This window comes from Saccharothrix sp. ALI-22-I, assembly GCF_001984175.1.
GTDB lineage: Bacteria > Actinomycetota > Actinomycetes > Mycobacteriales > Pseudonocardiaceae > Actinosynnema.
Genome location: NZ_MTQP01000033.1, coordinates 1 through 53,350 on the forward strand (window position 1 = coordinate 1; position 53,350 = coordinate 53,350).

45 protein-coding genes and 1 pseudogene are annotated in these 53,350 nt (G+C 68.3%); 20 read left to right on the forward strand and 26 right to left on the reverse strand.

Annotated elements, in window-relative coordinates; all coding sequences use genetic code 11:
* The 9 genes from ALI22I_RS02985 to ALI22I_RS03030 form a co-directional block, all read right to left on the reverse strand.
* A partial coding sequence (locus ALI22I_RS02985) for a glycosyl hydrolase 53 family protein (protein ID WP_179118076.1) occupies positions 1-1,054 on the reverse strand: 1,054 nt, incomplete at its 3' end.
* A 142-nt stretch (positions 1,055-1,196) separates the two neighbouring features.
* Positions 1,197-3,401, reverse strand: a complete 2,205-nt coding sequence (locus ALI22I_RS02990) for a family 43 glycosylhydrolase (RefSeq protein WP_077004048.1) — start codon at positions 3,399-3,401, stop codon at positions 1,197-1,199.
* An 11-nt stretch (positions 3,402-3,412) separates the two neighbouring features.
* Positions 3,413-5,149 (reverse strand): right-handed parallel beta-helix repeat-containing protein, encoded by a 1,737-nt coding sequence (locus ALI22I_RS03000; protein ID WP_083751377.1) that lies wholly within the window; start codon positions 5,147-5,149, stop codon positions 3,413-3,415.
* Between the two features lie 90 nt (positions 5,150-5,239).
* On the reverse strand, positions 5,240-6,310 hold the full coding sequence (locus tag ALI22I_RS03005) for a glycosyl hydrolase 53 family protein (protein WP_077004019.1): 1,071 nt from the start codon (positions 6,308-6,310) through the stop codon (positions 5,240-5,242).
* A 282-nt stretch (positions 6,311-6,592) separates the two neighbouring features.
* Complete coding sequence (locus ALI22I_RS03010; RefSeq protein WP_077004020.1) at positions 6,593-7,795, reverse strand: family 43 glycosylhydrolase; 1,203 nt, start codon at positions 7,793-7,795, stop codon at positions 6,593-6,595.
* A gap of 44 nt (positions 7,796-7,839) precedes the next feature.
* Entirely contained in the window at positions 7,840-8,703 is an 864-nt protein-coding gene (locus tag ALI22I_RS03015; protein WP_083751378.1) for a GDSL-type esterase/lipase family protein, read from the reverse strand.
* A 36-nt stretch (positions 8,704-8,739) separates the two neighbouring features.
* The gene (locus ALI22I_RS03020; RefSeq protein WP_077004021.1) at positions 8,740-9,786 is read right to left on the reverse strand and encodes a rhamnogalacturonan acetylesterase; all 1,047 of its coding nucleotides are present in this window, start codon (positions 9,784-9,786) and stop codon (positions 8,740-8,742) included.
* Positions 9,787-9,893: 107 nt separating this feature from the next.
* The gene (locus tag ALI22I_RS03025; protein WP_083751385.1) at positions 9,894-11,378 is read right to left on the reverse strand and encodes an RICIN domain-containing protein; all 1,485 of its coding nucleotides are present in this window, start codon (positions 11,376-11,378) and stop codon (positions 9,894-9,896) included.
* A gap of 249 nt (positions 11,379-11,627) precedes the next feature.
* Positions 11,628-11,885: a hypothetical protein gene (locus tag ALI22I_RS03030; RefSeq protein WP_077004022.1), complete on the reverse strand. Its 258-nt coding sequence runs from the start codon at positions 11,883-11,885 to the stop codon at positions 11,628-11,630.
* A 752-nt stretch (positions 11,886-12,637) separates the two neighbouring features.
* On the opposite strand from ALI22I_RS03030, the gene ALI22I_RS55300 reads away from it, so the two are divergent.
* From ALI22I_RS55300 to ALI22I_RS03065, 7 genes are all read left to right on the forward strand, one after another.
* Positions 12,638-12,934: a poly(ethylene terephthalate) hydrolase family protein gene (locus ALI22I_RS55300; protein ID WP_077004023.1), complete on the forward strand. Its 297-nt coding sequence runs from the start codon at positions 12,638-12,640 to the stop codon at positions 12,932-12,934.
* Positions 12,931-13,257, forward strand: coding sequence for an RICIN domain-containing protein (locus ALI22I_RS03040; protein WP_077004024.1), 327 nt, complete (start codon positions 12,931-12,933; stop codon positions 13,255-13,257). Before ALI22I_RS55300 ends, ALI22I_RS03040 begins: the two co-directional genes overlap by 4 nt.
* A gap of 130 nt (positions 13,258-13,387) precedes the next feature.
* Positions 13,388-14,893: a glycosyl hydrolase 53 family protein gene (locus ALI22I_RS03045; protein WP_077004025.1), complete on the forward strand. Its 1,506-nt coding sequence runs from the start codon at positions 13,388-13,390 to the stop codon at positions 14,891-14,893.
* Between the two features lie 154 nt (positions 14,894-15,047).
* The gene (locus tag ALI22I_RS03050; RefSeq protein ID WP_238598049.1) at positions 15,048-16,817 is read left to right on the forward strand and encodes a rhamnogalacturonan lyase; all 1,770 of its coding nucleotides are present in this window, start codon (positions 15,048-15,050) and stop codon (positions 16,815-16,817) included.
* 151 nt (positions 16,818-16,968) lie between these two features.
* On the forward strand, positions 16,969-18,282 hold the full coding sequence (locus tag ALI22I_RS03055; protein ID WP_077004027.1) for an RICIN domain-containing protein: 1,314 nt from the start codon (positions 16,969-16,971) through the stop codon (positions 18,280-18,282).
* 87 nt (positions 18,283-18,369) lie between these two features.
* Positions 18,370-19,893: an RICIN domain-containing protein gene (locus tag ALI22I_RS03060; RefSeq protein WP_077004028.1), complete on the forward strand. Its 1,524-nt coding sequence runs from the start codon at positions 18,370-18,372 to the stop codon at positions 19,891-19,893.
* Positions 19,894-20,176: 283 nt separating this feature from the next.
* Complete coding sequence (locus ALI22I_RS03065) at positions 20,177-20,365, forward strand: hypothetical protein (RefSeq protein WP_143531924.1); 189 nt, start codon at positions 20,177-20,179, stop codon at positions 20,363-20,365.
* Between the two features lie 186 nt (positions 20,366-20,551).
* Here the strand turns inward: ALI22I_RS03065 and ALI22I_RS03070 are convergent, their stop codons facing one another.
* The 3 genes from ALI22I_RS03070 to ALI22I_RS03080 all read right to left on the reverse strand — a co-directional run bounded on the left by ALI22I_RS03070 (position 20,552) and on the right by ALI22I_RS03080 (position 26,096).
* The gene (locus ALI22I_RS03070) at positions 20,552-22,540 is read right to left on the reverse strand and encodes a DUF4978 domain-containing protein (RefSeq protein WP_077004030.1); all 1,989 of its coding nucleotides are present in this window, start codon (positions 22,538-22,540) and stop codon (positions 20,552-20,554) included.
* A gap of 36 nt (positions 22,541-22,576) precedes the next feature.
* Positions 22,577-24,358 carry a GDSL-type esterase/lipase family protein gene (locus ALI22I_RS03075; RefSeq protein ID WP_143531925.1) on the reverse strand — a complete coding sequence of 594 codons (1,782 nt, stop codon included), beginning with the start codon at positions 24,356-24,358 and terminating at the stop codon, positions 22,577-22,579.
* Between the two features lie 667 nt (positions 24,359-25,025).
* Entirely contained in the window at positions 25,026-26,096 is a 1,071-nt protein-coding gene (locus tag ALI22I_RS03080; RefSeq protein ID WP_083751386.1) for a LacI family DNA-binding transcriptional regulator, read from the reverse strand.
* Positions 26,097-26,261: 165 nt separating this feature from the next.
* On the opposite strand from ALI22I_RS03080, the gene ALI22I_RS03085 reads away from it, so the two are divergent.
* The 4 genes from ALI22I_RS03085 (at position 26,262) to ALI22I_RS03100 (ending at position 31,389) form a co-directional block, all read left to right on the forward strand.
* Positions 26,262-27,296, forward strand: coding sequence for a LacI family DNA-binding transcriptional regulator (locus ALI22I_RS03085; protein WP_077004032.1), 1,035 nt, complete (start codon positions 26,262-26,264; stop codon positions 27,294-27,296).
* A gap of 195 nt (positions 27,297-27,491) precedes the next feature.
* Positions 27,492-27,728, forward strand: a complete 237-nt coding sequence (locus ALI22I_RS03090; protein WP_077004033.1) for a hypothetical protein — start codon at positions 27,492-27,494, stop codon at positions 27,726-27,728.
* 124 nt (positions 27,729-27,852) lie between these two features.
* Positions 27,853-30,525, forward strand: coding sequence for an RICIN domain-containing protein (locus ALI22I_RS03095; protein ID WP_238598050.1), 2,673 nt, complete (start codon positions 27,853-27,855; stop codon positions 30,523-30,525).
* 141 nt (positions 30,526-30,666) lie between these two features.
* Positions 30,667-31,389 (forward strand): cupin domain-containing protein, encoded by a 723-nt coding sequence (locus ALI22I_RS03100; protein ID WP_238598051.1) that lies wholly within the window; start codon positions 30,667-30,669, stop codon positions 31,387-31,389.
* 112 nt (positions 31,390-31,501) lie between these two features.
* On the opposite strand, the gene ALI22I_RS03105 is transcribed toward ALI22I_RS03100, so the two are convergent.
* A complete protein-coding gene (locus ALI22I_RS03105) occupies positions 31,502-32,539 on the reverse strand; it encodes a LacI family DNA-binding transcriptional regulator (protein WP_202970616.1) in 1,038 nt (345 codons plus the stop codon).
* A 231-nt stretch (positions 32,540-32,770) separates the two neighbouring features.
* Between ALI22I_RS03105 and ALI22I_RS03110 the strand changes: the two genes are divergently transcribed.
* The 7 genes from ALI22I_RS03110 (at position 32,771) to ALI22I_RS55310 (ending at position 39,185) form a co-directional block, all read left to right on the forward strand.
* On the forward strand, positions 32,771-33,691 hold the full coding sequence (locus tag ALI22I_RS03110) for a carbohydrate ABC transporter permease (protein WP_077004037.1): 921 nt from the start codon (positions 32,771-32,773) through the stop codon (positions 33,689-33,691).
* Positions 33,684-34,580, forward strand: coding sequence for a carbohydrate ABC transporter permease (locus tag ALI22I_RS03115; RefSeq protein WP_083751382.1), 897 nt, complete (start codon positions 33,684-33,686; stop codon positions 34,578-34,580). The genes ALI22I_RS03110 and ALI22I_RS03115 overlap by 8 nt, the downstream gene beginning before the upstream one ends.
* Before the next feature lie 104 nt (positions 34,581-34,684).
* Positions 34,685-35,995 (forward strand): ABC transporter substrate-binding protein, encoded by a 1,311-nt coding sequence (locus tag ALI22I_RS03120; protein ID WP_077004038.1) that lies wholly within the window; start codon positions 34,685-34,687, stop codon positions 35,993-35,995.
* A 78-nt stretch (positions 35,996-36,073) separates the two neighbouring features.
* Positions 36,074-37,189 (forward strand): Gfo/Idh/MocA family protein, encoded by a 1,116-nt coding sequence (locus ALI22I_RS03125; protein WP_077004039.1) that lies wholly within the window; start codon positions 36,074-36,076, stop codon positions 37,187-37,189.
* On the forward strand, positions 37,186-38,124 hold the full coding sequence (locus ALI22I_RS03130) for a PmoA family protein (RefSeq protein WP_077004040.1): 939 nt from the start codon (positions 37,186-37,188) through the stop codon (positions 38,122-38,124). Before ALI22I_RS03125 ends, ALI22I_RS03130 begins: the two co-directional genes overlap by 4 nt.
* 324 nt (positions 38,125-38,448) lie before the next feature.
* Positions 38,449-38,823: an alanine racemase gene (locus tag ALI22I_RS55305; protein WP_274522742.1), complete on the forward strand. Its 375-nt coding sequence runs from the start codon at positions 38,449-38,451 to the stop codon at positions 38,821-38,823.
* The gene (locus ALI22I_RS55310) at positions 38,823-39,185 is read left to right on the forward strand and encodes an alanine racemase (protein ID WP_077004042.1); all 363 of its coding nucleotides are present in this window, start codon (positions 38,823-38,825) and stop codon (positions 39,183-39,185) included. The genes ALI22I_RS55305 and ALI22I_RS55310 overlap by 1 nt, the downstream gene beginning before the upstream one ends.
* Here the strand turns inward: ALI22I_RS55310 and ALI22I_RS03145 are convergent.
* From ALI22I_RS03145 to ALI22I_RS52900, 6 genes are all read right to left on the reverse strand, one after another.
* Positions 39,160-39,975, reverse strand: coding sequence for an integrase core domain-containing protein (locus ALI22I_RS03145; RefSeq protein WP_202970618.1), 816 nt, complete (start codon positions 39,973-39,975; stop codon positions 39,160-39,162). The two genes, ALI22I_RS55310 and ALI22I_RS03145, sit on opposite strands and share 26 nt — an antisense overlap.
* Positions 39,976-40,011: 36 nt before the next feature.
* The gene (locus ALI22I_RS51930) at positions 40,012-40,236 is read right to left on the reverse strand and encodes a hypothetical protein (protein WP_202970620.1); all 225 of its coding nucleotides are present in this window, start codon (positions 40,234-40,236) and stop codon (positions 40,012-40,014) included.
* A 3-nt stretch (positions 40,237-40,239) separates the two neighbouring features.
* Complete coding sequence (locus ALI22I_RS55000) at positions 40,240-40,374, reverse strand: transposase (protein ID WP_338013457.1); 135 nt, start codon at positions 40,372-40,374, stop codon at positions 40,240-40,242.
* Positions 40,375-40,724: 350 nt separating this feature from the next.
* A complete protein-coding gene (locus ALI22I_RS03155) occupies positions 40,725-42,272 on the reverse strand; it encodes a carboxylesterase/lipase family protein (RefSeq protein WP_083751383.1) in 1,548 nt (515 codons plus the stop codon).
* 350 nt (positions 42,273-42,622) lie between these two features.
* Positions 42,623-43,087: a beta-ketoacyl synthase N-terminal-like domain-containing protein gene (locus tag ALI22I_RS52895; protein ID WP_077004043.1), complete on the reverse strand. Its 465-nt coding sequence runs from the start codon at positions 43,085-43,087 to the stop codon at positions 42,623-42,625.
* Positions 43,088-43,428: 341 nt separating this feature from the next.
* Positions 43,429-44,052: a transposase gene (locus ALI22I_RS52900; RefSeq protein ID WP_338013458.1), complete on the reverse strand. Its 624-nt coding sequence runs from the start codon at positions 44,050-44,052 to the stop codon at positions 43,429-43,431.
* On the opposite strand from ALI22I_RS52900, the gene ALI22I_RS52905 reads away from it, so the two are divergent.
* On the forward strand, positions 44,003-44,527 hold the full coding sequence (locus tag ALI22I_RS52905) for a hypothetical protein (protein ID WP_238598052.1): 525 nt from the start codon (positions 44,003-44,005) through the stop codon (positions 44,525-44,527). The two genes, ALI22I_RS52900 and ALI22I_RS52905, sit on opposite strands and share 50 nt — an antisense overlap.
* Positions 44,528-44,773: 246 nt before the next feature.
* Here ALI22I_RS52905 and ALI22I_RS03175 read toward each other — a convergent pair whose 3' ends face one another.
* The 6 genes and pseudogenes from ALI22I_RS03175 to ALI22I_RS03205 form a co-directional block, all read right to left on the reverse strand.
* Positions 44,774-45,115 (reverse strand): hypothetical protein, encoded by a 342-nt coding sequence (locus tag ALI22I_RS03175; protein ID WP_077004044.1) that lies wholly within the window; start codon positions 45,113-45,115, stop codon positions 44,774-44,776.
* The gene (locus tag ALI22I_RS03180) at positions 45,102-45,593 is read right to left on the reverse strand and encodes a hypothetical protein (protein ID WP_077004045.1); all 492 of its coding nucleotides are present in this window, start codon (positions 45,591-45,593) and stop codon (positions 45,102-45,104) included. The genes ALI22I_RS03175 and ALI22I_RS03180 overlap by 14 nt, the downstream gene beginning before the upstream one ends.
* Entirely contained in the window at positions 45,556-49,917 is a 4,362-nt protein-coding gene (locus ALI22I_RS03185) for a DUF6531 domain-containing protein (RefSeq protein ID WP_238598053.1), read from the reverse strand. The genes ALI22I_RS03180 and ALI22I_RS03185 overlap by 38 nt, the downstream gene beginning before the upstream one ends.
* Positions 49,914-50,222 carry a type VII secretion target gene (locus ALI22I_RS03190; RefSeq protein WP_077004046.1) on the reverse strand — a complete coding sequence of 103 codons (309 nt, stop codon included), beginning with the start codon at positions 50,220-50,222 and terminating at the stop codon, positions 49,914-49,916. The genes ALI22I_RS03185 and ALI22I_RS03190 overlap by 4 nt, the downstream gene beginning before the upstream one ends.
* A gap of 4 nt (positions 50,223-50,226) precedes the next feature.
* Positions 50,227-51,150, reverse strand: a complete 924-nt coding sequence (locus ALI22I_RS55005; protein WP_083751384.1) for a YbaB/EbfC family nucleoid-associated protein — start codon at positions 51,148-51,150, stop codon at positions 50,227-50,229.
* 209 nt (positions 51,151-51,359) lie between these two features.
* A pseudogene (locus ALI22I_RS03205) lies at positions 51,360-51,920 on the reverse strand (GNAT family N-acetyltransferase); the annotation flags it as partial.
* Here ALI22I_RS03205 and ALI22I_RS50340 point away from each other — a divergent pair.
* Positions 51,880-52,083 carry a hypothetical protein gene (locus ALI22I_RS50340; RefSeq protein WP_179118075.1) on the forward strand — a complete coding sequence of 68 codons (204 nt, stop codon included), beginning with the start codon at positions 51,880-51,882 and terminating at the stop codon, positions 52,081-52,083. The pseudogene ALI22I_RS03205 and the gene ALI22I_RS50340 sit on opposite strands and share 41 nt — an antisense overlap.
* A gap of 785 nt (positions 52,084-52,868) precedes the next feature.
* Here ALI22I_RS50340 and ALI22I_RS03215 read toward each other — a convergent pair.
* Positions 52,869-53,309: a VOC family protein gene (locus ALI22I_RS03215; protein ID WP_338013459.1), complete on the reverse strand. Its 441-nt coding sequence runs from the start codon at positions 53,307-53,309 to the stop codon at positions 52,869-52,871.
* Positions 53,310-53,350: the final 41 nt, after the last annotated feature.

Genomic DNA, 53,350 nt, shown 5'->3' on the forward strand with positions numbered 1-53,350 from the left:
CCTGGTCGACGAAGTACTGCGGGCTCGTCGTGCCGATGAGGGCCGCCTCGCTGCCGTACATGAAACCGTTGATGATCTCGTTGCCGACGGCGACCTTGTCCGGCGTGGTGCCCTGCCGGATCAACTGGCGCAGGTGGTCGGCGGTGTAGTCGTACACCGCCCGGTTCAGGTCCGCGAACTCCAGCCCGGCCCAGGCGCGCGGCTTCGGCTGCTTGCTCGGGTCCGCCCACGAGTCCGCGTAGTGGTAGTCGATGCCGAGGCCCATGTTCCGCTGCTTGATCCACTGCGCCGAGGTCAGCGTGCGCTGCGGACCCTGGCGCGGTACCGCGGTCGGTTGACCGGTGCTCTCGCTGCGAGGCTCGTTGAACACCCGCAGCCGCGCGTACTGCATGCCGCGGTCCTTGACCACGTCCAGCTGGTGCGGCCCGGCGCCCCGGTTGGGGGACAGGGGGTTGACCCAGTACTGCCGGGACTGGTGGTCGTCCACCCAGGACAGGTCGGCGCCGAGCACGACGTCGTCGCGCAGGTAGTTGAAGACCTGGAGTTCGCTGACACCGGCCCGGGCACGGCCCGGCACACCGGTGAACGTCAGTCGGACGAAGCGCGTCGCCGGCTGGGTGAACAGGTGCACCTCACCCCGCGACGCGGCGCGGTTGTGGGATCTGTCGGCGATCGTCTTCCACCGGTGACCGTCGGTCGATGCCTCGAGGACGTACCGGTAGGCCACGCCGCGCTCCGGGAACACCACCTTGACCTTGCGCAGGTTGTCGTAGGTGCCACCGAGGTCGACGGTGAGCCACTGCCGAGCGCCGGGGTGATCGGGGTACCAGGACGTCGTCGGGTCGCCGTCGATGGCCAGTCCGGCGGTCGACGAGCCGCTGCCCGCCGTCGCCGAGGCCCAGGACTTGGCGGCGATGTTGCTCTCGATCGGCTTGATGTCCGCGGTTCCGAAGATCGCACCGGCCGGCGCGGTCCCCGCGACCAGACCCGCGGACACCAGGGTGGCCAGCGCCGTCAGACCCGCGAGCACGCGGGTCAGGCGTCTGTTGCTCATGTCCTTCTCCTGACGGTGTTTCACAACGTGATTCCGTCCGCCCTCCCGGGCGGAAGTTCAGCGGGGAAGCGGTCGACTCGTTGCACGACACCGGCGCGGGCATCCGGTTGCCCCGACGCCCGCGCCGCTGCTCGGTGGATGGTCAGCCGGTCACGACTCCGACGTCGAGGTAGTCGACGTTGGGTAGGCCGTCGGCCGCAGTGGGCTCGAGGCGGACGGTGTTGCTGCCCGCGTTCAGCGCGGCGGTGAGGGACTTGGTGGACCAGGTCGTCCACGCGCCGGTGGCCTCGAACGAGACCGTGCCGACCGTGGACCCGTTGACGACGACGTTCGCGGGTCGCGCGGCGCCGCTGCTGGCGCCGTTGGCGAACCGGACCGCCAGCGCCGCCGCGCCCGCCTGCGCCGCGTCGACCGTGAACTGGGCATAAGCCCCGACGGCCGCGGTGCCGTTGCAGAACCCGGTGCCGGAGAAGCCGGCCTGGTTCGAGTCGATCGTGCCCTGGCACACGGCCGGCGCCGTCTCCGCTTCGTAGCGCTGCCCCGTCGGTGTCCCTCCGTCGGTCCTGACGAGCGACAGCTGGTCGACGATGACGCCGCCCGAACCCGACGCCCGCACGGTGACGGTGGCGGCTCCGCTGGGTAGCGCGATGCCGGTGAGCTCGCGCTTGGCCCAGCCGCTCGACGACGGGATGCTGAGGGTGCGTTGGCTGCCGTTAGCGCCGGTGATCACGACCTGTCCGGCACTGCCCCGAGCGTGCGAGGACAGGGTGTAGGTGCCTGCGGGCATCGATTCGATCCGCTGCTCGACGCCGCCGCTGTTGCTCACCTGGAGGGCGAAGCGAGACCCGTTCACACCACCGTTGACGTTGGTCACCGAACCGCCGAGGTTCCGCCATCCCCGTACACTGGAGACGATGATGCGATCGGCCTGGATGTCGGGGTTGAGGATGTAGTTGTTCTCCGGACCGACACGCCACTCACCGGTCGTGATGTTGAACTGCCACTGGCTGACCGAGTGGAACTGGGGCCGTGCGCCGGTCTTGGTGATCGGCACCCACTGGTTGTACCCGATGCCGTTCCAGGCGAAGTCGGCCCAGCGGTCGCCCGCGTAGATCACCGTGTTCTGCTTGGTCCCCTTCACGGTGACGAAGAACCCGGTCTGGGTGACGTGGCTGTAGTCCATCTCGGTGCCGGGAAGGACGAACTCACTCGAGTAGGAACCCTGGATATTGCTGCTGGTCGACTCGTTGACGTAGTTAACAGAGGTGTTCCAGCCGTGCAGGGCCGAGGCGGCGTGGTAGTACTTGCCGTCGAGCTTGAACATGGCGTTGCCCTCGCGGCCGTCGCCGCGGCGGATCTCCACGCCTGGCTCGATCCGCAGCGAGTCGGACTCCCGGAACTTGGCCACGAAGCCGCGGGAACGTCCTTCGCGGTTGGAGAAGATCAGGTAGTCCTTGCCGTCCTCGTCGGTGAAGACAGTCTGGTCGCCGGTGCCGGTCGTCGGCGAGTTGACGACCTGGCCCTGGAAGTAGCCGTAGGTGAAGTTGCTGGTGGGGGTGTTGCCCTGGAGGAGCAGCACCCCGTGCGCGCCTCCGACGTAGGCCTGGGTGGCGAGCACGTACTTGCCGGTGTTCTCGTTGTACGCAACCCCGAGCCGCCCGACCCATCCTGTCGAAGCCATGGTGTTGCCGTTGTGGATCGCGGTCGAGCGCGTCGCGACCCGGTTCTCGAACTTCCAGTTCACCAGGTCCCTGGACGAGTACACCGGGATCGACACGAACGAGACTTCGCCGTCGTACTTGCGCGTCGGGTTGGCCCGGTAGCTCTCGGCACCGCGGTAGTGCACCCCGTACCAGTAGTACGTGTCGCCGAACTTGAAGACCCCACCGCCCTGCGAGTAGATGGGGTTGCCGGCGGTGTCGTTCCAGAAGGTGTTGTTGGTGATGGTCTGGAACGTGCCCTCGTCCGCGGCCTCCAGGTCGCCGGCGGCGGTGACCAGGGCCGTCTTCGCCGCGGCGGCTTCCGTCGCGCCCGCCGAGGGGTTCTTCGCGATGTCGTCCGCCGTGGTCAGCGCCTTGGCGAAGGGCTTCCAGGAGTCGGTGGTGTACTTGGTCGGGATGCGTGTCCGGTAGTCGGCGACCGTCTTCTTGAGACCGTGGGGATCGTCCGCGGCGTCTTCGATGCCCGGAGCGTCCTGGGCGGCCGGGGCGACCGCGGCGGCCGGGGCGGCTTCGGCGGCGGGCTGCGCCGCGGCCGTCACCGACTGCGGTGCCAGCACCGACGCGAACAGCAGTGCGGCTGCGGTCAGTACGCGCCGTTTCAACGGCGTGCGCGATGTTCTGGTCATCTTGGTGCCTTTCACAGGGTGAGGTAATCGATGTTGGGCAGGCCGTCCGCCGCGGTCGGGTCCAGTCGGACGGTGTTGTCGCCGGCGTTCAGGGAGGCGGTGAGGGTCTTGGTGGACCAGGTCGTCCAGCTGCCGGTGGACTCGAACGAGACCGTGGCGACCGTCGACCCGTTGACGACGAGGTTCACGGGTCGCGCGGTACCGCTGCTGTTGCCGTTGGCGAAGCGGATGCCGAGCGTTGCCGGGCCGGCTGTCGCCGCGTTGACGGTGAACTGGGCGTAGGCGCCCACGGCGGGGTTGCCGTTGCAGAACCCGGTGCCGGAGAAGCCGGCCTGGTTGGCGTCGATGGTGCCCTGGCACACCGCCGGGGCGGTCTCCGCTTCATAGCGCGAAGGCGGTGGCGCGCCGCCGGACTGCTCGAAGGCGCCCAGGTCCGGCGCCGGCCCCTGGTAGGGCAGGCCGACGTTCACGCCCTTGTCGATCAGGGTGCTGTTCGCGGCGAGGCGGAGGTGGGGCAGCACGGGCAGGCTGCCGTCGGCCTGGCGCGGAGCGTCCCACCCTGACGTCGACACGCTCTGGAACTGCGCGTCCGACAGGGGCAGACCCAGGTTCCAGGAGTTGTACGAGGCGCTCGTGCCGGTCATGTTCGCCGTCGCGGTGCCGTTGTAGGCGATGTTGTTGCGCAGGTTGCCCCGACCGACGGACGCGCCGCTCGAGTTGATTCCCCGCATGTCGAAGTTGGGGTGGTTCCCGAAGCCGGTGTTGTTGAAGTAATCGTTGGCCACCGGGTGGTGGTTGGAGTAGAAGCCCTGCGCCTTGTTGAGGAACGCCACCGAGAAACGGACGGTGTGCTTCACCGCGCCGGTGTCGTACTCGGCGCCGAAGCCACCCACCTTGAAGCCGGCTCCGTTGCCGGAAGGCGTCGTCGTCCCCGGCACGTACCCGTTGCGCCAGGCCCACGAGTTCTCGATGATCACGGGCGAGTAGGTGGAGATGAGGTCGTAACCGTCGTCGGCGTTCCACCACGCGCGGGAACCCCGGAACACGTTCACGGGTCGACCGGCCGGCGTGTAGTGCGAACCGAACCCGTCGGCGTTCTCGCCGGGTCCGTCCGAGCTGCGCGGGTCGTAGTTGTCGTGCGAATCCGTGTTGAGGACGAGGTTGCCGCCGCCGCCGTTGATGAATAGGCCGGTTCCCATGTTGTGGTGGGTGTTGAGCAGCTCGAAGGTGTTGTTGCTGCCGGAGATCCAGATGCCCCAGGACTCGGCGTTGAGGTTGTTGTTCTGCGGCACGCCGGTGACTTCCAACCCTTTGAGGTGGAGGTAGCTGCCGGTGACGTTGAAGCCCTTGATCCGGCAGTCGTCCCGCATGGCCGAGAAGTTGAAGACCGGCTTCTCGCCAGGGTAGGCCCAGTAGCGGATCGGGCTGCCCGAGGTGCCGCTCTTGTTCAGGGTGATCGCGTCCACCCGGGCCGTCCGACTGGAACAGGCCGAGTTCGCCCGGGTGTAGGCGTAGGTGCCGCCCCGGAAGTAGACCGTGTCACCTGCCGTGGCGACGGCCTGCGCGCGGGCGATGGATGCCCAGGGCGCGGCCTGTGTTCCCGCGGCGCTGTCGTTGCCGTTGGGTGCGACGTAGTAGGTGTTCCCGGCCGCCGCGGCCGTGCCGGGCACGATCACGGCGATCACGGCGAGGAGGGCTGAGCCGGTGACGACCCGGTGAAGGGCTCGCCATCGGGGTGTGAGGCGCATCGGAACCTCCTTGGGATGCCTTGACGTCGGCGAGGCAGACCCGCTCGCTGATCACCGGGCGTGCGGGCGGCCGTCGCTTCCCGTCGTGGGTCACACGTTGAGGAAGCCGTCCATGGCGGCGGTCGGCCTGCGGGTGCCCGGATCCCAGGCGGTGCTGGCGTAGCCGGTGAACGGTGAGTAGCCCTCGGGCTCCCAGAAGAACGTGCCGAGGCCGCCGAAGCCCTTCTGACCGGCGATGAACTGCCGCAGCCCGTCGCGCACCTGGGTGGCCTTGTCCCGCGGACCGCCGTACTCGACGTGCATCACGGGCTTGCCGTAGTTGGACTGGATGGTCCTCATGTTGTTCAGCACCGGGGCGACGTTGCTGCCCTGGGCGTACGAGGACAGCCCGGTGATGTCCCACCTGCCACCGTTGTTGCGGTAGGCGTTGAAGAAGTTCTGGATGCTGTCCATCTTCTGCGGCTGGGCGAGGTGCACCATCACCGGAGTGGCCGGGAAGACCTGCTTGGACACGTCGTACGCGGCGTTGAGCAGTCCGGTCATCTGGGCCGGGTTGCTGACGCTGCCGACCGGCCTGCAGATGCCGCTGTTCTGCTCGTTGCCGATCTTCACCCAGCCCGGTGTGACGCCGGCGGACTTCATGACGTTCAGCGAGCGGTCGACGTAGCTGCGCAGCGCGTCGCGCATCTGGCTGTAGTTCATGTTCTTCCACGCGGCGGGCGGGTTCTGCACGCCGACGGAGTTCCAGGTGTCGCCGAAGTGGAAACCGAGCAGGACCTGGAGGCCCGCGTCCCGACAGCGCGCGGCCATCCGCGCGGTCTCCTCGATGCTGCAATGCCCGTTCGCCGGGCTGCTTGAGGGGTTGACCCAAGTCCGCAGGCTGATCGCGGTGATGCCGTAGCCCTTGAGGATGGTGAACAGGTCCTGCCGCTGGCCGGACTTGTTGTTCCAGTAGTAGCCGTTCGCCTCCATCTGCGGCATCCAGCTGATGTCCGCGCCCTTGACGAACGTCGCGGCCTCGGCCGTCGGCGCCAGAGCGTCCGCACCCAACGCGAGCGCGCCCACGCCGGCGGCGGCGCCGAGCAGCACGCTGCGCCGCGAGATGCCGGCAGGGATGTCCGTCTTGTCGTTCATGGCGCGGCCGGTGCCGTACGCGGTCATTCGATCTCCTTTGATCGAGTGTGAGCAGGGGCACGGCGGCGAGACTGTGCACGTGCACAACTTTTCGAGTGCTATCCACCCCAGATGAAAGTCTATGGAAGAGATCATTTCAATGGTCTGACGGCACCGTAACTGTGAACGTGCACAGAAGACGGCGGTCGCGACCGCAGATCGTCCGTCAGGATCGCGCGCGTACTCGGCCGATCCCGGAATTCCTTGCTGCGCAGGCGAATCGGCACGCCTGCTCTTCGGTACCGACTGGGTGGCCCCTGGGTGCGACGGTCAGCCGACCACCCACTGCGGGTTGGCCGCGCCGGCGCAAGTCCACTGCCGCACCTCCGCACCCGGCGTGGTGACGAAGTTGTAGTCGTCCAGGCAGAGCTTGCTGTGCTGGTTGCGGATGCGCACGCGGGTGCCGGATCCGCCGGTCTCACCCGAAGGGCCTGCGAGGACCGTGGAGGTGGAGACGGGGACACCGAGGTTCGGTGTGCCGTCGGCGTTCCAGGAGATCTTCTGTACTCGGGTCGTACGGGTGGTGCCGCAGCCCTGGGACGCCGAGGAGTTGGCGTGGTAGGCGATCCAGGTCTCCGTGCCGTCCGGCGAGGTGAAGAACGAGTGGTGACCGGGACCGTAGACGCCGTTGCCGTTGCTGCGCTGGAAGATCGGGTTGGCGAACTTCGTCCAGGACGACGCCGCGAGCGGGTCGCCGCCGCGGTACTCCAGCATGCCCAGCTTGTAGTCGGCCGTGCCGCAGTAGCTGGCCGAGTAGGTCAGGAACGTGCGGCCGTCCCGATGCAGGGCGAACGACCCCTCGTTGACCGGCTGGCCCTGCCGCTCCCACGCCAGCGTCGGGGCCGAGATGCGGGTGCCGTGGGCGGAGACCGAGGTCGGGCTGCTCATCGGTGCGATGTAGATCGACTGGAGGCCGTCCGCGTGGAACGCCGAGTAGTGGAAATACAGGGCGCCGTTGAGCTTGAGCACCGCGCCGTCGATGGCCCAGCCGTTGTTCGGCATCAGGTTGAGCACACCCCGGTAGGTGTACGGGCCCGCCGGGTCGTTCGCGGCACTCTCCAGCACGTGCGTGCGGCGCGACCCGTACCCGGCCCGCGGTTCGACCGAGTAGTAGATGTACCAGCGGTTGTTGATCTGCTCCAGGTGCGGCGCCCACATCGTGCAGCAGCCCTCGTTCTGCGAGGCGCGGAAAACTCTCTGCTCCGTCGCGCCGCGCAGCCCGGCGATGGTGGAGGACCGCCGCATCAGGATGTCGGAGGTCCATGTGGTGGCCACGTAGTAGTACTGGCCGTTGTACTGCACCAGTGTCGGGTCTGCACTGTTGGGCGTGGGCACGACGGGATTGGTGAACGAAGGACCGGGCGCGGCGCCCGCTTGGTCCTGGCCCACCGCGATCACGGACAGGGCGACGATGACCGCGGCGACGAGCGACAGGGCTCGCCGGCTCGCACCGCGCCGGTGGACGAGCATCATGGGCACTCCTGAGGACGGGAACGGGTGCGGCTGACAACTGGTGACTAGCGCAGGGAGGAAGCGAGGCCGATCCCCTGTTCCCGCAGTGCCCTGGCGACCACCTCCGCGATTCGGGCGGCGCCGGCGGCTTCGAAGTGGGTGTGGTCGTTGCAGAAGAACGCGCCGACCGCGCCCTGGCTGTAGTCGCCGTTGTTGGGGCACAGGCGCAGCGAGTTGTACAACGCGACGCTGCGCTGGTGCAGGTCGATGACCGGCACCTGGTCGACCTGGGCCTGGGCGATGGTCTCGTTCACGAATCCGCGGTTGCCCACCGCGGTCGAGCCGGAGCAGCGGATCGCCGCGACGGGCGTGACGAACACCGGCTTCACGCCCCGCGCCTTGGCCTCGCGCGCCATCTGACTGAGCAGCTGGCGGTAGCGGGCGGTGCCGACGTGGCGCGGGCAGTTGCGGTCGCCGTCGTTGATGCCGAACTGGATGACCAGCCAGTCCCCCGCCTTCATGCCGTTGGTCGACAGCATGCCGGCCCAGCGCGAGGCGTAGGTGCGGGGGCTGACCACGCACTCACCGGCGGAGTCCTTGGTGGACTTGACGTTCGACTCGTACAGCCAGGTCTGGATGCTCCGGCCGCCCACGGCGTTGTTGACAACCGTGACGTCGTCGTTGAACAGCCGATCGAACTCCCTGCCCCAGCCGACCGGGCACGTGCTGCTGCCGTTGGCCATGGTGGAGTCGCCGGCCAACCACACCTTGAACGGTGCCGCGGCGATCCCCGGACCGCCGGCCTGCGGGGCGGCGCACGGTGCGGGGGCGAGGGCGGGCGCGGCATTCGCCGGTGCCACCACGGCTGCCATCGCGGCACACACCGCCGCCGCGACCGCCAGGTACCTGTTCCGTGAAGAAATCCTCATCGATCCTCCATGTCGTTTTCGGCGGAATGCGCGACGTCAGCGGACCTGTGTCGACCGGATGACGTTGAGCCGGACCGCCTCGTTCAGCACCAGGTTCGACATGGTGGCCGCGCCGTATTCGGAGAAATGGGTGTTGTCGCCCTTCTCCCTGGTCAGGAAGAGCCTTTCGGAAGCGGATGCGCCGAGTTGTTCGACCAGCGAGGCGGAAAGCGAGGTCAGGTCGATCAGCGGTGTGCCCTGTGCGCGGGCGACGGTCTTCATCTCGTCGGGCAGGTTCACGCCGATCTCGTTGACGTGGCGCGCGGTCCCGGTGAGGCGCCCGGCCGAATCGAACAACCGGCGGACCGGCGGCGTCACCAGCACGGGCGTGCCGCCGACCGCGCGCACGTCGCGGACCATGCGGGTGAGGTTGTCGCGGAACGCGGTGGCGGTGGTCCGCTTGTCGTTGTGGCCGACCTGGATCATGACCGTGTCGCCCGCGCGGATCTGCGACCGCACGGCGGGGAACAGCGCCGCGTTCGACAACACCGAGCCGGAACTCTCCCCGGAGTCGCCGTAGTTCGCCACCGACAGACCCTCCCGCAGCAGACGGGGCAGCGCCTGGCCCCAGCCGGCGTAGGGGGCGACGGGTTGGTCGCAGACGGTGGAGTCGCCGACCAGGAACAGGACAGGCGGCCTGACCTGCCTGACCGTGATCGCCTCGACCGCCGGAGTGCGCCCGTCGAACACCAGGGTCAATCCCGGCGTGCCGGTGCCGCCCTGACCGGTGGGCTGTCCTTCCGGGTTTCGGACGTTGACGGTGAGGACCCGATCGGTGAGCTGACCGACGCCGGTGTCCACGGCGGAGAGCACCCGGCGTCGAGCCTCGGCGGTGATACCGGTGTTGGCCGCACGGGTGGGACTGCCCAGTCGCACGGTCACGTCGTAGTGGCCGGGGGCCACGTCGTAACGGCACGTGATCGGGCCGGTTCCGGTGCAACCGGCCGGTGCGGCGTCCGCCGGAGCGGTGCCGAGGGCGGTGAGCGCCCCCGTCGCGAACGTCACGGCGAGCGCCGAACGCAGGACGGCGGTACGAGTGGGCATGGGTCTGCTCCTTGCTGCGGTTCGACCGAATGACGGGAGGAAAGGGCGCGCCTGCTGCCGAGACAGGCCGGGCGCGCCCTGGGGACCGCTGCACGTCCGGGGTCGGCTCAGCCGGTGGTGAGCGCGGACGACAGGATCGGCGCCAGTCGGTCGGCGATCTTGCGGTGACCCTGGTCGTTGGGGTGGACGTTGTCGGTGGTGTCGGTGGCCTCGACGATCCAGCCGGTGGTGTCGACGAACCGCACCTTGGGGTCGTTGACGATGCGCACGGCCGCCTGGGTCTCGGGGATGAAGCGCTTGCGGAAGGTCTGCAACGCCAGGACCGTGGCGTTCGGGTACTTCTCCTTGGCGCGGCGGATCAGGGTGACGTAGGCGTTCTGGAACTGCTCCTTGGTCACGTTGTGGCCGACGTCGTTGGTACCCAGGTTGATCACCACGACATCGGCGCGGTAGCGGGAGAAGTCCCAGTTCGCGGCGTTGGCCTGCAGGCCGGTGCGCAGGAACCGGTCGCTCATGCCGATGCAGCCGTCGGCCGCGGAGACCAGGCACGCGCCGCCCACGGCGATCTGGGTGTGGCCCGTGCCCAGGCGCTCGCCGACCAGCCAGCCGTAGGCGGTCAACGCCTGCTTGGACGACTGCTGCCCGACGGTGATGGAGTCGCCGACGAACTCGATGATCTTGCCCGGTACGGGCGGTGCGAACGTCGCGGCTCCGGGGTCCAGCTCGATGCCCCGGTAGACCGCGTCACCCCGGTAGGACCCGGCGATCGGCCGGTAGGACACGCGCAGCGTGTGGTTGCCCGCCGCCAGCGGCGTGGGGGTGAGGTTCACCGTGCCGCTGCGGTTGACGTAGGAGACGTCCGGGCCGCCGTCGATGCTGACGAAGAAGTCGATCGCGTTGCGCTGCTTGAGCTTCACCGTCCGACCGGTGAAACCGACGACCAGGTAGGCGCCCGCCCACTCCGAGACGTACGCGGTGGGATCGGCGGTGTTCCACCGGCCGAAGTACTTGACGTTCGGGTCGGTCGGTGCACCCGTGCCCCCTGGCGTGCCGCTGCCCAGGCGGACGAGCTGCCACTGCTGGTTGGTGCCCGAGTTGATGTCGTACTGGGAGATACGCGCGCCGTCGGCGGTCGAGCGCTCCCACACGTCCAGCGCCTTGCCGCTGTTGCGGTTGACGAACCGGACATGGCCGCCGTCGGTGTCGACGAGGCTGAACTGCTGGTTGGCGGCGTTCTTGTCGGTCCACTGCACCACTTCGGCGCCGTTCGCCGTGGACGAGGAGGCCACGTCTACGACCTTGCCGCTGTAGCGGGACTTGAGCCGATAGTACCCGCCGCCGGAGTCGACGAACTGGAACTGCTGCGCGGGCGAGTCGCCCCGGGTCGCCTGCACGACGGCGGCCCCGTCCGCGGCGGACTGGACCTGCATCGCCTTGCCGCTGTGCCGGGCGACCACCGCGTAGGTCGCCGTGGTGTCGACGGTGGCGGCTTGAGCCGATGGTGCGGCCGGTGCGAGCACGAGTGTCGCGACCGCACCCACCACGAACACCAGTGCCGATCGCGTGACCGCACCGTATGACGACACTGTCATGTGCGTGCCTTTCGCCTGGGTGGGCACGGCGGCGGCACCGCCGGGTGAGCGGACTTTCTCCGGCGGAGAAGTTGCGCCGAATTCACGCCGCCGTCAATGGCCACATCTCGTATGGGAAATCCGTCGAACATTCGACGGGAGCCGGGGAAATCATGTCCGCACCCGACGGGCCGGTATGGGGAATGTTCCGGCATGGTGGAAACTCGCGTGCGCCCGAGCCGGCGCGGGGCTCGGACACACGCGAGTGGTTTATCGGGACGCAGTCAGCCGGCGTAGTGCACGTCCGGCCACGGCGGGGTCGCCGTGCCGTTGCCGATGTGGCTTGTGGCCGATGCCTGTGCCGCGGGTGTTGCGGAGTCGGCTGTCGGCGTTGGACCACGATTCCGCGCCGGGGTTGCCCGCGTAGATGTCCGCCGAGACACCGGTGACCAACAAACCTCCGGTCACAGCGCTGATCGCCGAAGCGGCGGCGATCGCCCGCCCCCTGAACGAGTTCGTGAGCACCATTGCTCCTTCGTCACAGACGCTGGGAACGCTCCCAGCGTGGCCGACGACGTCGTCGCCGGTTATGAAACGATTCAAACCACCCGCGCGCTTCGGCGGAAAGCGCTATCCAGACACGGTCGCATTGCCGGCCAGACCGCTCGCGCGGCCTGGTTCGATGTCAAGTTTTCGTTGGCACCTATGACGTTCCGGCGCCAACGATGCTGGGGAGACCGTACGAACGCCGCCGTCCCGGTGTCAACAGCCTCGGCGAAAAAGTTTCGAGCGTGGTCGGGACATCGCCCGAATGGTCCAGCGTCGGCGGCCGCATCGGCTTAAGGGCGTCGCAAATGGCTTGTGCCGCTCAAGGTCCCGCAGCCTCCAGGACACTTTGGACAGAGGGTCGGCCGCCTGACATGGCGCGATCAATGTACGCAGGGGTCAGTCTGCGGCGGCTTCAGTCGAACATTCGACGAAAGGCAACGTTTGCCACAACGAGACTCCATCGAATGGACGATCGTATGGGAACGTGCACAGCGGTTGTCGGCGCAGTTGTCCAGTAATACCACCGAAGTTGGCGTGTTTACATATATGACACGTCGAGATACTGTGCACGTTCACAGCGCCTCCACCCGCTGTCCGCCTGCCGCACCTCCCTCAGCCCCTGCCCGACAAGGAGTGCATCCGCAGATGCCACCGAACGCCTTGGACCCCCGACACCCGGTCGACGCCGAGCTCGGCCGGCCGAGGAGCCGAAGCCCGGGTCGACTCGCGAGGTGGATCGCGGCCACCTTCGCCGTTGTCCCCACCGCAGCAACGACAACCGTCTCGATTGGACCGCGTCGGCTGCGGACAACCGGCACCAGCGAGGGCCGAATCCGGCGAGGTCCGGTGTCGCGGCCTCGCTGGGCACCTTCGCCACCGCGCAGGTCGACGTTCCCGCGGGCGGCGGCTTCGGCGGCGGGGTGATCCACTACCCGACGGACACCGGGCCGGACAGGTTCGGCGCGGTGGCGATCGCGCCTGGCTACACGGCGCGCTGGGCTGCCGAGGGCGCTTGGAAGGGGCCTTGACTCGCTCGCTCGGGCCCGTCGTAATCTGGCTGGACACCAACAGCCCCGAAGACTTCGACCTCGCGCGCGGTCAGCAGGTGCTGGCCGGCAAGAACGGCATCACGGCCAGGACGTCCTATGTGGACGGTCTGCCGCTCGATCCCACGGTGACGGAGAAGGGATACGTGGAGCTCACCGGCGCGGGCCACGCGTTCCCGATCAGCGCGAACCCGCAGTCCGGGCGTTGCCCCGACGTGGATGCCCACGGCACGGCCGACAACACGGCCGTGGCGATGTGGACCTGCCACGGCGAGTCCGACCAGGTCTGGACCCGCAGGGTCTGACCGCACCGGGCTGCGGTCCTTCTTGATCAATCAGCGCGACCCGCGGTACCGGCGTGACCGTCGCCCGGCGGAACGCCACGCGCGACCGGCTGCCACATCCGTGGGTCACATTGGATGCAAAGGAGCATCAATGAGGCTGTCTTCGAGGATCTCGTTGGCCACGGCGGTGACTACCGCCCTGACCGGCGTCGTTGTCGTGCTGCCGGTCGCCGCAACTGCCGCGACGAGCCGGTACGAAGCGGAGTCGGCGCCGGCCGTGTGCGGCGGCGTCGTCGCCTCGAACCACTCCGGCTACTCCGGCGGCGGTTTCTGCGACACGTCCAACGCCGTGGGCAGCGCGGTCGGGTTCACGGTGAACGCGGCGACCGCGGGCTCGGCGACGTTGGCTTTCCGGCACGCCAACGGCAGCGGCGCGAACCGTCCCGGTGACATGAGCGTCAACGGGACGGTCGTGCAGCCCGGGATGGCGTTCGAGGCCACCGGCGCGTGGACCACGTGGGTGACCAAGAGCCTGACCGTGCAGCTGAGCGCGGGAACCAACACCGTGCGGCTGGCCGCGACCACCGCCGGCGGACTGGGGAACGTCGACTACCTCGAGGTCGCGACGACCGATGTCGGGGACAGCGCGATCATGCGAGGTGCGGATGTGTCGACGTTGCAACGGGCCGCCGACCTCGGCGCGAGATACTACTACGCCGACGGTACCCAGGGTGATCCGCTGGACATCCTCAAGAGCGCCGGCGTCAACTACGTGCGGTTGAGGATCTGGAACAACCCGCGCAGCGGCTACAACAACAAGGACAAGGTCCTGCAGTACGCGCGGACGGTGAAGGCCAAGGGCCTCAAGCTGATGGTCGACTTCCACTACTCCGACACCTGGGCCGACCCGGGCGTGCAGACCAAGCCCGCCGCCTGGGCCAACCACGGCATCGGCCAGCTCCAGACCGACGTCTACAACTACACCCACGACGTGTGCACCAGCCTCAAGGCGCAGGGCACCACGCCGGACAGCGTGCAGATCGGCAACGAGATCAACACCGGCATGCTCTGGCCCGAAGGCCGGGTGACCAACGACAACTTCACCAACCTGGGTCTGCTGCTCAAAGCCGGGTACAACGCCACCAAGGCGTGCAACAGCGGCACCCAGGTGATCGTCCACACCGCGCGGGTGGAGAGCGGTGCCCGCTGGTTCTACGACGGCATCCGGTCCCAAGGCGTCCAGTGGGACGTCACCGCCCTGTCGTACTACTGCTACTGGCACGGCAGCACGTCCGGAATGGCCGGTGTCGTCTCCGACATGAAGTCGCGGTACGGCAAGCCGGTCATCCTCGCCGAGACCGCCTACCCCTACACCACGTCCAATTTCGACGGCACCGCCAACATCATCACCGCCTCGCAACCCTGCGCCGGCCACTCGGCCACACCCGCCGGGCAGCAGGCCAACTTCGCCGCCGTGCAGAACACCTCCCGCAACGCGGGCGCGACCGGCGTCTTCTACTGGGAACCCACCTGGCACGCCGTGCCCGGCAACGGCTGGGACCCGGCCGACATCACCAACTCCGGCAACGGCTGGGAGAACCAGGCCGTCTTCGACCGGAACGGCCGGATCAACCCCGACATCCGCTGGCTCCCCTGACACCGCCACGTTCCGCGTGACGACCCGAGCCCTCGCCATCCACAGTCCGCCGCCGTGGGAAGCAAAACTCCGACGAACGGAATCTGCCATGCACAGATCAACGTTGATACGTGCACTGCTGGTCGTGACGTCATCAGTCCTCGTAGCAGGGGCTGTGACCTACCCGACCGCGGGAGCCGCACCTGACGTCCCGCAGGCCGAAAGACTGGACCGCGGCCTCATCAGCGTCCACACAGGGAAGGGCAACTTCCTCAGTTGGAGGCTGCTGACCGGTGACGCGCGGGGAACGGCCTTCAACGTCTACCGCGACGGCCTGAAGGTGACGTCCGCTCCCATCACCCGGACGAACTTCCAGGACCACGGCGCACCGGCGAGCACCATCTACACGGTTCGTCCGGTGGTGAACGGTGTAGAGCAGGCGAGTGCCGCTTCGGCGGACGGCTCGCTGCGGATGTCGGCCCACACCGAGGGCGAGGTGGGTATCGCCGCGAGCACGAGGGACGTGCCGTTGCAGATCCCTGCCGGTGGTTCGACGCCGTCGGGCAGTTTCACCTACGACGCCAATGACGGCAGTGTCGGTGACCTGGACGGCGACGGGCAGTACGAGATCGTGCTGAAGTGGCAGCCGACCAACGCCAAGGACAACGCCCAGGCCGGTTACACGGGCAACACGATTCTCGACGCCTACAAGCTGGACGGCAGGCGGTTGTGGCGGATCGACCTGGGCCGCAACATCCGCTCGGGCGCGCACTACACGCAGTTCCAGGTGTTCGACTACGACGGCGACGGCCGGGCCGAGGTGGTCATGAAGACCGCCGACGGCACGCGTTCGGGTACCGGTCAGGTGATCGGCAACGCCAACGCCGACTACCGCAACTCCAGTGGCTACGTGTTGTCCGGCCCGGAGTTCCTGACCGTGTTCCGCGGCAGCGACGGCGCGATCCTGGACACCGAGAACTACGTGCCGCCGCGCGGCAACGTCTCGGACTGGGGCGACAACTACGGCAACCGCGCGGACCGGTTCCTGGCCGCGACGGCCTATGTGGACGGTTCGCAGCCGAGCATCATCATGGCCCGCGGCTACTACACCCGAGCGGTGATCGCCGCGTGGGACTTCCGCGGCGGTCAGCTCACGCGCCGCTGGACCTACGACTCCGGCCGAGGTGGCGCGTACGGGCAGGGCAACCACAACCTGTCCATCGCCGACGTGGACGCCGACGGCCGTGACGAGATCGTCTACGGCTCGGCGACGATCGACGACAACGGCGCGCTCATGTACAGCACCGGTTTGGGTCACGGCGACGCCATGCACGTCAGCGACCTGGTGCCGAGCAGGCCCGGTCTGGAGGTGTTCAACGTGCACGAGTGGACCAGCTCGCCGGCGATGGACGTGCACGACGCGCGGACCGGTCAGTTCCTCTACCGGGCGCCGTCGTGCGGCTGTGACACCGGTCGCGGGGTCGCCGCGGACGTGTGGGCGGGCAGCCCCGGTGCGGAGATCTGGTCCTCGTCGGTCGGCGGTTTGCGCAGCGCGGCGAACGGCAACCAGGTCGCCGCCCGCAAGCCGGGTTCGCAGAACTTCGTGATCTGGTGGGACGGCGACGCCCAGCGCGAGCTGCTCGACGGCACCCAGATCTCCAAGTACGGCACGGGAGGCGACACCCGCCTGCTCACCGGCTCCGGGGTGGCGTCCAACAACGGCACCAAGTCCACGCCGGTGCTCCAGGCCGACATCCTCGGCGACTGGCGCGAGGAGGTCATCTGGCGCACCGGCGACAACCGGGCGCTGCGGATCTACTCCACCACCGATCCGACGAGCATCAGCCGCCCCTCGCTGATGCAGGACCGCCAGTACCGGCTGGCTGTGGCGTGGCAGAACACCGCCTACAACCAGCCGCCCCACCCCAGCTTCGCCACCCCCTGACACCGCACACGGCGCTCCTGCCGCCCCTCGCGGGCGGCAGGAGCGCCCACACCCGCTGTCGGGTGCGTCCGACCGCCGATCGCCCGCACCCGACAGCGGATTCAACCCTGTCCTGACACCCATGACCATCCCTGCACCCAAGGAGTCATCCATGACCATGCAACGGCGGACATTCCTCAGCGTCAGCGCGGCCGGAGCGGCGGGCCTCGGCCTGGGCCTGCTCGGCGTCGGCCAGGCGCTCGCCGCGCCCGTCGGGACGCTGGCCACGGCGCCGACCACGCCGTTCGCGGTCGGCGTGCGCCGGTACAACTGGACCCGCGGCAGTCGCCCGTGCACCACCTACGTGTACTACCCCGCCACCGGCACCGCCGGCGGCAACCCCGTGACCGACGCCCCGGTCGCCAACGGTGTCTTCCCCGTCTACAACTTCACCCACGGCTACCAGAGCAGCCCGCAGAACTCCCTGTTCATCATCCGGGCCCTGGCCTCGGCGGGCTTCATCGTCCCCGCCCCTCACTTCAACCACAACCCCTCCGATGTCGGCAACGGCGAAACCCCGAAGGACGTCTCGCAGGTCATCACCAACACCCTCGCGCTCAACACGAGCGGTCCGCTGGCAGGGCACATCAACACCTCGATCGGCGTCGGCGTCTCGGGCCACTCCCTGGGCGGCATGACCACCCACGGCCTGCTGACCCGCTGGGCCGACAGCCGCATCATCTCCGCGAACCCGCAGTCGTGCACCGACCAGGGCACCCCGTCCAGTTCGATCTCGGCCAAGGTCCTGTTCGTCCACGGCGACCGCGACGACCTCACGGGATACAGCTCGGCCCGGCAGGCGTACAACGAGATGACCTGGCCCAAGGCGTTCCTCACCTTCGTCGGCGGCAGCCACACCAGCTTCTGGAGCGACCAGCGCTTCCCCAGGACCGTCGTCGACTGGGCCCGCTGGACCATGTACGGCGACACCGCCGCACGCGACCGCCTCCCCGCCGACGCCGCCGGCTCCAACACCCGCTGGGAAGCCCAACTCGGCGACGGTGGAGGCAACCCCGGCACCACCTACGTGACGATCCGAAACGCCGCCACAGGCCTTTTCATCGACGGAAGGGGCACCACCGACAACGGCGCCGACGTCGGGCAGTCCAGCAACAGCGGCAACGCCAACCAACAGTGGGCCATCGAGAACACCGGCTCCTACGTCCGCATCCGCAACCGCGCCACCAACCTGTACATCGACGGCATGGGCCGCACCACCAACGGCGCCAACGCGGGCCAATGGGCCTCCGGCAGCAGCAACAACCAGCAATGGTCCCGGGTGACCACCGGCGGCAACCTGCGATTCCGCAACCGCGCCACCGGCCTCTACCTCGACGGCATGGGCCGCACCACCAACGACGCCAACCTCGGCCAGTACAACGACAGCAGCAGCACCAACCAACAGTGGACCATCACCGGCGTCTGACCCGCCGGGGCACCGCTCGCGCCACAGGGCGAGCGGTGCCCCGACCTGGCGTGGACAAACCTCTCGCAACCACCCTGGACGGGTTCAATGACACAGTCCTCCCTCGATCCGACCTCACCGCGACGTCCGCACCGACGCCGCACCGCGTTGGTCCTCGCCAGCGCGTTGATCGCAAGTGGCGCCGCCGCGTTGGTCGCGGGACCGTCGGCGAACGCGGCCGTGATCGACCCGGCGGCGTACTACCAGATCGTGTCGCGGCACAGCGGCAAAGCGGTCGGCATCGCCGACCAGTCGACCGCCGACGGCGCCGTCGTCCAGCAGCGGACCCGTGCCGTCCAGACCAGCCAGCAGTTCCAGTTCGTGGACGCCGGCCGCGGCTACCACAAGCTCCGGGCCCGGCACAGCGGCAAGGTGGTGGACATCGCCTCGGCGTCCACGGCCAACGGCGCGAACGTCGTGCAGTGGACCGACACCGGCGGCGCCAACCAGCAGTTCCGGGTGGTCGACACCGACAGCGGATACGTCAAGCTGGTCAACCGCAACAGCGGCAAGGCGCTCGACGTGTGGGGACAGTCCACCGCCGACGGCGCGCGGATCTCCCAGTACACCGACACGGGCGCGGTCAACCAGCAGTGGCAGCTGGTCCGGGTCGACGCGGGGCCGGCGCCGAAGTACGCCGGCTACCTGTTCACCTACTTCACCGGCGAGAACACCTCCGCCGGCGAGCAGGTCTACTTCGGGCTCAGCCAGGGCAACGACCCCACCCGGTGGCGCCAACTCAACGGCGGGCGGCCCGTGCTGACCTCGACCGTGGGCACCCGGGGCGTGCGCGACCCGTTCATCATCCGCTCACCCCAGGGCGACAAGTTCTACCAGATCGCCACCGACCTGCGGATCTACGGCAACGGCAACTGGGACCAGGTCCAGCGGACCGGCAGCAAGTCCATCGTCGTGTGGGAGTCGACCGATCTGGTGACCTGGAGCGCGCCGCGCCTGGCACGCGTCTCACCGGACACGGCCGGCAACACCTGGGCCCCGGAGGCCTACTACGACGAGGGCCTCGGCCAGTACGTCGTGTTCTGGGCGTCGAAGCTGTACTCCACCAACGACCCTAACCACACCGGCAGCACCTACAACCGCATGATGTACGCCACCACGTCCGACTTCCGCACCTTCAGCCCTGCTCAGGTCTGGGTCGACAAGGGCTACTCCACCATCGACTCGACGTTGATCAAGCACAACGGCACCTACCACCGCTTCACCAAGGACGAACGCAGCACCTCGCAGTCCCCGTGCGGCAAGTTCATCCTCGCGGAGAAGTCCACGACCATCCTCAACCGCAACTACTCCTTCGTCGCCGACTGCCTCGGCAACAACGCGCTCAACCAAGGCGAAGGACCACTGGTCTTCAAGTCCAACACCGACGAACGCTGGTACATGTTCATCGACGAGTACGGCGGCCGGGGCTACATCCCGTTCACGACCACCGACCTGAACACCCGGCAATGGTCACCCGTCTCCGGCTACACCATGCCCGGTCGGCCGCGCCACGGCACCGTCCTGCCGGTCACCCAGGCCGAGTACGACCGGCTGTCGCAGCGCTGGGGCTGAACTGCCCGGAGGTTTGAGAGCAAGCAGTCCTGTCCGAACGTTCGACGGAATGATCGGCGGCCAATCAGAAGGAGCAGCACCCACATGACGGTTCGTCACCGCAAGACTCGTTCAGTCGCGACTGCCGCCGCCGCGCTGGTCGTGCCGCCGCGGCCAGTCTCACCGTGGTGCCGTCTGCCGGTACCGCCGAGACCGCGAAGCTGCAAGTCAACACGCCCATGGCCGGGCTCATCGGGCAGATGCCCGTGTGGGCGCTTCGAGCATCAAGGTGAACGGCGCCTGCGTGCCCATCGCCGAGGCCACTGGCGGGCCCGGCCGGATGCTCACGTCGACCGACTACCAGGTGACGGTGGGCAAGACCTACGACATCTCGGTCTGGAGCAGTGGGTGCCTCTACGGGCCGATCGGCGCAGCGACCAAGACCGTGCAGTCCAGCGCCATCTCTGCCAGCAATTGGCAGGTCCGTGTCTGATGACCACCGCCACCGGCCCGCAGCTCGGGCTTCTGCGAACATGGTGGCCAGTTTGAAGCGAATCGTCACCTGACCGCTGTCGCCGGACGACGAACACCCGCCGACAACCAACGTGACGTCCTGCGCCGCGACGACAGGGCCGGCGCCGGAACCCCATGGGTTCCGGCGCCTCAGCGCCAGCGGGGTCTACTTCTGCTCGAAGACCCAGTCGGTCGTCGAGTCAGTGGATCCCGTGTTCCATTTCAGTTCGTTTGTCGAGGTTGCGTACATGTAGCCCCTGTCCGGACGCTTGTTGTCGACGCGGAAGAGACCGTTGCCGATCGCCTCGACGTTCCACAACGAATCGTCCAGGACCTCGCCGGAGTTCCAGATCACGCTGTTGTCGGTGGCGTCGGTGTCCAGGTAGTTGCGTCCCGTCCTCACGTTCTTGATCGTCCAGTGTCCGGCGGTGTTCTTGGTGACGACCCAGTCCTGGTCGTCGTACGTCGTTTTGGGCGCGAGGGTCACGACACCGTCCAGCTCGGTGTCGAGGTACCTGCCGGAAGCGGCGTTGCGGATCTTGTAGGTGGCTCCGCTGACCAGGCTGGGCAGCGTGAACAACACCCGGACGCACTCGCCCGCGTTCAGGTTGATGACAGTGTTTCCGGTTGACGTGTCGAAGGACTTGGGCCCGGCGCTCACCCAGAGGTCGTTGGCGTCGTAATGCCCGGTTTCCACGGATGCCACCGCCCCGTAGCTTCCCGGCAGGGTGTAGGTGGCCGACCTCGTGCTGAGCAGGGCGACCCCCGAACTGCTTCGCTTGACGGCGATACCCTGTCCCCCGTTCGCCGTGGTGAAGGTGATGTTCATGTTGTCCAAGGGCTTGACGACGCCGGTGACGCTCGCCGCGGCGGCCCGGTTGAACGTCTGCAGCTTGCTCCCGCCCGCTTCCACCGGGCTCTTGGTGGCGAGATCCCGACCGATCTTGTTCAGCATGCGGTTCAGATTGGCGACGTTGTTGGAGACCGTGTCACGGCTGACGACCTTGGTGGTCGGGTTGAAGTTGTACAGACCGTGGTTCGAGTTGCCGGTCGACGAGTCGGGATCGAGAGCGGCGTAGAAGTTGTGGACCCCGTTTCCCGCGATGGTGTTGAATTTCTGGACGTCCGCGAAGTTGTTTCCCCCGTAATTTTCCATGATCATCGGGAAATTCTTGCCCTGGGCCCAGAAGGCGTTGGTTCCGTAACCAAACAGACTGTCGTTGTTCGTCGTATACGGATCGTCTCCGAAGAAGTCGATGTGCGACGCGCCCTGCGCCCGGAGGTCCTCGTTCTCGGTGACCGGCTCGGCGTCGCCGACGACGTTGACCCGCGTGTAGACGGAGTAGTCGGACTGTTTGATCACTTGACCCAGTTGGTTCACGTAGTCCAACAGCACATCCCTGCGGAATTGTGCGGCGTTGGTGTAGCCGCCGGCGTTCCACCTCTGCGTGCTGTATGTGCTGTAGCTGCGGTCGGACGAAGCGCCGAACTGCATGTTCGCCACATTCGGTTCGTTCAGCACCTGTGCGCCGACGATCGTGTGACCGGTGTCGTAGGCGGCGATGTGGCCCATGAGTTGGCCGAGCACGTACTTTTCCCTGGCGAGCAGGTTGGGGTCGGTCTTGTCCAACAGGTTGTTGCCGTTGAGCGTCAACCTCGTGCCGTCGGACTTGAGCACGAATTGGTAGTCGTTCATGACGTAGGCGGGCAGGCGAGGCGCCAGCGTGATCCCTGTAGATTCGTGACCGAACCAGAGGAGTTCGAGTTTCAGGTTGTATTTCTTGCACCAATCGATGTAGCGATTGATGTCCGCCCAGTCGAAGGTGTCCTTCGCGGTCTCGACCTTCGACCACCAGATGGGGATGTTCACGACGTTGAAGCCGTCGTCGCTGATCATCTTGAGGACCGGCTCCAACTGCGCATCGGTCCAGCCGAAGGTGTACTTGTGCTTCTCGTAGCGGAACTGGACACCACTGTGGAAGAACGGCTTCCCGTCGACCATGAGCGCGTATTTGTCGTACGTGGTCTTGGACGTGTCGACGGACGAGACGGTGACCGCCGCGCTGGCGGGATCTGGAGTCGAGCCGAGCCCGACGATCGAAGTGAGCAGCAGCACAGCGACCCAGGCTGCCTTGGTTGATCGTTTGATCTGCACCTTGTTCTCCTTTCCATCGATTTTTGTTGCCGGCGTCTACTTCCGCTCGAAGACCCAGTCGGTCGTCGAGTCAGTGGATCCCGTGTTCCACTTCAGTTCGTTTGTCGGTGTTGCGTACAGGTAGGCCCTGTCCGGACGCTTGTTCCTGATGTGGAAGACGCCGTTGTCGCCTGTCCCGATGCTCCACAGCGAATCGTCCACGATGGTGCCGGAGTTCCAGATCACACTGTTGCCAGTGGCGTCTGCGTCCAGGTAGTGGCGGCCCGTCCGCACGTTTTTGATCGTCCAGTACCCGGATGCGTCCTTGGTGACGATCCAGTCCTGGTCGTCGTACGTCGTTTTGGGCGCGAGGGTCACGACACCGTTCAGCTCGGTGTCGAGGTACCTGCCGGAAGCGGCGTTGCGGATCTTGTAGGTCGCGCCACTGACCGGGCCGCGGACGAGTTCAACCAGGGCCCGGGTGAGCACCGGCACGTAGAAATCGGTGATTCCGGCGATGTTCGGATGTGTGCCGGAGCCGCCACTGCCCGGGTAGCCGCCCACGAGGACGTCGAACGTGTACGCCACCCGTTGGGCATCGACGCGGGTGTCGAACGTCGTGTCCGCGAAGACGTCGGCGACCGCAATGCCCCACTTCCCGGCGGCCTGCAGGGTCACCTGACGCAGGGCGAGCTGGGTGTTCCAGTCCCGCGAGCCCAACTTGTGGGCGGCCACGTACACGAGTCGCGCGGTCGGCCACTTCTGCTTCATGGCGTGGATGATGGTTTCGAGCGATCCGGTGTAGGTGCCGGTGTCGAAGGTCGCGGGATCCTGGGAGTCGCTGACGGTGCCGATCCCGTACGCGTGGTTGAGCACCTCGATCGCATCGTTCGTGCCACCGTCGAAGACCACGAAATCGGGCGCCTGCGCGCCGGCCGACTGCACCTGGGTGATGATCCGTCCACCGGAGGCATTGGACGGACCCACGGTCGCGCCGTTCCTCGCGTACTTCGTCAGGGTCATTCCTTCACGTTCTGCGACGAAGTTCAGGAAGCTGCGCGAGTACTGGTGTCCGAAGACGATGCTGTCACCGAAGGCGTAGACCGACTTGCCGGCGAGGCTTCCGTAGGCTGAATGGTCGGGTCGGACCAGCCGGAAGTTGTCGATCGACTGCGTGCCAGTTCCGTAGTAGTTGCACGCGACGAGCCTCGCGAGGTTCGTCCCCGTGATGCTCGCGGTACCGGAAGCCACCACCGTCGGCGCGGCCTCCTTGCTGGTGATCGAATACTGGATCCTGCGGAGGGCGAAGTCGAGGTGAAGATCGACCGTGTACCACTTGGCCCGGTCGAAACCGGTCCTGATCCAGGTGGGGTTGAGCGAGTCGGGGGCGGAGGTGGAATCCGATTCGGGCCCCGTCACGGCATAGCGGAGTTCGGAGGCGGTCGCAGCGATCGCGAAGACGAGGCGTCCGCTGTCGTCACGCAATTCCATGCCGGTCTTCATCGCGTCGCCGGCGATCGCTGTTTTCCAGTCGAAGCGCAGGTCGAGCGTCCTCTCGCCCGAGACGGACGACGCGAACGGGCGCACAGAAGTCGTGTAGTTGCCCATGCCTTGCGTTACGTTCAGCACGCCGTTGCCGATCCCGGCTCCGGCAGGGAACCCGAAGTTCGCAGGATTGGTCTGAGCGTCAAATGTCTCATTGATCAATGTCGCACCTGACGGTTCAGCGGCCAAGGCGGCGCGAGGGGCTATGAGGGGCGAGAAGAGCAGGACCCCGACAACGATCAGGCCGGCCCACTTTCGAGGCCGAGAGCCTTTTCTGCCCATGACGGTATGCACGCTGATCTCCCTTGATCTCTGGTGATGTCGACCGGGCAGTCAACATCCCCGCGTCAGTTGCCGGCCGCTGCGGGCGGCGTGGTGCACGCCGCCGGCTGAACCGACGACGGCAGAACTGGTTCGACCGGAGTCGGCAAGGAACATCAGTCCTGTTCGGCGCGTCCAGCCGGATGGGACCGATCCGGGATTCCTCTCCGGTCCGGCCGCGTTGCGGCCGGGGTAGCGGTGCGCCGCGCCATCAGCCGCGGTGCCGTCAGACGGTGCGGCGCTGGAGCCGCTGGTCAAGGCCGCTGGTTAAGGCCACTGCCGCAGGCACACTGCAGCACCGCGACGCCGTCACTTCCAGGCAGGAGCCGAAGGCTGCCCAGGTGCCGGTGTTCTGGAAGGGTTCGCCGAGAGCAGTCACGCCTCTCCTCCGGAGAAGCCAGGGAAAACGTATTCCGGGGAGTTTGACGTCCGTGATTGAGCACGTCAAGAGCTTGAGGCGGGTAACTTCCCGTGACCTGGCGGTCCTGACGAAGACGGGCGGCGCGTCGGCCGGGACCCTTTCGGCCGCGATCGAAACGACACGCGCGCGACCCCGGTCCCAAGCTTCCCGTCTGTGTTCCCGGTGGCGTCGACGGCGAGGATCAGCAGGTCGCGTGCGGTGCGGGCCGAGTCAGCACCGTCATCGTCGGGGTGTGCTGTCCCGCAGGACGACGTTCGTGGAGATCGGTACGACCCGCGAGACGTCGTCGTCGGAGAGTGCGAGTTCCATCGCGCAGAGGCCGACCTGCCGCAGGGGTACGGTCACGGAGGTCAGCTCCGGGACGACGTCCACCGCTGGGCCGATGTCGTCGAAGCCGGCGACGGCGATGTCCCGGCCGGGCACCAGCCCGGCGTCGCGGAAGGCGGTCATCGCACCGATCGCCATGACGTCGCTGACGGCCACGACGAGTTCCGTGTCGCCCAGCCCCTGCCGGGCGAGTTCGCGGCCGGCCGCATAACCGCCGCGGCGGCTGAACTCGGATTCGAACACGAACCGCTCCTCGACGTCGATGTTGAACTCGCGGAGGCCATCGACGAAGCCTTCGCATCGGTCGCGGGACGTCCTGAGTGCGGCATGCGCGCGCACGACCGCGAACCGCCGGTAGCCGAGCCCCACCAGCGCGCGGGCGAGCTGCCGCGCTCCGCCGTAGTTGTCGATGCTGACGGTGTGGAACGGCAGGTCGTACTGGCTTACCAGGACGACGCTTCCGCCCGCTCTCCGGTAGGCGTCGAGTTCCTCGACGAGGGCGTCGCGGGTGTCGGTGCCGTCGATGCGGCTGCCGGTCAGGATGATGGCGCGGGGCCGCATGCCGCGCAGCGTCCTGACGATCTGGAGTTCCCGCTCGGGCGAGCGGTCCACGACCGCCATGGTCACGATGAGTCCGGCGGCCTCCGCCGCCTGCGTCACCCCACCCGCGATGGAGGAGAAGTACGGGTCGTCGACGCCGCTGACGACCAACGCGGCGGTGTTCGTCGCCCCCCTCGCGATCGCCTGGGCGGACAGGTGCGGCGTGTAGTTCAGCTCGGCGGCCGCGGCGAGCACCCGGGCGACGTTCTCCTGGCGGACGTTCCGGGTGCTGCCGTTGAGCACACGCGACGCCGTTGCCTGTGAGACGCCCGCCGTCCGCGCCACATCGTGCAGGGTCGCCTGGCGCTCCGCTGATGCGGCATCCCCGTGCCGCCGCGGAGGCGCTGCCGACCCGTCTTCCATGCCCAGATTGTGCACCGAGCCACACAGCGCATCGGAAGCGGTGGGTTGCACGGAAGGTCACCCCTTGAGCGGACCGGCCGACTACGCCGGGTCGGCGGTCGGCCGCGGATATCTTCCGCTAGCGTCGACGGCGGCTCGTTTCGCGGTACGGGAGGGAACGGCACCATGCCCCATCCAGCCAGACCGACCGTCACCCTGCGCGAGGTGGCGGCGGCCGCCGGCGTGTCGGTCACGACCGCGTCACGAGTGCTGGGCGGCAGTTCTCGGACCGTCGCGCCGGAGTACCACGAGCGGGTCCTCGCCGCCGCTGCCGCGCTGCGTTACACCGCTGACGCCTCGGCCCGGGCGATGCGGCGCGCGAACGACTCGATCGCGGTCGTCGCCGACGACCTCACCACCCCGTCGATCGGGATGGCCGTCGCGGCGATGGAACGGCAGGCGCGCGACGCCGGGGCGTTCGTGACCGTCTCGTCGACCCACGGCACCGCCGAGCGCCAGCTCGAAACCGTCCGGTTGCAACGTGCGCTCCGACCTCGGGCGCTCATCCTGACCTCCAGCCGCATCGAGGCGAACGCCCTGGGCGGGCGTCTGCTCGACGAGTTGCTCGGCTACGAACGCGACGGCGGCAAGGTGGTGATCGTCGGCGACACCGACATGCCGTTCAACTCCATCAGCTTCGACAACCACGGCCCCGCGAAGGAGCTCGCCGCCCACATCGCCGAGTCGGGGCACCGGCACGTGACGATCCTCGCCGGCGCCCGCGACCGGGCGAACGTCTCCACCCGCACCTCGGGCTTCGTAACCGGGCTCCGCGACGGTGGCGTCGACGGACGGCACATCCGGATCTCGCACTGCGCGGTGAGCCGCCAAGGGGGCTTCGACGCGACGCAGCAGCTGCTCGCCGAGGGACTGGCGCCGACCGACGCGATCCTCGCCGCCAACGACACCATCGCCATCGGGGCGATGTCCGCCCTTCGGGCCGCCGGCGTGGCGGTTCCGGCGGACGTCTCGGTGACCGGTTTCGACGACATCGAACTCGCGACCGACGTGACACCGCGGCTCACGACCGTGTCGTTACCGCTGGCACAGGCCGGAGCCGAGGCGATCCGCCTCGCACTCGCGGCTCACCCGGAAACCGCGCACCTGATGATGCACGGGCAGGTCGTGGTACGCGACAGCACGGCGGTCCGCACCGGCTGACCCGCACCCGGCTGTTCGACCCGGCCGGGACCGGTCACGCGGTGAACAACGCCGGCGCCGTCCGACGTGCGACTCCGGTCCCCCGCATCGCGATGGCGTACCGGACGTCTTCATCCGCTCGGAACCTTGACGCACTCGACGCACGCATGCACACTGCGCGGAATACGTTTTCCCAACTGGCTCGAAGGGGCGAGCGTGAGCGCTCTGGGCGAACTCCAGAGGTTGGCCGGCAGCGCCGACAACGCGCCGCGCGTGCGTGCTGACAAGGCCACCTCCGTCGTCCTGCCGCTCCGGTTCGTCACCGCAGGCTTCGTCCACATCGGGCAGAGGCACGGCGGCAACGTCGGCTCACACGAACACTTCTGCGGCCACGTCGCGCTCCTCGTGAACCCGCCCGCGCGCCCGGAGCCGTTACGCCGGTTTTCGGCCTGAGGCGAAACGACGGGAGTCAGTACCGCAGCACGCAGCAACCACGGGCGACACGTCGCCCGATGGCCGCATGCCGGAAAAGCCACTACAAGGTGAAGAGGGATCAATGGCCGTCCAACGGAGAACCGTGCCAAGAGCGATTGCCGGCGCACTATGCGCGCTGGCCGTCGCGTTCGCGTCGAACGTGCTCATCCCCGCGCCGGCCTACGCCGCAGGGACCACGTACTACGTGAGCGCGACGGGGAACGACAGCAACGCCGGGACCAGCAGCGGCGCGCCCTGGCGCTCGCTGGGCAAGGTGAACTCGACGACGTTCCAGTCCGGCGACACCATTCGCTTCAGGTCCGGTGACAGCTGGGTCGGGCAGCTGTGGCCGAAGGGGTCCGGCACCGACGGTGCCCCGATCGCCGTCGACCGCTACGGAGAGGGCGCCAAACCGAAGATCGCCGGCCAGGGCACCGTCGACGACGCGGTGCGGCTGTTCAACCAGGAGTACTGGGAGATCCGCAACCTCGACGTGTCGAACGCGAAGCCCGCGACGGGGACGCCCGGTGCGAACCTCGGCGATTTCCGCGGCATCGGCGTGCACGGCGACAACGGCCAGACCCTGGACCACTTCGTGGTCGACTCGGTCGACGTGCACGACGTGACCGGCGAGATCAAGTGGATCGGCGGCGACCCCGCGAACAACTCCCCGGGGGTCAGCTGGGGAACCGGCTGGGACCGCTCCAAGAACACCGGCGGCATCATCTTCACCACCACCGTCCCCGACATCGCCGCGCCCGGCGCTCCGACCGTGCTCTCCGACATCACCGTGCAGAACTCCACGATCAAGAACACCTCGTTCGCGGGCATCACCGTGAAGCAGTACACCGGTGACGCGCCGGGAGCCGTCCGGACGGGCTGGGGCGCACGCGTGACGGCCGGCGACACGCTCTTCACACCGCACACCAACGTCACGATCAGCGGCAACTACATCACGCAGGCGAACACCGACTTCGGCGCCAACGGCGTCTACCTCACCGACGTCCGAGACGCGCTCGTCGAAGGCAACGTGGTCGACCGGGTCGGTGTGTCCGGCATCGAGACCTACGCGGCCGACCGCGTCACCGTCCAGTACAACGAGGTCATGGGCACCCACCACGCCCAGGGCAGTGCCGACGCGAACGGCCTCGATCCCGACATCGCCACCACCAACCAGCTGTTCCAGTACAACTACCTGCACGACAACGGCGACGGCATCCTGGTCTGCGGGTGCAGTTCCACGGCCAGGTTCGGCAGCGCGGTGATCCGCTACAACGTCGTGACCGGCAGCAAGCGGTGGAACCTCCACATGTCGCAGCAGACCGGCACGGTGGTGAACATCTACAACAACATCTTCTACAGCGTCGACGCGCCGAACATGGTGACCGGCGGGGTTTCCGGCAGGGCCACGCTGACCAACAACCTGTTTATCTCGGGGCGACCCGATGTCGCGTTCAGGGAACAGTCGAGCATCACCTACAACAACAACGGTTACTCGTCCAACCTGACCCCGCCTGCGTCCCACCTGAATCCCGTGGTCGGTGCTCCGCCGTTCGTGAACAGCGCCGTCGCGGGGCCTTACGGCGACGAGAACGGCCCCCGACTCGGCACGGCGGCGAACTTCGCGCTCCAGGCCGGATCGGTGTTCGCCGACGCCGGTGCCACCGTCACCGGCAACGGCGGCCTCGACTTCGCCGGGACGCCCGTACCGACCGGGAGCGGTCCGGACATCGGCGCCTTGGAGCGCGGGGCACCCGACATCGCGCTCGTGGAGCCGTTCGACGGCCTGGCGACCGGCGCGCTCGCCGACGGGACGAACGGGTGGCGGGTCGTCTCGACCAACAACCAGGTCGCCGTGGCGGAGACGCCCTCGGCCACCGACAAGAGCGTCCGGCTCGATCGCACGATCGAAGGCGGCGGCGCCGACGGGACCAACCTCGCCCGGATCTTCAGCACCCCGTTGCAGGGCGTGGTGACCGTCGAGGCGCAGGTGATGCGCAATGACACGCAGGCGGGCTGGTTCGGGTTGCCCTACGTGTACAACTCCAGCGGCGTCCAGGCCGTCAGCGTCGCGTTCGCGCACGGCCAGATCCACGCGTACGAGGGCAGCACGAACCGCGTGATCGGCACGTACACCTCTGGCCAGTGGTACCGGATCACGCTCAGCGTGGACACCGTGAACCAGAACTTCGACCTGGACGTCGACGGCCGGCGAGTGCTGACCAATGCCGCGTTCCGCACCTCGATGCCGGGAATCGCGAAGGTCGCGTGGTACGCCAACGGGGGCGAACGCGGGGCGGTGCACGTGGACGACGTGCGGGTCTCACTCGGTCCCGGATCCACGAATGACGGCTACCGCAGACTCGTCGCGAGGCACTCGGGCAAGTGCGCCGACGTGGCCAACGGCTCCACCGCCAACGGCACCCAGCTCATCCAGTTCGACTGCGACACCGACCAGAACCAGCAGTGGCAACTGCGCGACGCCGGCAGCGGGTACTACCAGCTCGTGGCGAGGCACTCGGGCAAATGCGCCAGGGTGGCCAACGGCTCCGGCACCAACGGCGCCCAACTCGTCCAATCCGACTGCGACACCGACCAGAACCAGCAGTGGCAACTGCGCGACGCCGGCAGCGGGTACTACCAGCTCGTGGCGAGGCACTCGGGCAAATGCGCCGACGTGGCCAACGTTTCCACCGCCAACGGAGCCCAGCTCATCCAGTACAGCTGCGGCACCGGCCAGAACCAGCAGTGGAGCGTCAGTCCGCTGACGTCCTGAGAGCAATGCGGCTCTGCCGAGCCATTTCGGCTCGGCAGAGCCGCATCCCATACTTACTGATGGAGTGCTGATCACTTACATGAGTGCAACATGCACCGGTTTCACACCCGCCTTCGAGAAGTGTCTCGTGGAGCGCACGTGGTGAGCCCGGTCGTTACCCACGGTTTCGCCGGGCTGCCCGGGGGCGTCGCCATCTCGCACCTGTCGGTGTACGACTGGCCCGCCGCCGACGGCGCGTGCGGCGGCACCCCTCACATGCATCTGGCGTGTTCGGAGGCTTACGTCGTCACCGGCGGGCACGGGGCCGTGCAGACGTTGACCGCATCCGGGTACGAGGTCACTCCGCTTCAGGCCGGTGCGGTCGCCTGGTTCACGCCCGGCACCATCCACCGGCTGGTCAACGAGGGCGATCTGCGGATCACCGTGCTGATGCAGAACAGCGGGCTGCCCGAGGCGGGGGACGCGGTCCTCACGCTGCCCCCGGAGTACTTGACGGACGCCGAGACGTACGCGCGCGCCACCGCCATCCCGACCGACGTGCCCGAGGCGGAGCAGGAGCGCGTCGCACGGGCCCGGCGGGATCTCGCCTTGGAGGGCTACCGGGCACTGCGCGAGGCCGAGGGGCCGGAGGCCCTGGCCGCGTTCCACCGGGCCGCCGCCGCGCTCGTGCGGCCGTGGATCGCCGAGTGGCGCGAGCGGTGGCGGCGGGGTGCCGAGGCGTCCGCCGCGGCCACCGGTGTGCAGCTCGACTCGCTGGAGCGGGGCGAGTTTCCCCATCTCGCCGATGCCGCCGTGTGGTCCGAACAGCCCGCTGCCCGTGGGAAGTTCGGGATGTGCGGACGGCTTGACGTCTACGGGAACTGACCGATGTGCGGCTGAGGAGCCCGGGTCGGGTCCGCATGACCTGCACGGCATGCGGACCCGGTCGGCTCACGTCCAGGACTGACGGACGACAGTGCGGGCAGAGAGGACGGGTTCAACCCGTCTGTCCCACACCGGCTCCGGCGACGGCACCCGCAGGTGGTCTCCGCTTGCGGTCGGGGCGATCAGCCGGGGGCGGCTCGGCTGTCGACTCCCGCCAGATGATCCGGAACAGGGATTCCTCGTTCGTCTCGTGCTCCGTGTCGCGTAAACCCGCGATCAGCTTGGCCATGGCGTTGGAACCGAGTCGTTCGAGGTCCACGTCGACGGTGGTCAGGGACGGGGTCATGAACTGCCCGACCGCGACGTTGTCCCAACCGGTCACGCTGACGTCACCCGGCACGTCCCAGCCGCGTTCCCGGGCGCCCCGGACGACACCGGCGGCGACGAGGTCGTTGGCCGCGATCACCGCGGTCGGCCGTGAACGGCTCGGGAGCGACCTGATCGCCTCTATGCCGGACTCGCCGGACCAATCGCCGTCGAAGACTCCGACGGACTCGACCCCGAGTCGTTCGACCGTGTCCAGGTAGCTCTGCTTGCGCGCTCTCGCGGAGGCGAACTGCGCATCGCCGGCCACGTGGAAGAACCGGGAGTGGCCGAGCGCTGCCAGGCGCTCGATCATCTGCACCACCGGCGTGCCGTCGGCCAACTCCCCGATGCCGCGCATCTCGTCGTCGAAGTCGGCCGATATCACCACGGCCGTCCTCTGGTGCAGCTGGTTCTGCACCGAGGGGAGCACGGGGGCGAGGGAGAGGATGCCCTCGAACTGGCCCGAGTCGGCGAGCTCCAGCAGACGTTCGCTCCTCGCCCGCACACCTCCACCGGCGCTCACGACGTCCACGAAGTACCCGGCGGCGTCGGCCGTCGCGCCGGCTCCCGCCAGCATGCGCGACGGGTTGAACGCCATGGCGGGCATGAGGATCGCCAGCCGGCCGGTCTTCCGTGTGCGCATGGACCGCGCCACCAGGTTGGGGCGGTAGTCCAGCTCGCGGATCGCGTTCTCCACGCGTTCCACGGTCGCGGCCTTCAGCCCGCCGTTGAACCGCAGGAACCGCGACACCGTCTGGGGTGACACGCCGGCGAGTCGCGCCACATCTGTGATCGTCGGCCGTCGTCGCGCCGTGTCAGCGCCAGCCATCCGCTCCACCCAACCCTTCGCCAACGTTCCGGTGAGGCCCGAGAGTACACACTCTTGACGAAAAAAGTGATCGTTCACTATTGTCCTCGCAACCCACAAAGTGAACGATCACTTTTCGGGTCACGCGGGGCCCGGGACGGGCCCACGCCACCGTGTGCCGCTGCCGCCACTCAAGGGAGCACTGCCGTGAGCTCCATCAACGAACTACGCCGGCTGCCCGGGTCCCAGAGGGGCGCGCGGCAGCAGAACAAGGCGGCGTTCCTCTTCCTGCTGCCCTGGTTCGTCGGGCTCTTCGGGATCACGATCGGCCCGATGCTGGCCTCGCTCTACCTCAGCTTCACCGACTACAACCTGCTGCAACCGCCGCGGCTCAGCGGGCTCGACAACTGGACGCGAATGCTCCACGACGAGCGCCTGCACAAGTCGCTCGGGGTGACGTTCAGCTACGTCTTCGTCTCCGTCCCGTTGCAGCTGGCGCTGGCACTGGGGCTCGCCCTGCTGCTGGACAAGGGAGTGCGCGGCCTCCCCTTCTACCGCTCCGTCTTCTACTTGCCGTCACTGATCGGCGGCAGCGTCGCGATCGCAGTGCTGTGGCGCACGATGTTCGGGACTACCGGCCTCGTCAACGAGGCCCTGGGCCTGTTCGGCATCCAGGGGCAGGGCTGGATCTCGGAGCCGGGAACGGCGCTGTCGACCCTCGTCGTCCTGAACGTCTGGACCTTCGGCTCCCCCATGGTGATCTTCCTCGCCGGGCTGCGACAAATCCCGACCTCCCTCTACGAGGCGGCCTCCGTCGACGGCGCGACTCGCCTGCGCCAGTTCCGCAGCATCACCCTTCCGCTGCTGACACCCATCATCTTCTTCAACCTGGTGCTGCAGATCATCCACGCTTTCCAGACGTTCACCCAGGCCTTCGTGGTCTCCGGTGGCACCGGAGGTCCCGCCGACTCCACCCTCTTCTACTCGCTGTACCTGTACCAGCGCGGGTTCGGCCACTTCGACATGGGTTACGCGTCCGCACTCGCGTGGCTCTTGCTCCTCATCGTCGGGCTCTTCACCGCTGTCAACTTCTGGGCCTCAAAGTACTGGGTGTTCTACGATGACTGATCGCACCGCGACCGCACCCCGTCCGCTGGCCGTCGACCGTGCTCACGCGGTGCGCCGGATCAAGCGCAGGATGCGCGTCCCCCTCAAGCACGTCCTGCTGATCGCCTGCGCTCTGACGATGCTGTACCCCGTCCTGTGGATGGTGGTCAGCTCTCTGCGCCCCAACAGCGAGATCTTCCGCAACGCGGGACTCGACCTGACGCACCTCCAGGTCGAGAACTACACCAACGGCTGGAACGCCTACTCCGAACCGTTCAGCCACTACATGATCAACTCGGTGATCGTCGTGATCGGCGCGATCATCGGGAACCTCTTCTCCTGCTCCATGGCCGCGTACGCGTTCGCCAGGCTCGAGTTCCGGGCGAAGCGGGTGTGGTTCGCCACCATGCTAGTCACGATCATGCTGCCGATCCACGTGATCATCGTGCCGCAGTACGTCCTGTTCTCGGAACTGGACTGGGTCAACACGTTCCTGCCCTTGATCGTGCCGAAGTTCCTGGCGACCGACGCCTTCTTCATCTTCCTCATGGTGCAGTTCATCCGCGGCATCCCGCGCGAACTCGACGAGGCCGCGTGGATCGACGGCGCCGGGCACGCGCGGATCTTCTTCAACATCATCCTGCCGCTGATGGTCCCGGCCCTGGCGACCACCGCGATCTTCACCTTCATCTGGACCTGGAACGACTTCTACAGCCAGCTCATCTACCTCACCGACCCGGACATGTACACCACGCCCCTCGCGCTGCGCGCCTTCGTCGACCAGCAGACCGAAACCGACTGGGGCTCGGCGTTCGCCATGAGCGTGGTGTCGCTCGTCCCCGTCTTCCTCGTCTTCCTCGCCGGGCAGCGGTTCCTGCTGCGAGGAATCGCCACCACCGGCGGCAAGTAACTGTGAGGGCTACCGCACGCACGCGGTGGCGAACGAGCCCTGGCCGCTCGGGGAGCACCGCAGCACTCGACCTGACACAGGCGTCAGACAAGGAGAACCACATAATGCTCAGCCCTTTCAGGCGCATCGCGATCGGTGCGGTCGTCTCACTCTCACTCGTGCTGACCGCCTGCTCCGGCGGCGGCAGCAGCAACGCCGGCGCTGATCTCGAACTCAGCGACAAGCCGGTCACCATCCGCGCCACCTGGTGGGGAGCGGACGCCCGCGCGAAGCTCACCAACGACGCCATCGCGGCGTTCCAGAAGAAGTACCCCAACATCAAGGTCGAGGGACAGTACAAGGACTGGGGCGGCTACTGGGACGCGCTCGCCACGACGACCGCGGCCAAGGACTCGGCCGACGTCGTCCAGATGGACGAGCTCTACCTCGCGTCGTACGCGGATCGCGGAGCGCTGTACGACCTCGGCAAGGCCAAGAAGATCGTCAACACCTCGCAGTTCGACAACGAGGCCCTGGCCACCGGACAGGTCGGTGGGACGCAGTACGCGCTTCCCATCGGCGTCGGTGTCCTGTCCGTCGTCGTGAACGCCGACCTGTTCAAGAAGTACGGCGTGGACCTTCCCGACGACAAGACGTGGACGTGGGACGACTACGCCAGAATCGCGAAAGAGCTGACGACCAAGAGCGGCGGCGAGATCCACGGTGCGGCCGGCGCCCCCGGCTTCGACGCCGGCAGTCTCAAGTACTGGGCCCGTCAGGACGGCGGCGACCTCTTCGGCAAGGACGGCAACGTCTCGCTCAAGCCCCAGTCGCTCGTCAAGATGTGGAAGTTCGGTCTGGACCTCATTTCCTCCGAGGCCAGCGTCAAAGCCTCGACGATGGTCGAGGACCAGACCGCCGGTATCACCGCCGCCAGCCTCGCCACCGGCAAGGCGGCCATCGGCTCGGCCTACAACACCCAGATCACCGCGCTGCAGAAGGCAGCAGGCGCCGATCTGCGGCTGCTGCAAATGCCCCGTGCCGGTGACACCAAGGCGAACTTCTTCAAGCCCTCGATGTACTGGGCGGTCTCGAGCCAGAGCGAGCACCCGGCCGAGGCCGCCGCGTTCGTCGACTTCATGCTCAACAACCAGGAGGCCGCCGACGTCCTCAAGACGGAGCGCGGAATCCCCGCGAACAAGGAGATGCGCGGGCACCTCGAAGCGGGTCTGACCGGGAGCGACAAGGCGGCGGTCGAGTACATGAACGCGGTGACACCGGGCGAGGCTCCGGTCGTGACCCCCAACGGCGGAAGCGGGATCGAGCCGATGCTGCAGCGCTACAGCCAGGAGGTGTACTTCAACAAGACCTCGCCCGAAGCCGCCGCGGAGGCCTTCATCAAGGAACTCCAGGGCGAAGTCGACGCCGCCAAGTAACTGCCCTCGCCTGGGGGCCGTCGCTGCGGCCCCGGCCCCCAGGGAGCCCCGTCAGGAACCAAGAGAGAGAAACGGCCCATGCCCAGCCCCCGGCCACCGTACCGCGTGGCCATCATCGGCACCGGCGGTATAGCCCATGCCCACGCCGCAGCGCTCGCCGAACTTCCCGAACGCGCCCGGCTGGTCGCGGTCGCCGATGTCGACCGGACACGCGCCACCGAGTTCGCGGACCGATTCTCCGTGCCGCACGTCTTCGACGACCCGACCGCTCTGCTGGAGAGCGAGAACCTCGATCTCCTGCACATCTGCACGCCACCGCAGACCCACGCGGCCCTGGCTTCGATGGTGATGCGGGCCGGCGTCACCGCCTTGGTGGAGAAGCCGACCGCGCTGAGCCTGCGCGAGATGGACCAGCTGGCCGCGGTGCAGGAGCAGACCGGCGCCAAGGTGCTGACCGTCTTCCAACACCGCTACGGCGCAGCGGCCATGCGCCTGCGCCGGCTGGTCCGGTCCGGCGCGCTGGGCCGGCCGCTGGTCGCCACGTGCGAGACCATGTGGTACCGGTCCGACGAGTACTTCGACGTGCCCTGGCGGGGACGCTGGGAGGTGGAGGGCGGCGGCCCCACCATGGGGCACGGCATCCACCAGTTCGACTTGATGTTGTCGGTTCTGGGCCCCTGGTCGGTGATCAGCGCGCTCGCCGACCGCCAGGCCCGGCCCACGGACACCGAGGACGTCTCGGTCGCCGCGGTCCGGTTCGCCAACGGAGCCCTCGCCACGGTGGTCAACTCCCTGCTGTCCCCGCGTGAGACGTCGCGACTGCGCTTCGACTTCGAATACGCCACGGTCGAGCTCGAACACCTCTACGGCTACCGCGAGGAGCACTGGCGGTTCACGGCGGCCCCCGGCCACGACGAACTCTCGGCCCTCTGGACCGGCAGTGACGAACCGGACGTCGACAGCAGTCACAGACTCCAGATCGAGGCCATCTTCGACGCCTGGGACACCGGTCAGGAACCCGGTGTCTCACTGGAGGACGCACGACGCACGTTGGAATTCGCCGCCGCGACGTACGCCTCGGCATTCCGCGGTGCGCACATCGCCGCGGGCGAGCTGACCGAGGACGACCCGTTCACGCTCAGCATGAATGGCGGCGCCGTGCCGTGGGAACCGGTCAAGGGGGCCCTGGCGTGAACCCTCTTGAGATCAGGCACGACCTCGGCGTCTCGGTCGCGGTCCGGGACGGCGACATCGAACTGTTCCGCTACGTGTACGGCCCGGACACGGTCCAACTGGAGTCACCGAAGCCCTACCTCCACCCCCTGCGCACCCGCGCCGGCAGAGCGGTCAGCCTGTTCCGCCCCCACGACCACGTGTGGCACAAGGGCATCTCGTGGTCCCTGCCCCACGTCGGCGAGGAGAACTTCTGGGGCGGCCCCACGTACGTCCACGGACGCTTCTACGTTCAGCTCGACAACAACGGAACCCAGGCGCACCGCCGGGTCGTCGCCCTGAACCGGTCCGACGGAACCGCGACGTTCACCCACGACCTGGACTGGACCACCCAGTCCGGCGCGCCGTTCTTCACCGAACGCAGGACACTGCGGGCGAGCCTGATCACCCCGCAGGCCTGGGCGTTGACGTTCGAGACGCAGATGACGAACGTCTCCGGAGCGGAGGTGGCCATCGGATCGCCTACCACCAAGGGACGTGAGAACGCAGGCTACGGCGGCCTGTTCTGGCGGGGCCCGCGATCGTTCACCGGCGGGCAGTTCGTGAGCGCGGAAGGCACCGGTGGCGAAGAGGTCCGCGGGAAGCGCATGGAGTGGATGGCTTTCGCGGGCCGCCACGACGAGACGGACGCACGGTCGCTCGTGCTCATGGTGGACGACACGGCCAACCCGAATCACCCGCCCCAGTGGTTCGCCCGCACCGAAGAGTTCGCGTGCCTCAACCCCGCACCGTTCTTCAGCGAGGAACTGACCGTCGAACACGGTGCCACCGTGCGGTTCCGGTACGGCGTGGGCGTTGCCGACGCCGACGCAAGCGCGGCTCCCGCACTCGCGGACGCCGTTCGCCAGGTGCTCTCGCGGTCCGACGCGCCGAGCGCTGCGGGGGAAACCGCATGAGTACCAGGAATTCCGTACCTGACTAGCACTTCGGCACTTCCCGGTGGCAGAGCACGTGTCACGCCAAGGTTGATCAGGTGCACCACTCGACGGGACACCCTCCACATCGGGCAGTCCCCCAGGGCTGTGCCGGAGCGCGGGCCGGCGACTACTGCCGGACGTAGGAACAGCAGTCGTACCGACTCCCGTTGTACGAAGACTGCCTGCTGGATATGCCGCGCCGTCTGCCTCACGGTGGACGGCGTGCCGCATCCAAATGCCAAGTGGTCGCCGCCGCCACTGGCCTCACTCCCGCTCTTCGCGATGCCCTTACGGAGTTTCATGATGCGCCAGCCGTCTTCCCGGGGAACGGCTCCCGGATGCGATCCCAGTGGCGGTCCTTGCGGAGCCGGTCCAGGCGGAGGCCTGCTTCCAGGGACCGCGCGAGACGGGCTGTCCGAGGCTGTTGTCGACCTGTCGGCGATCGCCCACAACACACGCGTGCTGGCGGCGCACGCACGTGGTGCCGTGATGGCTGTGGTCAAGGCCAACGGGTTCGGGCACGGGGCCGCGCAAGTCGCGCGCGCCGCGTTGTCCCACGGGGCCGACTGGTTGGGCGTGGCCTCGACGGTTGAGGCGCTGGCGCTGCGCGAGGCTGGGATCACGGCCCCGCTGCTGGCCTGGATACATCTGCCGGATGGGATTGCGCGGAGGCGCTGATGCGGGACATCGACCTGTCGGTCTCCTCCGCGGCACACCTGTCGAGGATTGCGGCGTGCGCGGAGGCGGTGGAGGTTCCGGCGTTCGCGCACCTGAAGGTGGACACCGGGCTGCACCGCAACGGGGCCTGTCCTGCCGACTGGCCACAGCTGGCGGAGGCCGCAGCGGAGTTCGAGCGGCGCGGTCTGGTCCACGTGCGGGGCATCTGGTCGCATCTGATTCACCCCGACGATCCCGGACACCCGGCCACAGCCGTGCAGGTGCGGGCGTTCGAGACGGCGGTGCGGCAGGCTCGCCGAGCAGGGCTTGTGCCGCTCGAAAAGTCATCGCTGCTGGTCAAGCGGCATGTCTGTACTCGTTGATGAGTCCGCCGAGGATGCGGGTGCGGTGCAGTCTGCGGTTGTCGAGGTCGTGTATCGCGGCGGGGTGTTGCTGGGCCTCGGGTGGTCGTTGATCTCGGGTCTGGTGGGGTCGGTGTCGGTTGTAGTGGTCTTCGTAGGTGTTGAGGACCTGACGCGTGTGGGCTTCGCCCAGGATCAGGACGTGGTCGAGGAGTTCGCGTCGAAGGGTGCCGATGATCCGTTCGCAGTGGGCGTTCGTCCTCGGTGCCTGCGGTGCGCTTCGGAGCACGTGGAGATCGTCGGCGTGGAAGACGGTGTCGAACGCTTCGCCGTACTTGCCGTCGCGGTCGCGGAGCAGGAAGCGCAAGGACTCCATCCGATGCCCGAAGTCGGCGGTGAGGTTCCTGGCCTGCTGCACGGTCCAGGCCTGTGTCGGGTGGGCGGTGACGCCGGTGATGTGCAGCCGCCGGGTGCCGTGTTCAACGAACGCCAGTGCGTACAGACGTTTACCGAGCACGGTGTCGAGGTGGAGGAAATCCACCGCGATGATGCCCTCGGCCTGGGCGGTGAGAAACTCCCGCCAGGCCGGGCCACCACGGCGGGGCACCGGGTCGATGCCCGCATCATGCAGAATCCGCCAGACCGACGAGGCGGCGATGCGATGGCCGAGACGGGCCAACTCACCCTGGATCCGCCGATGACCCCACCGAGGGTTCTCTTGGGCGAGCCGCAGCACGAGCGACTTGATCGCCGCTCGTGTCGGTGGGCGTCCGGTGCGTCGACGGGCGGTGTGGTCCCACCTGCGGGCCACGAACCTGCGATGCCAGGGCGAGCAGCGTGCCCGGCGTCACCGGAAGACCTCCCGCCACCGGCGACGGTCCACCAGCCCGGACAGGGCGGCGAACCAGAACCGGTCCGCGGGCTCGTAGCGGACCGGACCCTCCAGGTGCCGACGAAGGACCACGTTCTCGTGCCGCAACACGAGCAGCTCGGCGTCCTTCGACGCCTCGCCGCGCAGCAGCGTCGACGGGCTGGACAACAGCTTCCGGGTCACCCTGTACAGCAACGACACGATCTACCAGCGACGATGACTTTTCGAGCGGCACACGCCTGCCAGCCCCCGGCGCTGCCAGCGTCGGAACAACCCGTAAACGGTCTGCCAGGGCCCGTAGACGGGTGGGACGTCCCGCCACGGGGCGCCGACCCGCACCCGCCGCCGGATACCGTCGATCAACTGCCGTTACTCACTTCGGCGGACGACCCGGCTTCATCCCGACGGGTTGACAGTGGTTGCAGCAGCGCCCACTGCGCGTCGGTCAGGTCGTGCCGCCCCGCTGCCGCTATGCCGGCCACGAGGTCTCCGGTGTTCGGGTTTGCTTGGTCGCCAACCCACTTACCGGAGACCTCGCCACGTCTGGTCCAACGACACGCCGCCGGTCACCTCACCTTTGAAATACGGGCTAACGTTAGAACCCAGGGCACATCACAGGCTCCATCAAACCCGGCACGGAACACGCCAGCCATTCGCTCACATGCGTGATCGTGCGGGAGTCGGTCTGATCACTGGGTCGCGAGCGCGTCCCAGAAGGCCGAGTCGTGTGTCGTTGTCCGGTCGAACGGGCCGATCCGGCCGGGGTCGAGGCCTTGCACGTACGGCGTGGTGTCCGCCGGGTCGACGCGGGGCCACGCCGGCAGGCCGGGCCGGTTGGGGTTGCCGGTGGTCGCGAAGCGGACCCAGTAGTCGATCATCCGGTCGCCGAGCAGGCGCTGTGCGGTGGTCAGCCGTACGTCGTCGGAGCGCAGGTCGAACAGGTACCGCAGCTCGGAACCGTGCGCGGCGAGCGACTCGACACCGGGCGGGAACTCGGGGATCGGCGGTGCGGTGCGATCGAGGAACTCATAGGCGTACACCGGGATCTCGGCCGCGAACCGGCGATCCGCGGCACGTTGTAGCCACGCCCAGTCGAGGTCGGTCATGATCGCGGCCATTGCCTGCACCGCGGAACCACCGTGCTCCTCGATCGGGTACCGCTGCGCGACCGCTGCCGCGTGCGACCCGAAATGCGCGGTCAACGCGGCCGTGTAGCCGGCGGGATCGAGATCGGGGAACAGCAGCGGCGCGAAGAACGTGCCCTCGTCACGCGTGATGCCGGTCAACAGCGGCACGTGGTTGAACCGCCCGGCCGGCACCGCCACCGCGGGGTCCTCCGGCAGCACCGTGTTCCCGAAGGCAGGCAAGGGAAACGCCGGCGCGGCGAGCAGGTCCGGCACAGGCTTGCCACGCAGGCACTCGAGCGTCGCACACCCCAGCTGAGCGGCGACGCTCTGGCCATGCCCCTGGTGCCACTCTTGCGGCACGAACAGCGGCATGTCCAGCAACGGCCGCAAGTCCGCGCCGGCGAAGGCATCCAGCACACATGCCGTGCTCTGGGCGATCGCCCGCTGGAACAACCCGGCCGCGCCCGGCGACGCGAGCTGCGCGCACACCGAGTGCGCCCCGGCGGACTCCCCTGCCAGGGTGACGTTGTCCGGGTCGCCGCCGAACTCCGCGATGTTGCGCCGCACCCAGCGCAGCGCCGCCTGTTGGTCCTCGATGCCGAACGCGCCGCCGTTCGCGAGCCCGGGGAAACCGAGGAAACCGAGGTTCCCCAGCCGGTAGTTGACGGTCACCACGACCAGACCGCCCCGCCTGACCAGCCGGGTCGGCAGGTAGTCGCTACCAGCGCCGTTCATGAGCCCGCCACCGTGCAGCCACACCAGCACCGGCGCCTTCCTGGCCCCACGTGGGGTGGTGACGTCGAGGAAAAGGCAATCCTCGGTCACACTGGCCGGCCGGCCACCGACACTGGCCTGAGGACAGCGACTGCCCGGCCGGGTCGCGTCCAGCACACCGGACCACGGCACCGGCGGCACGGGCGAGTGCCAGCGCAGATCACCGATCGGCGGCGCCGCGTAGGGAATGCCTTCGTAAGAACGGGTATACGCGTTCGTGCTGCCCCGCACCAGGCCGGCGTCGGTACGCGCCACAGCGTCGTGGATCGCCACGGCCGGCGCGGCACACAACACCAACGCACCCACGACGACCATTGCCCCCAGGAGTCGTTTCATGAGCCAGACAGTGGCAGTTCGCACTCACCGGACACATCAACCGATCGGTTGATCATCAAGGCCCGCCCCAGTCTCGATCGGTGACAGGCGGGCCGCACGGACGGCCGGGTACGGGGCCGACGATCACGCCGATCATCGGCATCGCCGGATGCCTATCGAAGCCCAGCTACGACTCGGCAGCGCCCCAACCCGCCAACGCGGCGGTGTCCAGTTCCGGCGCGAGCAGAGCCTCCTCGAGAATGCCGACCACGGTGAACCACCGACCGCCGACATGGACCTCGAGACCCTCATCCGCCGACGTCACACCCGGCAACGACGCGGTCTACGACCCGAGTACCACGGCCGGATAGTCAAAATCGCCCGCCGACCTGGTCTTCGTAGGTCAGCGGGCGTATCTCGGGGCCGCCCTGGGCAGGCGAACTCGCAATGACACCGGGCGTGGCCATCAGGGTGACACCGCCCGCCAGGGCGGTGAAGCACCTCCCTGCGTGCAGCGACTGCACGGCCAGGCGCAGGGCCACCAGCGGCGAGGAACACGGCGCGTCCACCGTCACCGCCGGGCCTTCGAACCCGAAGGTGCGGGTGATGCGGCCGGCGGCGACGTTCGCGGTGGAGCCGGTCAGCGGGTAGGCGTCGGAGCCCTCGGCGGGCTGGTGCATTCGCGGCCCGTGGCCTGGGCGGTGGCGCCGACGAACCCCCGGCCCGGCTGCCGCGCGCCCGGCCGGCACCTCGTGGCCCTCGCGCAGCGCTTCCCACAGCGTTGCGGGCGAGTCGATGCCGCCGGGGAGCCGGCACGCCATGGCGACGATCGCCACCGGTTCGTCGATCGACGCGCACCGCCGGGGTCTCGGCGCGGGAGCGGTCGCCGGTCTCCTCGTCGAGGATCGCGTCGCACAGGTGGCGAGCGGCCCGGGTCGGGGGTGGTCGAACAGGAAGGTGGTCGGCAGGCGCAGTCCGGTGACGACGGCAAGCCGGTCCCGCAGCTCGACCAGGGTCAGTGAGGCGAGCCCCAGTTCCTGAACTTGACTCTGTCGGGAATCTTGGTCGCTGTATGTCAGCTGACAGCTCGCCAGGAACGCTGGCGTGGGATGTCCTGCTGGTCGAGGTAGTGCTGGAAGGCTGTCGGTGGTCGGGGAGATGCGCTTTCGTCGGGAGGTTACCGACTGAGGCGTTCGATGTTGACGGCGATGGCGGTGAGCACGTGCTGCAGGTGGGTTTTGGCCTGTCCGCGGTAGCGGCAGCGGCGCATGCCGTGGCCGTGGGCGAACTCGCAGATGCTGCCTTCGATGCCGGAGCGCACCGCGTAGTACTTGTGCCAGGCCGGTTCCTGCCGCTCGGCACGGTTGCGTAGCTGCAGTTCGAGCAGTTCTCGTGGGGGAAAGCCCACGTTGCGCGCGGAGTCGCGGGAGGTGGTGCACTTGGCCCGGACCGGGCAGGGTTGGCACTGGTTCTTGGTGAAGCGGGCCACGATCAGCGGAGCCGAGTTCGGCGAGGATGTGGGGTAGGGGCCGTGCCAGCCGCTGCTGACCTGGCCCTGTGGGCAGGTGACCTGTCTGCGGTCGAAGTCGATGCGGAAGTCGTCGCGGGCGAAGCCCTCGCCCCGGCGGTGCCGGCGGATGGGATTCCCGGCAGTGGTCCGACGACGGTGATCCGGTGTTCGCGTTCGGCCCGCTCCAGATGGACCAGGGAGGTGTAGCCGCCGTCGACCAGGTGCCGGTCGGGTCTCCGAAGTGTTCGGCGACCTGGTCGAGCAGGTCGCGGGCCAGGTCCGGTTTCGCAGGCCCGCCTTTGACCGCCGGCGCGGCCAGGACCGGGAGCGCTACCGGCCGGGAGCAGAAGGGCAGGGACACGATGATGGCCAGGACGACCCAGTTGTTGCCGAATCCGAGCTTGACCCTTCCCGCGGCGGACCCGTCATGAAACCAGCCTGCCGCGTGGACTTTCCTGCCCCGTCGGAACAGGGTGTCATCGATCGCGATGGTGATCGGCATACCGGCGCCGAGGGGTTGGGTGACGATCACCTCGGCGAGGAGCAACCCGATCTGCCGGGGGTTCCACCGTGCGTGGGAGAAGAACCGGTGGGCCCGGTCGTGGTGCCATATCCGGGCCAGCCCGGCACCGGTGAGCATGCCGCATACCGTGCGCCCGACCGGCTGTGCGAACAACCCCGCGACCAGCATCGTGAACGTCTCGAACGTCGGCGCGGTGAAACACGACCGGAAGGTGTCCAGGACACGCGTGAGCGTGCCCGGTAGGGTGGGGACCCGGAGCATCGGCGGAACACTCTTTCGCTTGCGGCAGAGCTGTTACAGGAACCGCCGATGCTCCACCCACGGCCCCGCTAGATCCACACGCCACGCCGTCACACTCCGGTCGCCCACGCCGCAGCCCCTGCCGCCATCGCCTCACCGGACTCACACCAAAAGTGCGAAAGTCGAGTAACTACCCGGCCTTGGGTCAAGACCCCCAGGTGTGTTTGCCGGGTCGCTGCGATGTGTTGCTCACAGTGAGCCGGTTCTGGACGTCCGGTGGGTTACCAGGGTTGCGGCGGTTGCGGTGAATCGGACGTTGGTGCCCTCGCCCGTCACGGTGACCGACACGCGGTCGCCCGTTCGGATCTGGTCGACACGGATGGGTGAGTGGTGGCTCCAGCTGGACACGTCCAGGTCGCTGATCTCGTCGAACCTGAGGTGGAGGCGGATCCAGTCGTGATCTGGTGGGGCGTTCCACGTCTGGCGGCTTGCCTCGTCGAGTGGACCTTCTAGCGACGCGGTGACGGCGTTGCCGCGTTCGTCCCAGTGCAGGGCGTAGAGCTCGCACGCCGACAGGTCAGATGTGTTCATGGTAGGTGTCGATCTCCGGGCCCGGGACCGCCGTGTACAGGCGCTGGTCGAGTTTGCTGGTGAAACCGTGCGGTCCGTCGTCCACGGCGTTCGGGGGCGAGTTGTGGGCACTGACCTTGCCGAAGCGGATTTGCTCGGCGCACGTCAGCGACAGGCGGAGCGATTCGCCGGTCACCGTCACCGCCAGCCGTGCCGGACCTCGTGCGGCGGCGAAATCGATCGAGACCTCGGTCGGCAGCGGTGCTCCGGACAGCCGCACGTCGTCTACCGCCAGGAAGCCGAGGTGCGCTTGGACGCGGTCGTATCCCGGCACGTCGGACGGGACCGGCAGGTCTACGCGCAGCGTGCAGCCCGGACCGCGGCGCTCGAACCGGATCGACCGCAGCACCAGCCCGGTGAGGTCCGGCTGATCCGGGTAGAACCGGGCGAGGAGCTTCGCGTCATTGGGCAGGAGTCGGCCGGCCCAGGCTGGGGTCATAGTAGTAATGCTCCTGCGCTCCGGGGACTTGGCCGTTGCGGCTCTCGTCATAGGGTCGCACATGCACGTGTGGCGGCTGGTCGCCCACACCGCCCTCACCGTACTGGTGGCCGGTGTAGTGGTCCTGGAACACGATCAGGTCGCCATCGCTGTTGAGGTAGACCTCCTCCGGGAACATCACTGGTTGGTGGTTCTCGTCCATGATCTGCTTGCCACCCGGCGTGGTCGCAGACACCAGGCGGCTTTCGAGCGCCTCGGAGCCCGGTGGGACGCCCGCGTCGGTGAGCGCCTGCTGCTTGGCCGCGTCGCCACAGGGCAGCAGGCCGAGCGGGTCGATCTCCCGGGTCGGGTTCGGCACGTACGCGCCCGGGTTGATCGACGGCACCAGCCCCATCGGGTCCGGTGAGGCGTACCGGCCGGTTTCCGGGTCGTAGTAGGGGAAGTAGTTGTAGTGCCAGCCCGTTTCCGGGTCGTGGTACTGGCCGGGGAACCTCAATGGGCAGGCCGCCGCGCCGCTCTGGGTCAGCGTCCGCCCCCACAGGCTGGCGGTGCGACGCCAACCGACCTCGCCGCGGGCGTCGACCAATTCGGTCGGGCTGCCGACGACGTCCGCCACGATCGCGTAGAAGCGCCGGTCAACCTCGTCCTGGTCGATCTGGGCGACCGGCGTGACCGACCCCGGCTGGTACTCCCAGGTACTGGTCGCGCCGCTGCTGTGCGCGTGCTCGACCAGCCGCGCGCCGTCCCAGGTGAAATCGGTCCGGTCCACGACCTTCCCGGTCGCGTCGAGCCGCTGTTTGGCGATCCGCCTGCCCATCGGGTCGTACTGGTACCGCCAGGTGCCGCCGTCGGGGGTGACCACCGAGGTGAGGCGGTCCTCGGCGTCCCAGGTGAAGCGCCACAGCCGCACCCGGCCGGACAACGTGCGGTGCCGCCGTTGCACCACGCGGCCCTGCTGGTCGTGGACGTAGGAGGTGCGGCCCGCACTGCGCAGGCGCATGGCGGCGTACTCGCGCGGCCCTTCGGACCCGTCGTCCACCACCGGCAGGTCGGCCCGGGTGATGTTGCCGATGGCGTCGTAGCCGTAGCGCTCGGACCAGCCCTGCCCTTGCACGGCGAGCACACGGCCCTGCCGGTCCAGGGTCAGCCGACGTGAGCCTGCCGGGTCGACGATCCCGTCGAGCTGACCGTCCGGCCGGTACCGCCAGCTGCGGTGCGTGATCGGTTGCTTGGCCGCGACGACCTGATCGGTCAGCCGGTTACCGGACGACCACGACTGGGTCACGGTGAGTTCACCGAGGCTGCGCTCGACCTGCCGGCCCAGCGGGTCGTGCCGGAACGCGACGCTGTCGCCGGCCGCGTGCAGCGCCACCGGGTTGCCGGCCGGGTCGTACTCCCAGGTGGACGTCACGCCGGCCGCGGTCTGCCGGAACGAGCGCCTGCCCGCCGCGTCGAACCGGGACCGGACGGTCCGCCCGGCGACCGTCTCCGTCAGCACCCGCCCGCGGGCGTCCCGCTCGTAGACGACCTCGACGTCCGGGTTCGCCGCGCGGATCACCCGGCCACAGGGGTCGCGGTCGAAGGTGGTCGTGCCGGTCGGCGTGTGCTTCGCGACCACGTCGCCGTGGACGTCGCGCTCGTAGACGACCGTCTCGCCTATGCCGTTGGTGCGGGTGGACAGCCTGCCCGCGGCGTCGCGGGTGTAGGTGAGCACCCGGCCGTCGAAGTCCACCTCCCGCGCCAGGTTGCCCGCCGCGTCGTACTCGTAGCGCCAGCTCAACCCGTTCGGGCCGACGACCTCCACGAGCCGGAGTTCGGTGTCGTACGCGTAGGACGTCCGGGTGCCGTCCGGCGTGGTGCGGGCCGCCGGGAGGTCGAAGAAGGTGAACTCCGTGCGGCTGGCCTGGCCGAGCGCGTCCACGTACTCGACCGGGTTGCCCTCGCCGTCGTAGCGCCACTGCTCGGTGCCGCCGTCGGAACGGGTGCGCGCCAGCAGCCTGCCCTCCACGGTCCAGCTGTACCGGGTGGTGTCGCCGAGCGCGTCGGTCGTGGCGACGAGGCGGCCGAAGGCGTCCCGCTGGTGCCGTCTCGTGGCACCGAGCGGGTCGGTGATCGCGGTGATCAGCCCGGCGCCGTCCGTCTCGTACCGGATGACGCTCCCGAGCGGGTCGGTGGTGGCGCTGAGGTGGCCTCGCTCGTCGTACTCGAACGTGGTGAGAGCGCCCGTCGGATCCGTCTCGGTCACCAGGTTGCCGTGCTCGTCGTACTCGCGCAGCCACCTGCCGCCGGCAGGATCGGTGACCTCGGTCGCCAGTCCCGCCCCGGCGTAGACCGCGTTGACGGTCGTGCCGTCCGGCCGGGTGATCGTGGTGACGTCGCCTTCGTCGTCGTAGGCGTAGCGGGTGGTGTGACCGAGCGGGTCGGTGATCGCCGCGAGCCGGTCGTTCCGGTCCCACTCGCGGGTGGTCACGGCACCGAGGGGGTCGATCTGCCGCACCATCTGGCCGAGCTCGTTGAACTCGTAGGTGGTCGTGTTGCCCAGGGTGTCGGTGTGCGCGGTGCGGCGGTGCTCGTAGGTGAACGTGCCGTTGAGCGCACCACCGGAGCCGATCGTCGTGATGGCCCGGCCTTCGTCGTCGTAGACGTACCGGTACCAGACATCGTTGCGGTCGGTCCAGGACGTGAGCCTGCCGTCCTCGTCGTGCGTGAACCGCAGCGGTGCGCCGGAGGAGTTGGTCACCTCGGAGAGCTGCCCCGTGCCGTCGTAGGAGTAGGACGTCAACGTGATCGGCTTGGTCCCGGACACCAGCCGCAGCGCCGTCACTCGCCCGTCTGCCGTGTCGACGGCGACCTCGTAACCGCCGGAATGCCGTACCCGGGTCGGCAGGCCGTCTTCGTCGTAGTCGATGAGCATCTCGCCGCCGGCCCGTCGCCGCACGGCGGCCAGCGGCAGTGTCGAGTGCGCGCCCCACTCCGTGTCCACTGGCTGGAAGTCCCACACCAGCCCGCGCTGCGGGTGCGTCACCTCGTAACCGGCACCGCTGCGCCGCAACGACAGCCGCGGACCGAAGTCCGGCAGCACCGGTTCGGCGCCGTCCGGCTTGGGGAAGCGCAGCAGTCGACCGTCGTCGGTGGCCAGCCAGATGTGCACCGGACCGACTTCGACCCGCTGGTCCAGGGTGGAGGCCCAGGACGGACCGAACAGCCGCCCGGCCCGGTATGCCGACTGGTGGTGCCGGGAGAACACGACCGGCAACAGGCCGGGCAGTGCGGCGTCGGTCTGGGACAGCACGACCTCGCCGGTGGCGACGTCGATCGGGTCGTCCGCGCAGAACGGCCGATCAGCCGACTGGGAGGCGTCGTGGGGGTCGTCGACCGTGCTGTCGATGTCGTTGCCCTGCCCGTTGCCCCCGGTGCCGTCGCCGGCCCCCGCGTCGTCCGGCGACGTGCTGCTGTCCGGGGATGTGCCGTCCGGGCTGGTGGTGTCGGGGCTCGGGGTGTCGGGTGTGGACGGTGTGTCCGGCGTGGTGGTGCTGGACGGGGTGGTCGTGCTCGATGGGGTCGTCGAGCCGTCGGCCTTGCGGCCGAGCTTGGCCAGCTTCTCCATGATCTCGCCGAGCTTGTCCAGGACCTTGCGGATGCGCGGCGTGACGTTGCCGATGGTCTTGACCAGCTTGCGGACCAGGTCGCCGATCCGGTTGCACACCTTGGCGATGGTCGCGGTCGCCTGCGCGACGATCAGCGGCGTGGCCAGGCCCAGCGTCGCCACCGCCTCCAACGCCCAGGTGATCAGCTTGCCGACCACCTCGGCGACCAGGTCGCGGATGATCTCCCGGACCGCGGCGACGACCTCGCCCATGATCATCACGCCGGTGCCGATGCCCTCGGCCAGCGTGCCCGCCCCGGCGATGGCGTCCGCGGTCTGCGCGGCGTGCCCGCGATAGGCGTCCGCGGCCTGCCCCTGCCAGCCCGGGGCGTCCTGCGCCGCCAACTCCTCCGCCACGAGGGCGACCTCGGCGGCGACGTTGGACCACGTCTCGCTGAACGAGCGGATCACCGGCGGGTCCCCGGCGAACCAGTCCAGCGCCTCCTTCAACGGCTCTACGTGCTCGATCAGCCACGACACACCGTAGGAAGCCACCGTGCCGATCGGGTCGATCACCATCGACAGCACTTCCAGGCCGACACCGATGCCGCCCAGCCCCGCCGCGACCCAACTGCCGTCGGAGATGCCCTGCGCCAGGTCCGTGGCGGACTCGGCTATGCCGATGCCGGTGACCGCCGTCGTGTCGCTCTGCGCCGTCGCGACCAGGGGATTGTTCACGTGTTCATCCCGTCGAAGCGCGCGATCTCGCCGGATTCCTGGTCGTCGTAGGCGCGCGAGGCCTCGCGCAGACCCGCGGCGTTGTCCGACACCGTCTCGGCCGCCTTGACCAGGGCGGCCACGCCCATGTCCTCGAACGGCTGGAGCAGCATCGCGAACGGCTTGCACACCACGCCGTACGCCGAGTCGTTCATCGCGACGGTGCGGGCCGCGTCGGCGGCCGTGCGCAACCGCTCCGCCAGACCTTCGACCCGACCGGCCAACGCGCCGACCTCACCGGTGAGGACCTCATACCCGCCGGTCATCGCGTCACCCCAAGTAGCTGTCGTCGGTGAAGTCGCCGTCATCGCCCTGCCTGCGCGGCGGCGCGGCGGGCGGCGCGTCCGGCTCGACCTGCGGGAAGTTCCGCTCGGCGACCGCCACGATGTGCCGCCCGGACTCGGTCTCGCCCACCGTCTCGCCCACGATCCGCGCCAACTCGGCCGGGTAACCGGCCTGCGCCTTGCCCATCGCCTCCATCACGGCCGCTGCGATCTGCTCCGGCCGCAACCGGCTCACGTCCGCGGTCATCGTCACCGCAGCGGGAATCCCGTTGGCCCCCACGGTGACGCTCACCGCGCCGCCGGCGGCCGACGCGGTGATGGAGATCCGCTCGACCTCCTGCCGCATCGACGCGTACCGGGCCGCCTTCTCCTCCGCGTTGCGCTGCCAGTCGTCCACAAAGCGCTCCACATTGGCCAGTGGATCGGTCATCGGCTCTCCCCCCGGTGACGCTGCGGATGGCTTCGAACTGTAACCCGAGCGTGCGGTCTGTCTCGGCCTTTTGGGAACTTCCCGAGTTCCACGGCCGCTGGTGGCGGCGGTGCGCGGAGCCGGGGCCATCACATGTCTCAAGGACTGGAAGCCCTTGCCACCGGCTACCGAGACTGGGTCGGCCAACTCCACCACCGTCACCCGGCCGGCAGACTCCGTGATCCACAGCATCAGGTGGTAGTCCACCGACTGCGCGTGGTCGGAGGCGCCCAAGATGTACCCGAGGCCACTGATGTCGACCCCCCGGCCCCGGCCGGGGAACACCAGGGCGATGATCCTGGCCCGACGGCCGCGGAGCCCGCGGGCGAGGACGTTGGGCGTATACCGCAGCTCGGCCATCGCCTCTTCGATGCGCGCCCGGGTCGCGGCGGAGACCGGGCGCGTGCCGTTGAGGGCGTAGGACACGGTGCTGATGGACACCCCTGCCCGTCAGGCAACGTCCGCCATCGTGTTCACATCTGCCCGTTCCCCTCGTGCCTGCGTGCTCGGACGCACCGGAGATCGGCACCGATGTCGCCGCGTGGCCACGGAGTTGATCGCGACGCGGTCCAATCGATTCGACGACGACTGGCTGACCCTGGCGTGACCAACACGTTCGCGTCCGGTGGGGTCAGGACGGACGCGGAGTCGGCTCGGCGTTCGAGCATGACGGTGTCGCGCCAGACGCCGTGGTGTCGGGTGATGCGTTCTCGGACGCCGACGGTGCGGTAGCCGGCCGAGTGGTGCAGGGCGATGCCGGCGCGGTTCTCCGGGAAGATCGCGGCTTGGAGGGTCCACAGGCCGGCCTCGTCGGCGGCGGTGACCTGTTTGTGCAGCAAGGTCTTGCCGACGCCTCGGCCGCGGAAACCGTCGCCCACGTAGACGGACGTTTCGGCTACGCCGGAGTAGCACTCGCGCGTGGAGACGGAGGTGGCACCGGCCCAGCCGGCCACCTGGCCGTCGACGACCGCCACCCAGCGGTGGTCTGACAGCCACTTCGACTCCAGCATGCGGCGGCTGGGGATCTCGGTCTCGAACGTAGCGTTGCCGGTGGCGATGCCCTCGCCGTAGATGCGGCGGACGTCGGCCCAATCCTGCTCTTGCAACGCGCAGACGGTGACGTCGATCGGCAGGTCGGTCGGGCAGCACGGCCGGGTGACGATGGCGCCCATGACGGCGTCTGCGGCGTGCGGCAGGCCGGTGCAGCACGCCGAAACCCGTAACCAACAACTCCAGGCATGGCTCGACCGCACGACCCTCGTCGCCATCCCCGGACCCCCCACCACCGCGGCCGGAGACAGCCAGGTCTTCGGCGAGATCAGCCGCACCCTCACCCCGCCGGCAGCACCCGCCACGAAGAAACCCTTGACATAGGGTGTGGGGTGTCAGAACTCTGCACTGAGCCGCTGAGCTGCGGTGATCGAGCGCCATGGACCACAGGGGCATGATCGTGAAGCGTGGCGTTGCGACTGCTGTACCTGACCTTCGCCCGGCTCGCCAGCCGGCAGGTTCTGCTCGGCCGCTCGTCGGCAGCCAAGTACGTCGAGCTACTGGTGCTGTGACACGAGGTCGCCGTGCTGCGCCGGGCCAATCACCGCCCGCGGCTGGACTGGGCTGAGCGCGCGGTGCTCGCCGCACTGGCGCAGCGACTACCCAACCGGCCATGGGAGCACCGGTCGGCGACACCCGGCACCGTCCTGCGACGGCACCGGCGCCTGGTCGCGAGGAAGTGGACCCACCCGAACCGGACCGGGCGCCCACCGGTCGCGACACCGTCGTGGCGTTGATCGAGCGGACGGCGAGGGAAAACACCGGCCGGGGACTACCACCGGATCCAGGGCGAACTGCTCAAGCTCGGCCACCGGGTGGCCGCGTCGCCCATCCGTCGCATGCTCACGCGCCTGCGGATACCGCCCGCACCGACCCGGAACACCGACACCTCCTGGCGGGCGGTTCACCGCCTCGTTCGACACCGTCCTCGCCGACGCCGGCACCCAGGTCGCGAAGATCCCGCCACGCTGCCCGAAAGCGAACTGCCACGCCGAACGATTCGTCGGCACCGTCAGACGCGAGGTCACCGACCGACCGCGGTCGACGACCTGACGGGCACACCCTCACCCCATCGACGACGCGTTCCGGAGGACCATCCGGGCGACAGGTCAACGCAGGACGCAGAACTCGTTGCCCTCGGGGTCGGCCATCCGCACCCAGCCCTCGAACTCCCGCACGGCCACCGCGCCGAGGCCCACCAGACGGGTGACCTCGGCGGCCGGGTCGTCGGCGCCCAAGTCCAAGTGGACACGGTTCTTGGCCACCCTGCCCTCGGGCACCAGCACGAAGAAGTAACGCGGCAGGCCGGGACCGGCCTCCACCAGCACCCTCGGATCGTCCTCAGGATCGTCGACCCCCTTCTCCCCCAGGCGACGCAACCCCTCCTCGTCGTACGGCGCCACCCGGTAGCCGTCCAGGACCGCGGCCCAGAAACGGGCCAACGACGCCGGATGCCCGCTGTCGAAGACAATGTCGTGAACGCGGGCCACGTCCCGTACCCCAACGCGGAGCGCTTGTCCGGCAACGACTTCCCGCCGCAACCCCGCCACAAGACCTCGACCAACCGACGAACCGCCTGCGGCAGGTACAC

What these genes read in the sequence shown, in the direction of transcription:
- ALI22I_RS02990 (WP_077004048.1), bottom strand. Translation starts at nt 3,401, where the DNA reads ATGACCAGAACATCGCGCACGCCGTTGAAACGGCGCGTACTGACCGCA.
- ALI22I_RS03000 (WP_083751377.1), bottom strand. Translation starts at nt 5,149, where the DNA reads ATGCGCCTCACACCCCGATGGCGAGCCCTTCACCGGGTCGTCACCGGC.
- ALI22I_RS03005 (WP_077004019.1), bottom strand. Translation starts at nt 6,310, where the DNA reads ATGACCGCGTACGGCACCGGCCGCGCCATGAACGACAAGACGGACATC.
- ALI22I_RS03010 (WP_077004020.1), bottom strand. Translation starts at nt 7,795, where the DNA reads ATGATGCTCGTCCACCGGCGCGGTGCGAGCCGGCGAGCCCTGTCGCTC.
- ALI22I_RS03015 (WP_083751378.1), bottom strand. Translation starts at nt 8,703, where the DNA reads ATGAGGATTTCTTCACGGAACAGGTACCTGGCGGTCGCGGCGGCGGTG.
- ALI22I_RS03020 (WP_077004021.1), bottom strand. Translation starts at nt 9,786, where the DNA reads ATGCCCACTCGTACCGCCGTCCTGCGTTCGGCGCTCGCCGTGACGTTC.
- ALI22I_RS03025 (WP_083751385.1), bottom strand. Translation starts at nt 11,378, where the DNA reads ATGACAGTGTCGTCATACGGTGCGGTCACGCGATCGGCACTGGTGTTC.
- ALI22I_RS03030 (WP_077004022.1), bottom strand. Translation starts at nt 11,885, where the DNA reads ATGGTGCTCACGAACTCGTTCAGGGGGCGGGCGATCGCCGCCGCTTCG.
- ALI22I_RS03045 (WP_077004025.1), top strand. Translation starts at nt 13,388, where the DNA reads ATGAGGCTGTCTTCGAGGATCTCGTTGGCCACGGCGGTGACTACCGCC.
- ALI22I_RS03055 (WP_077004027.1), top strand. Translation starts at nt 16,969, where the DNA reads ATGACCATGCAACGGCGGACATTCCTCAGCGTCAGCGCGGCCGGAGCG.
- ALI22I_RS03060 (WP_077004028.1), top strand. Translation starts at nt 18,370, where the DNA reads ATGACACAGTCCTCCCTCGATCCGACCTCACCGCGACGTCCGCACCGA.
- ALI22I_RS03080 (WP_083751386.1), bottom strand. Translation starts at nt 26,096, where the DNA reads ATGGAAGACGGGTCGGCAGCGCCTCCGCGGCGGCACGGGGATGCCGCA.
- ALI22I_RS03085 (WP_077004032.1), top strand. Translation starts at nt 26,262, where the DNA reads ATGCCCCATCCAGCCAGACCGACCGTCACCCTGCGCGAGGTGGCGGCG.
- ALI22I_RS03115 (WP_083751382.1), top strand. Translation starts at nt 33,684, where the DNA reads ATGACTGATCGCACCGCGACCGCACCCCGTCCGCTGGCCGTCGACCGT.
- ALI22I_RS03120 (WP_077004038.1), top strand. Translation starts at nt 34,685, where the DNA reads ATGCTCAGCCCTTTCAGGCGCATCGCGATCGGTGCGGTCGTCTCACTC.
- ALI22I_RS03125 (WP_077004039.1), top strand. Translation starts at nt 36,074, where the DNA reads ATGCCCAGCCCCCGGCCACCGTACCGCGTGGCCATCATCGGCACCGGC.
- ALI22I_RS55305 (WP_274522742.1), top strand. Translation starts at nt 38,449, where the DNA reads ATGCGCCAGCCGTCTTCCCGGGGAACGGCTCCCGGATGCGATCCCAGT.
- ALI22I_RS55310 (WP_077004042.1), top strand. Translation starts at nt 38,823, where the DNA reads ATGCGGGACATCGACCTGTCGGTCTCCTCCGCGGCACACCTGTCGAGG.
- ALI22I_RS03155 (WP_083751383.1), bottom strand. Translation starts at nt 42,272, where the DNA reads ATGAAACGACTCCTGGGGGCAATGGTCGTCGTGGGTGCGTTGGTGTTG.
- ALI22I_RS03175 (WP_077004044.1), bottom strand. Translation starts at nt 45,115, where the DNA reads ATGAACACATCTGACCTGTCGGCGTGCGAGCTCTACGCCCTGCACTGG.
- ALI22I_RS03180 (WP_077004045.1), bottom strand. Translation starts at nt 45,593, where the DNA reads ATGACCCCAGCCTGGGCCGGCCGACTCCTGCCCAATGACGCGAAGCTC.
- ALI22I_RS03190 (WP_077004046.1), bottom strand. Translation starts at nt 50,222, where the DNA reads ATGACCGGCGGGTATGAGGTCCTCACCGGTGAGGTCGGCGCGTTGGCC.
- ALI22I_RS50340 (WP_179118075.1), top strand. Translation starts at nt 51,880, where the DNA reads ATGACGGCGTCTGCGGCGTGCGGCAGGCCGGTGCAGCACGCCGAAACC.